Source organism: Microcoleus sp. PH2017_35_SFW_U_B, assembly GCF_020737865.1.
Classification (GTDB): domain Bacteria; phylum Cyanobacteriota; class Cyanobacteriia; order Cyanobacteriales; family Microcoleaceae; genus Microcoleus.
Window position 1 is genome coordinate 1 of record NZ_JAEQDE010000077.1, and the last position, 46,316, is coordinate 46,316.

The 46,316-nt window shown below is 44.0% G+C and carries 41 protein-coding genes and 1 pseudogene; 25 read left to right on the plus strand and 17 right to left on the minus strand.

The window, feature by feature from the left end:
* Positions 1-123: 123 nt before the first annotated feature.
* Positions 124-714: pseudogene (locus tag JGK36_RS21370) on the minus strand (transposase); the annotation flags it as partial.
* Positions 715-1,238: 524 nt separating this feature from the next.
* The gene (locus JGK36_RS21375) at positions 1,239-2,006 is read right to left on the minus strand and encodes a class II glutamine amidotransferase (RefSeq protein WP_293183975.1); all 768 of its coding nucleotides are present in this window, start codon (positions 2,004-2,006) and stop codon (positions 1,239-1,241) included.
* 707 nt (positions 2,007-2,713) lie between these two features.
* Here JGK36_RS21375 and JGK36_RS21380 point away from each other — a divergent pair.
* Entirely contained in the window at positions 2,714-4,663 is a 1,950-nt protein-coding gene (locus JGK36_RS21380) for an iron uptake porin (protein WP_293198000.1), read from the plus strand.
* 435 nt (positions 4,664-5,098) lie between these two features.
* Positions 5,099-5,428 (plus strand): hypothetical protein, encoded by a 330-nt coding sequence (locus JGK36_RS21385; RefSeq protein WP_293197997.1) that lies wholly within the window; start codon positions 5,099-5,101, stop codon positions 5,426-5,428.
* A gap of 98 nt (positions 5,429-5,526) precedes the next feature.
* On the opposite strand, the gene JGK36_RS21390 is transcribed toward JGK36_RS21385, so the two are convergent.
* The 3 genes from JGK36_RS21390 to JGK36_RS21400 all read right to left on the minus strand — a co-directional run bounded on the left by JGK36_RS21390 (position 5,527) and on the right by JGK36_RS21400 (position 7,049).
* Positions 5,527-6,423, minus strand: a complete 897-nt coding sequence (locus JGK36_RS21390; RefSeq protein WP_293183982.1) for a thermonuclease family protein — start codon at positions 6,421-6,423, stop codon at positions 5,527-5,529.
* 276 nt (positions 6,424-6,699) lie between these two features.
* Positions 6,700-6,885 (minus strand): hypothetical protein, encoded by a 186-nt coding sequence (locus JGK36_RS21395; protein WP_293183985.1) that lies wholly within the window; start codon positions 6,883-6,885, stop codon positions 6,700-6,702.
* 5 nt (positions 6,886-6,890) lie between these two features.
* Positions 6,891-7,049: a hypothetical protein gene (locus JGK36_RS21400; RefSeq protein ID WP_293183987.1), complete on the minus strand. Its 159-nt coding sequence runs from the start codon at positions 7,047-7,049 to the stop codon at positions 6,891-6,893.
* Between the two features lie 124 nt (positions 7,050-7,173).
* On the opposite strand from JGK36_RS21400, the gene JGK36_RS21405 reads away from it, so the two are divergent.
* A complete protein-coding gene (locus JGK36_RS21405; RefSeq protein ID WP_293197994.1) occupies positions 7,174-7,365 on the plus strand; it encodes a hypothetical protein in 192 nt (63 codons plus the stop codon).
* Positions 7,365-7,652: a hypothetical protein gene (locus JGK36_RS21410; protein ID WP_293192510.1), complete on the plus strand. Its 288-nt coding sequence runs from the start codon at positions 7,365-7,367 to the stop codon at positions 7,650-7,652. The genes JGK36_RS21405 and JGK36_RS21410 overlap by 1 nt, the downstream gene beginning before the upstream one ends.
* A gap of 95 nt (positions 7,653-7,747) precedes the next feature.
* Here the strand turns inward: JGK36_RS21410 and acs are convergent, their stop codons facing one another.
* A complete protein-coding gene (gene acs, locus JGK36_RS21415; RefSeq protein WP_293197992.1) occupies positions 7,748-9,718 on the minus strand; it encodes an acetate--CoA ligase in 1,971 nt (656 codons plus the stop codon).
* 272 nt (positions 9,719-9,990) lie between these two features.
* On the opposite strand from acs, the gene JGK36_RS21420 reads away from it, so the two are divergent.
* A complete protein-coding gene (locus JGK36_RS21420) occupies positions 9,991-10,650 on the plus strand; it encodes a restriction endonuclease subunit R (protein ID WP_293197989.1) in 660 nt (219 codons plus the stop codon).
* A gap of 97 nt (positions 10,651-10,747) precedes the next feature.
* Here JGK36_RS21420 and JGK36_RS21425 read toward each other — a convergent pair whose 3' ends face one another.
* Both JGK36_RS21425 and JGK36_RS21430 read right to left on the minus strand, forming a co-directional pair.
* Positions 10,748-11,368 (minus strand): hypothetical protein, encoded by a 621-nt coding sequence (locus JGK36_RS21425; RefSeq protein WP_293197986.1) that lies wholly within the window; start codon positions 11,366-11,368, stop codon positions 10,748-10,750.
* Positions 11,369-11,523: 155 nt separating this feature from the next.
* A complete protein-coding gene (locus JGK36_RS21430) occupies positions 11,524-11,754 on the minus strand; it encodes a hypothetical protein (protein WP_293197984.1) in 231 nt (76 codons plus the stop codon).
* 371 nt (positions 11,755-12,125) lie between these two features.
* Between JGK36_RS21430 and JGK36_RS21435 the strand changes: the two genes are divergently transcribed.
* On the plus strand, positions 12,126-13,448 hold the full coding sequence (locus JGK36_RS21435; RefSeq protein ID WP_293197981.1) for an AAA-like domain-containing protein: 1,323 nt from the start codon (positions 12,126-12,128) through the stop codon (positions 13,446-13,448).
* Positions 13,449-13,469: 21 nt separating this feature from the next.
* On the plus strand, positions 13,470-16,805 hold the full coding sequence (locus JGK36_RS21440) for an AAA-like domain-containing protein (RefSeq protein ID WP_293197979.1): 3,336 nt from the start codon (positions 13,470-13,472) through the stop codon (positions 16,803-16,805).
* Positions 16,806-16,834: 29 nt separating this feature from the next.
* On the opposite strand, the gene JGK36_RS21445 is transcribed toward JGK36_RS21440, so the two are convergent.
* Complete coding sequence (locus JGK36_RS21445) at positions 16,835-17,122, minus strand: colicin immunity domain-containing protein (protein ID WP_293197977.1); 288 nt, start codon at positions 17,120-17,122, stop codon at positions 16,835-16,837.
* A 2-nt stretch (positions 17,123-17,124) separates the two neighbouring features.
* A complete protein-coding gene (locus tag JGK36_RS21450; protein WP_293197974.1) occupies positions 17,125-17,439 on the minus strand; it encodes a colicin D domain-containing protein in 315 nt (104 codons plus the stop codon).
* Between the two features lie 103 nt (positions 17,440-17,542).
* On the opposite strand from JGK36_RS21450, the gene galT reads away from it, so the two are divergent.
* Positions 17,543-18,565: a galactose-1-phosphate uridylyltransferase gene (galT, locus tag JGK36_RS21455; RefSeq protein WP_293192512.1), complete on the plus strand. Its 1,023-nt coding sequence runs from the start codon at positions 17,543-17,545 to the stop codon at positions 18,563-18,565.
* A gap of 160 nt (positions 18,566-18,725) precedes the next feature.
* Here galT and JGK36_RS21460 read toward each other — a convergent pair whose 3' ends face one another.
* Both JGK36_RS21460 and JGK36_RS21465 read right to left on the minus strand, forming a co-directional pair.
* Positions 18,726-19,010: a hypothetical protein gene (locus tag JGK36_RS21460; RefSeq protein WP_293184022.1), complete on the minus strand. Its 285-nt coding sequence runs from the start codon at positions 19,008-19,010 to the stop codon at positions 18,726-18,728.
* A gap of 161 nt (positions 19,011-19,171) precedes the next feature.
* Positions 19,172-20,143 carry an acetamidase/formamidase family protein gene (locus JGK36_RS21465; protein ID WP_293197971.1) on the minus strand — a complete coding sequence of 324 codons (972 nt, stop codon included), beginning with the start codon at positions 20,141-20,143 and terminating at the stop codon, positions 19,172-19,174.
* Positions 20,144-20,823: 680 nt separating this feature from the next.
* Here JGK36_RS21465 and JGK36_RS21470 point away from each other — a divergent pair.
* The 3 genes from JGK36_RS21470 to JGK36_RS21480 all read left to right on the plus strand — a co-directional run bounded on the left by JGK36_RS21470 (position 20,824) and on the right by JGK36_RS21480 (position 24,777).
* Entirely contained in the window at positions 20,824-22,608 is a 1,785-nt protein-coding gene (locus tag JGK36_RS21470; RefSeq protein ID WP_293197968.1) for a metallophosphoesterase family protein, read from the plus strand.
* 266 nt (positions 22,609-22,874) lie between these two features.
* Positions 22,875-24,122 carry a DUF262 domain-containing protein gene (locus JGK36_RS21475; protein ID WP_293197965.1) on the plus strand — a complete coding sequence of 416 codons (1,248 nt, stop codon included), beginning with the start codon at positions 22,875-22,877 and terminating at the stop codon, positions 24,120-24,122.
* 13 nt (positions 24,123-24,135) lie between these two features.
* Entirely contained in the window at positions 24,136-24,777 is a 642-nt protein-coding gene (locus tag JGK36_RS21480; protein ID WP_293197963.1) for a HEPN domain-containing protein, read from the plus strand.
* 158 nt (positions 24,778-24,935) lie between these two features.
* Here the strand turns inward: JGK36_RS21480 and JGK36_RS21485 are convergent, their stop codons facing one another.
* Positions 24,936-26,060 (minus strand): DUF4336 domain-containing protein, encoded by a 1,125-nt coding sequence (locus tag JGK36_RS21485; protein ID WP_366039301.1) that lies wholly within the window; start codon positions 26,058-26,060, stop codon positions 24,936-24,938.
* A 23-nt stretch (positions 26,061-26,083) separates the two neighbouring features.
* Here JGK36_RS21485 and JGK36_RS21490 point away from each other — a divergent pair, with 23 nt between their 5' ends.
* Positions 26,084-26,311 carry a hypothetical protein gene (locus tag JGK36_RS21490; RefSeq protein WP_293184072.1) on the plus strand — a complete coding sequence of 76 codons (228 nt, stop codon included), beginning with the start codon at positions 26,084-26,086 and terminating at the stop codon, positions 26,309-26,311.
* A gap of 185 nt (positions 26,312-26,496) precedes the next feature.
* Here JGK36_RS21490 and JGK36_RS21495 read toward each other — a convergent pair whose 3' ends face one another.
* Complete coding sequence (locus tag JGK36_RS21495) at positions 26,497-27,297, minus strand: Uma2 family endonuclease (RefSeq protein ID WP_293184036.1); 801 nt, start codon at positions 27,295-27,297, stop codon at positions 26,497-26,499.
* 119 nt (positions 27,298-27,416) lie between these two features.
* Here JGK36_RS21495 and leuB point away from each other — a divergent pair, with 119 nt between their 5' ends.
* The gene (leuB, locus tag JGK36_RS21500) at positions 27,417-28,502 is read left to right on the plus strand and encodes a 3-isopropylmalate dehydrogenase (RefSeq protein ID WP_293184039.1); all 1,086 of its coding nucleotides are present in this window, start codon (positions 27,417-27,419) and stop codon (positions 28,500-28,502) included.
* A 395-nt stretch (positions 28,503-28,897) separates the two neighbouring features.
* On the opposite strand, the gene JGK36_RS21505 is transcribed toward leuB, so the two are convergent.
* Entirely contained in the window at positions 28,898-30,376 is a 1,479-nt protein-coding gene (locus JGK36_RS21505) for a bifunctional orotidine-5'-phosphate decarboxylase/orotate phosphoribosyltransferase (RefSeq protein ID WP_293184041.1), read from the minus strand.
* Between the two features lie 129 nt (positions 30,377-30,505).
* Between JGK36_RS21505 and JGK36_RS21510 the strand changes: the two genes are divergently transcribed.
* From JGK36_RS21510 to JGK36_RS21530, 5 genes are all read left to right on the plus strand, one after another.
* Positions 30,506-30,895, plus strand: a complete 390-nt coding sequence (locus tag JGK36_RS21510; protein ID WP_293184043.1) for a pentapeptide repeat-containing protein — start codon at positions 30,506-30,508, stop codon at positions 30,893-30,895.
* Between the two features lie 506 nt (positions 30,896-31,401).
* Entirely contained in the window at positions 31,402-32,106 is a 705-nt protein-coding gene (locus tag JGK36_RS21515; RefSeq protein ID WP_293197959.1) for a DUF547 domain-containing protein, read from the plus strand.
* 341 nt (positions 32,107-32,447) lie between these two features.
* Positions 32,448-33,848, plus strand: a complete 1,401-nt coding sequence (locus tag JGK36_RS21520; protein ID WP_293197957.1) for a DUF2157 domain-containing protein — start codon at positions 32,448-32,450, stop codon at positions 33,846-33,848.
* Between the two features lie 180 nt (positions 33,849-34,028).
* Positions 34,029-34,730 carry a GDYXXLXY domain-containing protein gene (locus JGK36_RS21525; RefSeq protein ID WP_293197955.1) on the plus strand — a complete coding sequence of 234 codons (702 nt, stop codon included), beginning with the start codon at positions 34,029-34,031 and terminating at the stop codon, positions 34,728-34,730.
* Between the two features lie 280 nt (positions 34,731-35,010).
* Positions 35,011-36,141 carry a hypothetical protein gene (locus JGK36_RS21530; protein ID WP_293197952.1) on the plus strand — a complete coding sequence of 377 codons (1,131 nt, stop codon included), beginning with the start codon at positions 35,011-35,013 and terminating at the stop codon, positions 36,139-36,141.
* A 227-nt stretch (positions 36,142-36,368) separates the two neighbouring features.
* On the opposite strand, the gene JGK36_RS21535 is transcribed toward JGK36_RS21530, so the two are convergent.
* Positions 36,369-37,010, minus strand: a complete 642-nt coding sequence (locus JGK36_RS21535; protein ID WP_293184054.1) for a class I SAM-dependent methyltransferase — start codon at positions 37,008-37,010, stop codon at positions 36,369-36,371.
* A gap of 100 nt (positions 37,011-37,110) precedes the next feature.
* Between JGK36_RS21535 and hemH the strand changes: the two genes are divergently transcribed.
* Complete coding sequence (gene hemH / locus JGK36_RS21540) at positions 37,111-38,274, plus strand: ferrochelatase (protein WP_293184056.1); 1,164 nt, start codon at positions 37,111-37,113, stop codon at positions 38,272-38,274.
* A gap of 425 nt (positions 38,275-38,699) precedes the next feature.
* Here the strand turns inward: hemH and JGK36_RS21545 are convergent, their stop codons facing one another.
* Positions 38,700-39,311, minus strand: a complete 612-nt coding sequence (locus JGK36_RS21545; protein WP_293184070.1) for a DUF4126 domain-containing protein — start codon at positions 39,309-39,311, stop codon at positions 38,700-38,702.
* A gap of 480 nt (positions 39,312-39,791) precedes the next feature.
* Here JGK36_RS21545 and JGK36_RS21550 point away from each other — a divergent pair, with 480 nt between their 5' ends.
* From JGK36_RS21550 to JGK36_RS21575, 6 genes are all read left to right on the plus strand, one after another.
* Positions 39,792-41,078, plus strand: coding sequence for a Glu/Leu/Phe/Val dehydrogenase (locus tag JGK36_RS21550; RefSeq protein WP_293184058.1), 1,287 nt, complete (start codon positions 39,792-39,794; stop codon positions 41,076-41,078).
* 397 nt (positions 41,079-41,475) lie between these two features.
* Positions 41,476-42,039 (plus strand): COP23 domain-containing protein, encoded by a 564-nt coding sequence (locus JGK36_RS21555; protein ID WP_293184061.1) that lies wholly within the window; start codon positions 41,476-41,478, stop codon positions 42,037-42,039.
* 31 nt (positions 42,040-42,070) lie between these two features.
* Positions 42,071-42,856, plus strand: coding sequence for a serine protease (locus tag JGK36_RS21560; RefSeq protein ID WP_293184063.1), 786 nt, complete (start codon positions 42,071-42,073; stop codon positions 42,854-42,856).
* Positions 42,857-43,188: 332 nt separating this feature from the next.
* Complete coding sequence (locus tag JGK36_RS21565) at positions 43,189-44,244, plus strand: RRXRR domain-containing protein (RefSeq protein ID WP_293184066.1); 1,056 nt, start codon at positions 43,189-43,191, stop codon at positions 44,242-44,244.
* A gap of 26 nt (positions 44,245-44,270) precedes the next feature.
* Positions 44,271-45,932, plus strand: a complete 1,662-nt coding sequence (locus JGK36_RS21570; RefSeq protein WP_293184068.1) for a trypsin-like peptidase domain-containing protein — start codon at positions 44,271-44,273, stop codon at positions 45,930-45,932.
* Between the two features lie 92 nt (positions 45,933-46,024).
* Positions 46,025-46,316 (plus strand): MerR family DNA-binding transcriptional regulator (locus JGK36_RS21575; protein WP_293197949.1); only part of this gene is annotated, 292 nt, incomplete at its 3' end.

Genomic DNA, 46,316 nt, shown 5'->3' on the forward strand with positions numbered 1-46,316 from the left:
TTTAAATCCAAAAAAGTCAAGCACAGAGGTACTGGAATAAAAACTAATCCTCCTATTTTTAATATTTTCAAGCCTCCCAACCCTTAAGTAAACCGTATTGGATTATCGTCGTGGTTTTCGTTATTTTGCTATGGCTAGGTATTCTTTCCTGGCTCTGTTTCGATATGTCCTCGGTTTTTTTACAGGTGACTTAATTTGATTGTGTAGAGCATCTATGATTTTTTCAGTATTCTCTCTTGCTTGATTTAATAGTCCTAAGTCGGTCGGATATTTAAGGTCGGCTGGCGCGCAGGTTGCATCTAATATTAATTTTCCTTGATTTTTGGATTCACTTATTTCTGATGACTTTTTTTCAACCAGCTCTCCTGGCACTTCGGTCTGCTCTTTGACCATTTTTTCGTTGATTTTATTGACTAGATTGACACCTATTCTTTGCCGAAAATAAACGAGCATGGATGAGTCGAATGGTGCTTCATTACTATAGCCACTCAGACCTAGGAAGTATTGTAGGTATGGGTTTTCTTTTATTTGTTCTACTGTTTCGGCATCGCTAGTTCCTAATCTTTCTTTGATTATTAATGCCCCTAAGGCGATACGAAACGATTTGGCAGGGGCTCCCGTTGAGCAGGTGAAATTTTTGGCATATTCTACTTCAAATTCTGACCACGGAATTATTTTTGCCATGATTACCCAACGATTATTCTCTGATAATTGTCACGCGATCGTTAAGGTCAAAGTTGGACGGTGCTTTTGGGGCCCTAGTCAAGTTTTCGGTACATGAACGAAAGTGATGCTGTGCATGGCTTTTGACTAATTTTAGCTCATAGTCTTACACTTTATCCGCGCCGATCGCGAGTCAAAGTCTTTTCAGGTAAGGCTTTTAGGCTTATTCAGCAAGCCCTACATAACCTTCCTCGTTACAGATGTTTAAGCTGTTAGTCATTTAAATTTATTGCTTGAACCTCTTACAGCATGGGGTCTGAGCTACAAATAGTGCAGTTTGAATGTCGAACAGCTTAATGTAACTTTGGTGCTGTGTGAGAATTCATATAAAAATCAACAGGCTATACTATCTCAGCGAATTGCTGTCTGAAATAAAATCGATTTTCCTAGAGTCCTCAAAGAGCATTAGTTGAATATGAATTAATAATTTTGGAACCATATAAAGTCAAAGTATACACTTGGAAAGCTAATATGCAACAAGGTTTAATTTCATTAATCTTTTTTTAATTCGGCTTTCAAATAACAGGCAAACCATCCTGAAATACCAGCAATTTTCCCGGTTCTATTTGCGTCCAGACTTCGTTATCAGTGAGCGGGAAAGTGGCAATCACCGCGACGCGATCGTCCTCTTTGGTCAATTCCCGGAAATCCACAGTTACATCTTCATCGATCGAGTGCGCGCTGGCAAAAGGTGCTTGTCGCACAATATAATGCAGATTAGTAGAACAGTGTGCAAACAAGTGTTCTCCATCAGAAAGTAAATAGTTGAAAATTCCTTGAACGGCAAGATTTTTAGTAATTTCGTTGAGAACCACGTAAATTTCCGTCACAGTAGGTTTATTGTGAGGAAAACTTTCTCGCAGCTTTTCTAATATTAAACAAAAAGCTTTTTCGCTATCAGTCTTGCCGACTGGTTTGTAAATCCCGGCACTTTCAGGATTAAAGTTTTCCAGATTTCCATTGTGGGCAAATACCCAATACCGCCCCCAAAGTTCCCGAATAAAAGGGTGACAGTTTTCTAGAGCAATTTCCCCTTGAGTAGCTTTACGAATATGAGCAATGACGTTAGTTGAGTGAATGGGATAGCGACGCACTACTTCAGCAAGCGGAGAAGCAACCGCAGGTTTTGAGTCTATAAACAGGCGACATCCCAAGCCTTCAAAAAAAGCAATTCCCCAACCGTCTTGATGAATGTCTGTTCGACCACCTCTTGCAGAAAAACCTTCAAAAGAGAAGCAAATATCTGTTGGAACATTGCAGTTCATTCCCAGTAATTGGCACATAGCTTTTAAATCTCTGGAGTTTGGATGGATGCCGCAGCTATGGGCAGCTACAGATTTTTGATAATACCATTATAGTATGAAGTGATTTAGCGTTATAAAAAAAACATAATTAATTTGCTTTGTCAACCGTAAGAATACTTAGTTAGAGAAAAATCCGAGGCGCTAAAATTCAGTACCCTATCCCCGAGAGCAGTCTTGATTGTTCCGTTTGTGTTGCAAATATTTGCTGATGTGGGCTGGCGGGGTATCTATCCCTGCGCAATAGTAAAACAACTATCAACACACTGGCGATTCAGTTGCCACAAAAAGTCAGGTGATTTTAGATGCAAAAGTTGGAAATAACTTATTTTATCTGGTTTGGAGCTTGACGACTGTTACATTATTTTTTAAACTGGTATCAGTTATCACATTAACAGCATATTGATGACTATATCGTAATTTTCCATCAAATCAATCAGATTAATGCCAATGTGATCGATCTAATTAGGAATGCTAAAACACCCAAATATGACGAGATTGTGAGTTATTTTTGGCGACAAGTAGCAGGTATTTAATGTTAGCTACATTAACTACACTTCGGCAGAGATTTTCAGGTTTCTCCGGCGCAGTTCACTACTAATATCTTTAATTTCATAGCGTCATTTTTGATCGGGTCGTCTCGTTTTCACATATCTTCAATCAACAAGCACCAAGTATAACAACTGAAAATGCAAAATCTCAATCAAAAAGACGATCGCCCAAACCGACAAATTCTCACAGGCTTAATCCTCGGATGGGGATTGCAAGGACTATTTAGCCTTCCAGCATTAGCACAACCAAGTTTACCCGAATCTCCCGCTGTGATTGAAAACCAGGCTCAACGCACCCCAACTGCAATTTCCGTAATTGCAGTTGAGGCACCGGAGACAATCTTACCGGAAAATCAGCAATTTGTCGATCGGTCTATCCCACCATCCACACCCAGCTTACCCCAGTCTTCCCCTACTCCTGCAACTCTTGCTGAACCAGCCCCTACCGAAATTGCAGTTGACTCACTCCAGAAAATATTAGTCGAAAATCCTCAATCAGCCAATCAAAATCTCCCAGCCGATGCCAGTTTACTTGAATCTCCAACAACTATTGAAAACCAGAGTGAACCAATCTCAGAGGAAAGCACAGAACAAGTTACATCTGTCTCTCAACTCAGCGATGTAAAACCCACTGATTGGGCATTTCAAGCACTGCAATCCTTAGTAGAGAGATACGGTTGTATAGCTGGATATCCCGACAGTACCTTTCGTGGCAACCGCGCTTTAACCCGCTATGAATTTGCAGCCGGAGTCAATGCTTGTTTAGATAAAATTAGAGAATTAATTGACACAGGCAATGAAAACAGAGTCAAGCAAGAAGACTTGGTAAAAATTCAAAAACTGCAAGAAGAATTTGCAGCCGATATCGCCGTACTGCGAGGGCGCACCGACTTATTAGAAGCGCGAATAACAGAAGTAGAAGCCAATCAATTTTCGCCGACAGTCAAGCTATCAGGATTGACAATTGTGGGAATACAAGGTCGCAGTCCCAACCGTGCCGATCGCGCTCCTAGAGATGGCAAAAGAGATACGAAAGACCCCGGCACAAATATCAACACTATCGCTTTAAGTCAGTTATATTTAACGGCTCAATTCACTCCCCGCAGTAACTTATTCATCGGTCTTTTAAATCAGAGAGGAAAGACATCACCGCAATTAACCGAAGACGTAAACCTTGCTTACGATTTTGGCGAAAATTCTGCCCTTACCCTCAGCGATCTTAACTATCGCTTTCTGGTAGGCGATAAATTAGCAGTAATTGGAGGGACAGCAGGAGTTAACATGATTAGCGGTTTCCGAGGACCGAATCGAGCTGAAAGCGCCGCTTCTGGCCCGATTTCAACCTTCGCTCAAAGAAACCCTATTTTGAACATCGGTCTCGGTCAAGGCGGCGCGGGAATTGACTGGCAATTTGCCAAAAGAGCGAGTTTGCAAGCTGTTTATTCTACTACGGTTCCCGGCTTTTTTGTCAGTTCTAACGGGCCTAGCGGACACAATACACTGGGATTGCAATTAACTCTCACTCTCGCCGATCCACTAGATATTACTGTTTATTATGTCAACGACTATTCGCCTAACGGCAATTTGCTTGGTTTGGCGGGAGACAGTCAATTAACTGCTGTTAATCCCAGTACCAGCAAATCAGCATCCCTCCAAACGAATGCTGTGGGAGCAACTGTAAATTGGCGGGTTTCTTCGCGTATTTCCTTGGGAGGTTGGGCTGGTTATACTAATTCTCGGATTCCGGGTAAATCTGGGAGTGTGGCAACTACAAATTATATGGTGTTTGTGAATTTTCCAGATTTATTTGGCACTGGAAATTTGGGGGGGATTTATATCGGGCAACCTCCTAAAATTGTTAGCAGTAATTTACCGACAGGCAACAATATTCCCGATTTTTTAGATACGGGTTTAGGGGGCAAAGGCGGCCAACCGGGAACGACTACTCATGTAGAGATGTTCTACCGCTGGCAGGTGAGCGATAATATCAGCGTTACTCCAGGAGTAATGGTGATTTTTCAACCAGATCACACTCGCAATAGCGATCCGATTACGGTGGGTGTCTTGAGAACTTCGTTCTCTTTTTGATTTTGTTTGTAGTGGGGACTTCAGTCCTCATAAAAGTCAGACGACTAAAGTCCTCACTATAAACTTATAACGGTTATTTTAAAATAATTAATATTAGTTATCAGTCAGCTCGCGCCAGGACTTAAACTTTTTTGCGGGAATCCCGAATTATTGCAACAAATACAAGTTTTGAACCTCAATCAGTTTTCGCTTTCTGACGCGGATTAAAACGCCGAGGAAGATGTCTTAATCTTTTTTCTAAGTACAAACACATGAGCTTTACTAAAACTTCACATTTTTGGGACTAATATCGTCATTCAATCTTTATTTTGTAGATAAAAATACTGAATTACTTGTAAAAAAAAGATCCGCACAAACACTCTAGGAATTATTTTTAAATTCAATTAATATCTTAACATATCTTCGATAGTTCCTGAAGTTAGGATTTAAAAAAACATGATTAAATCAAATGGCTATTTTTTGGCTCTGGGCTTGGCAGCAATTTCGGCTCTGACAGCCTGTCCTTGTCAAGCACAAACGGCTGTTGAATCAAATATAAATTTAACGGGAGATAAGAATATAACAACCACTAACCAGCAGAATGGTGCTAACACTTCTACTGGCGATCGCTCAAAAACTATTAGCACTTCTAAATCTTTTGTGGTTTCAGAGACTAATACCGTAACCGTTCAACCTAGTGCGACGGCGGCGGCTCCGGAAAATCGAACTGTACGCAGCAATCCCTTGGGATGTCGATTTTTTAATACTCCTTCAATGCAGCAATAAATACCGCAGATATCGGAAAAAGAGAAGATCGTGGCCGAAGAGAGGGCGATGCTTTCTGAGGATTGCTCTCTATTTGCTTAATTAACTTCATTTTTAATTCAACTTTCTGGGGGAAAGTCAGAAAACTGTTTGATATTCTTCAAAATTATTTGAGGCTTGCTTTTGTACTGTTCAACCTTGCCGCTGATATACACGTAACCGCGTCCTTGACCTGCATAACGCTTTTCAATCAACCGCTTCAAAGGAGCCATTTCATAAGTTTCGGCATCGGGTATCCACAAATCTAATTTATGATAAACTGAACCTGCATAAATCAGGGCATTGCCGCCGATCCATTTATTAATTCCTGCCTGCAAGTCGCAGAAAATAGTAATAGATTTAGCTTTCTCGGAAGCTGCTAAAATTTTTGGGTAGTGCAATCTCACAGAAAGTGCTCCGTCCCTTGCTTCCGACAATCGAAACTCTTCAACAATCGAGCCTCGCATCGACCACCAAGGCAGCAAATTAGCATAGTTGCGAGAGGGAATCTTGGCATTGGTAATCGGATCCCAAATCATCAGATTGTAAGCTTTGGCTGCCGATTCTGCCTCGGTCATTTGTCGGTGATACAATCTCGATCGCCCGTATTTCATAAAGTAGGGACTCCAGCCTTCTTTAATCAGTTTTAGATTGTAATTTTCTCCATCTTTATGTACGTAACATAAGAGGCGCCCGTAGTTGTCACGGTGTTTTTCTAGAGCAATTTCAACCGGATCGTCTGTATCAAATTCAATGTCAATTTTAGCAAGCCCACCATTTGCTGTAGCGAAGTATTGTTTAGCCATTTCCGAAGCTGCTTTCCCTGCGGCAGTTACAGGCTTTGAAGTGTTAGAGTAACTTTCTTCTGTATCGACGCAAATCAGCCGCAGAGACTCGGTTTTGCCGTTGAGAGCAACTTTGACAGTATCGCCATCAACTACTTGAGTTATTTGCAGGTTCGGAATTCTAGTTGCCATATTTCGCACCCTGTTAAACTTGAGATTTGATTCACATATTGGGTTAATTGTACATGAGTTTGCTGCTGAATGCAATAAATGTACCGTTGCAACTACCAGGAGAAAGAGTAATGGCTGTTCTAGAGTATGTAAAACCCGGTGTAAAAACTGGTCAAATTATGCTGGCGGTCGATCTAAAATTATATACAGCCGCAGATAAAGGCAGATGAACGCAGATCAAAACACATCTGCGTTCATTTGTGTTCATCTGCGTTCATCTGCGGTTACAAAATACCCCTAAGAATCAGCCCGCAACTTATCCAAAACTGTCCGATCTTCCAAGGTCGAAGTATCCCCAGAAACCTCTTCTCCAGCGGCCAAAGAACGCAACAAACGCCGCATAATCTTTCCGCTGCGAGTTTTCGGCAAAGCATCGGTAAATCGAATTTCGCCGGGACGGGCGATCGCGCGTAAATCAACCAAGGCGATCAATCGGGGTAAAGCGAGTTATCTTCAACTTTTAAATTCCTAATCTGTTCGCGAATCACATCGGTTTTTGTTCTACCGCTGTTCGCGCAATAAGCTTCTAGCCGAAGCATTTCTACTTCAGGGAGTCGGATGGTTAGAACTTTAACGTTTTTACTCATACTGCAATTATACTGAAAAATGCAGTACAATCATAGCAGAGAAATGCGCCTTGGCACAATGTTACCGCACCATGCCAAGACGACTTCCCCGAAGTTGAACGTCCAACAAAGGAGCAATTTAATTATGATTCAAGATCCAGAAAAAGAACCAGAACGTTGGGATGAGCCGATTTTAGCGGATAACCCCAACCAAGCGAAACAGGAGTGCCAAAAACGAGCCGATCGCTACCGGGTTGAATTAGAATCTGTAACTCAACCCCGAAAAGTCGAAAATCGCCCTCAAGTGTACCGTTGCAACTACAAGGAGAAAGAATAATGGCTGTTTTGGAGTGTGTAAAACCTGGTGCTAAACTCGGTCAAATTATTCTGGCCGTCGATTTAACTGTTGCTGGTGCAGTCGATCGCATTTTAGCAAAAATTCAAGACTTAGGATATGACCCAGAAATCCGTCATGTCAACTATCCGTCTGGAGTTCACGTCTTAGCAATTCTCAAAGACGAACAGCATTCAGAAGCAGTCGATGATGACTACTTGCTAGAAGATTGGCTGCAAGTAAGGTCGCAAATTAACAGCGATGCCGTTCATTTGTGGCGAGGTAAATAACGGAATTAACAATTAAACCGCAGATGAACGCAGATGTAATCTTATCTGCGTTCATCTGCGTTAATCAGCCTACATCTGCGGTTGCAAAAATACCCCTAGGAATCAGCCCGCAACTTATCCAACACCGTCCGATCTTCCAAAGTAGAAGTATCCCCTGTCACCTCCAAACCAGCAGCCAAAGAACGCAACAAACGCCGCATAATCTTTCCGCTGCGAGTTTTCGGCAAAGCATCGGTAAAGCGAATTTCGCCGGGACGGGCGATCGCCCCAATTTCCTTCACAACGTGCTGCTTCAATTCCTTAATCAATTCATCACTAGGCTGCTGAGTATTTTGCAACGTCACAAACGCCACAATTTCCTCACCCTTAATCTCATCCGGTTTCCCCACAACCGCAGCTTCCGCCACCGCTGGATGAGACACCAAAGCCGATTCAACTTCCATCGTACCGAGTCGGTGTCCGGCGACATTAATCACGTCGTCAACGCGGCCCATTACCCAGAAATAACCGTCTTTATCTTTGTGCGCGCCGTCCCCCGCAAAGTACACGAATTGGCCATCTTTTGGGTGCAAATATTCCCAATAAGTGCGGCGGAAACGGTCTGGATCGTTGTAAAGTGTACGCATCATTCCCGGCCAAGGATGTTTTACAACTAAATAACCGCCACTTTCATTAGTTACTGGTTCGCCATCTTGGTCAACAATATCAGCCACAATTCCGGGGAACGGAAGGGTTGCAGAACCTGGTTTTGTGGGGATTGCACCTGGCAATGAAGTAATCATAATTCCCCCGGTTTCTGTTTGCCACCAAGTATCGACTATCGGACAATTCGAGTTGCCAATTACGCGCTGATACCACATCCAAGCTTCAGGATTGATCGGTTCGCCGACAGTTCCTAACAATCGTAAAGATGATAAATCTCTGGCATTCGGCAACTCTTCGCCCATCTTCATAAAGGTGCGAATTGCTGTTGGTGCGGTGTAGAAAACAGTGACGCCGTATTTTTCGATTACATCCCAAAAACAACCGGGATTCGATGCGCGCGGAGCACCTTCGTACATGACAGTTGTTGCACCGTTGGAAAGGGGGCCGTAGACTATGTAACTGTGGCCTGTAATCCAGCCTACGTCGGCGGTGCACCAGTAGATATCGGTGTCTTGGAGGTCGAATATCCACTTGGTTGTCATGTGGGTGTAAAGGTTGTAGCCGCCTGTGGTGTGGACGACTCCTTTCGGTTTGCCGGTACTTCCTGAAGTGTAGAGAATGAATAGCATATCTTCGCTATCCATCGGTTCGGCGGGACAATCTGCGGAGGCGTTTTTTTGCAATTCGTGCCACCAGCGATCGCGCCCTGGTTCCATTTGCACTTCTTGTTTGGTACGCTGGACGACGAGAACGTTGGTAACGCTGGGTGCAGCGTTGTTGGCGAGGGCTTTGTCTACTTGTACTTTGAGGCCGACTGCTGCGTCTTTGCGGAAGCCGCCGTCTGCGGTGATCACGAGTTTTGCTTGGCCGTCGTTGAGGCGATCGCGCAAAGCTTCAGCACTAAATCCGCCAAAAACTACGCTGTGTACTGCACCGATTCTGGCACAGGCTAACATGGCGATCGCAGCTTCGGGAATCATGGGCATATAAATGCCGACGCGATCGCCCTTTTGGACTCCCAATTCTTTGATGACGTTAGCCATTTGACAGACTTCGCGGTGGAGTTGGGCGTAAGTCAGGGTGCGGGAGTCGCCCGGTTCGCCTTCCCAAATCAGGGCGGCTTTGTTTTTGCGCCAGGTGGTTAAATGGCGATCGAGACAATTGTAAGAAATGTTAATTTTGCCATTGACAAACCATTTAGCAAAGGGTGGCTGCCAGTCGAGCACGGTATCCCAGTTTTGAAACCAGTCTAATTCTTGGGTAGCGAGTTCGGCCCAGAATGCTTGGGGGTCGGCTTTCGCTTTTTCGTAGAGGGCGCGGTATTCTTCTAGGCTTTTGATGTGAGCTTTTTGGGAGAATTCAGCAGGCGGCTGAAACAGGCGTTTTTCTTGGAGGATTGATTCGATCGTATCTTGTGACATCGCTGTTAGTTTTTAGTTAACTTACTCTTTTTAGCTATTTTGTGCATAAGTTGGGGTAAAAGTATGTTTATTTTCCTTAAGACTTTGAATACTTGTGTAAAAATCGGGATCGATTACCGATTACCAATTACCTAATTTTCATCAAAGAGATACTGAATGGGCATCAGTTTTGATCCGGGCATTTTTTTATGCTTTGAATTTGCGGAGTTTTGCTATTTCTATGAAAATGCTTTTATAATATAGTTGAATGGATCAGCGATCGCACAAAAGCCATGACTCAAAATTTAGAAGCAAGCCAACTTTCGTTAAATGACGTTCGCCACCTTCTCAAACTCGAAGAGTTAGAAGGAGAAGGCTTCACTGATTTTTTCTCTCTGGAACCGCTGACAGAATCAGAACAGCAGGAACTATTGAAACTTAGAAATGACTTTCGACGATACCTATCCGCCGGAAAAGTTTCAGAAGAACTCGTTAAGTTTTTAGTGCTTTCACCTTTGATGAGATTAACAGGATTTTTTGATATTCCGATCGTACTGACAATGGAGGATAGCATACCCATTGAAGTTGAAGATAAGGATACTTTAATTAAAGGCCGGTTGGATATTTTAGCAGTAAATCAGCCGGATGCGGAGATAGGGGCGACACCGTTTTGGATTTTGGTAGTGGAGGCGAAAAATAGTGCGATCGCCCCTTTGGCCGGTTTGCCACAATTGCTGACTTATACTTATAAGAGTTTGCAGCAGCAATCGTCTGTTTGGGGATTGACTACGAATGGGGAAAGTTATCGGTTTGTGAGGGTGACGCGGGGGAATCCTTGTACTTATCAGATTTTACCGGAATTGAATTTGATTGACAGGGAGCGATCGCTCTTGTTAGCGCAAGTGTTGAAAGCGATTTGCAAGTTGCAGAATGTGCAGTTGCAGTTGGCTTAAAAAGGGCGATCTGACTCTTCTTGCACCATATAATATGGTTGACTGGATTAGCCGATCGCTCAACACACCCTGACCCTACAATCGAAAAGGGGCGGACTTATCCAATATATCCATAGGTCATTAACAATGCAAAAAAATACACTAATAAAAACAAAAAGCAGCCGATTCCTCCTATCGATGAACCTAAAAAAATAATCGATTTATGCAAATCTGGCTTGAGCTGCCTGAATTTACCATATAAACATTTAAACACATTAATACTACTAGAAATCGATAACATGAAAAGCAGTATTTGCAGTAGAATTCCATTCGCTATTCCATCACCTAGGATTCGAGGACTGGCGATCGATCGAACCCATACTTTATTTTTTATTGCGTTTTGTTCTTCCTGACTTAACTGTAAGCCTTTAATTGCAATTAAATCGTTTGCTGAGGCTATAGTGCGCCAGCAAGGAACAATTTGTTTGCCGTATGTTGCCTGACAGTCATCATATGATGTAGCTTTAACTACTAACGGTAGGCGATCGATGTTAATCTCACAACGTAATGAACCTGTATCGGAACACTCTAGCACATAGCCTGGAATGGTAATAGATGCTCGATCTTCTTGATTAATTACGACCTGCAAAAGTTCATTAAAAGACCGATCGCGAATTAACAAAATGGAGATAATAAACACAATAGCAAAATTGAGAACCAGGTATTTTTTTCGATTCATATGATTTTTATCCAAGTATTGCAGAATGTGCAGTTGGCGTAAAAAGGGCGATCGCGCGCGGAGTCAGAAACCGGGTTTCTTTGCAAAATCTCGTGAGGATGCGTAAATTATCGCAGAAACCCGGTTTCTTGCATTAGGGGCGATCGCAGAAAACATCATTTTGACGGTGGAATTGTGCGATCGATCGCAGGAATTGCCGGTTGTTGGGTATTGGGAGGGGCGATCGACGGTGTTGCTAAGGGAATTAGGGCAGGAATTACGGCGATCGCGATCGGTACTACAACTTCCTGGATCAACCACTTGATGTTTGAATTGTCAGATTTTTTCACTTGCTTTACCTTTTTAGCTAATTTAGTCTTGTCCGGATTATGTTTTTCTAGTTTCATGGTTTTAAGTTTCATGGGACTTATGCACGGGTGGCCAGAAACCGGGTTTTTGCGGGAATATTTCGTTACAGCGCATCAACTGCGAAAAACCCGGTTTCTTTGGTTTTGATGCGTAACTTTAGAATATCTGGCTTTTCTGTGTTCGCGGGCGATCGTTAATTTAGACTCCCAAATTAGTTGTCAGGTAAAAATTTGGAGAGATTGTGAATTGGGCTTGAATCATTTGTGAAAGAGTTTATGAAAAAAAACTCACAAATCATGTTTGACTTATAAAATTGTGAAAACTCACCAGGAATTGACAGGACAACTACGCTAAAGCTCTGATTTATGCTAATTTAAGAGAAATTAGGCAGGTTTGAGGCTGAGGGGTAATGGATAATATGACAAAACAGGAGTTTGAGGCTATCTATACAGACAAGCTTCAACGAAAACAGCGTCCAGTGCTAAAAGAGTTCTTGCAAAATAAGTCAGATCAACAAATCGCTAACTCTCTTTCCCCAAAAGTAACGAAAAACTGTGTTAGTCGTCATATTTCAACGATTTGCCAGTTATTTAATATCAAAAATGAACAGGGTTATACGCAACGCGATGATTTGATTAAATTATTTGTTAAATATAAACGGGAATTAGTTTGTGAAAAGTTATTAAAGGAATTTGGGGAAAGAAGCCCTGAACCTCGAAAAATATTAGAAGTTCCAGAAGAGATAGTGCCATTAAATTCTGAGTTTTATATAGAGCGTTCCAGAATGGAAGCTGACTGTTATCAGCAGATTTTAAGACCGGGGTCAATGATTCGCATTAAAGCTCCCAAATTAATGGGAAAAACTTCTCTATTAAATCGCATCATAAAAAATGCACAAATAAATGAGTATCGGTTAGTACGTTTAGATTTTAGAGATGCTGAAGAAGACGTATTGAACAACACAAATAAATTTTTTGAATGGTTTTGCTTCAATATCAGCGAAAAGCTAAAACTAGAATGTAATATCGATTTGCAGGCGCGCGGAGGCATTCTCGTAAACTGCAAAAAATACTTTCAAGCTGAAGTTTTAGAAGCTATAAATTGTCCTTTGGTCTTGGCTTTAGAAGAAATCGACTGTATTTTTTATCATGAGAAAACTGCCCAAGAATTTCTGAAGATGTTACGAAGCTGGTTTGAAGAAACTAAGAAAACTGACATTTGGAAAAACTTGCGAATGGTGCTGCTTCATTCTACAAATGTTTACGTGGAATTGCCTCATAATCAATCACCCTTTAATGTCGGTTTTTCAGTAGAGTTGACCGAATTTAACCAGCCAAATATTCTAGATTTAGCCCGCCGCCATCAATTATCCTGGGGAACTGATGAAGTGATAGCATTGATGGCAATAGTTGGTGGTTATCCTTATCTAGTACGCAAGGCACTGTATCATTTGCATGATTCCAATCTATCTTTAGCAGAAGTTTTGCACAATGCAGCTACAGACGTGGGAATTTACGGCGAGCACTTGTATCGTCACTGGACGGATTTGCAAAAATATTCTGAGCTCAAACTCGCTCTTAAACAAGTTGTACTTGCAGACAGTTCGGTAAAATTAGAACAGGTGCTAGAATTCAAGTTACTGAGTACGGGTTTAGTCAAGCGGCATCAGCATGGTATCACTTCTAGCTGTCGGTTATATCGGGATTATTTTGCCGAAAAGTTTCGAGATTAGAGTCGGGAGTAAAACCAGATTATGACGGTTTATCAATATCAAGTTGGTGGTTCTTTAGAGTACGAACATCCTACCTATGTTAAGCGTCTTGCAGACAGTGAACTTTATGCAAGTTTGATAGCAGGAGAATTTTGTTATGTGTTGAACTCCAGACAAATGGGTAAGTCTAGCTTGCAAGTACAAACGATGAAACGCTTGCGCGAAAAAGCAGGCTTTAAATGTATTGCTATAGATTTAACAGATATCGGTAGCGAAACTTCAGACTACTGGTATTTTGGGATTATTTCTGAGTTGGTTCGGGGTGGCGCACTCTCAAGAAAGGTGGATAGTGACAGTTGGTGGCAGCAGCGACAATTGCTGTCGCCTTCTCAGCGATTGAGTCAGTTTATTGAAGATGTTTTATTGACAGAGATTTCGCAAAATATTGTTATTTTTATTGATGAAATTGATTCGATTTTAAATCTGAGCTGGAAGGATGATTTTTTTCTATTGATTCGGGCTTGCTATAACAAAAGAGCGATTAATTATGAATATAAGCGCCTTACCTTTTGTCTTTTGGGAGTTGCGACGCCAGCAGATTTGATTCGCGATAAAGACCGAACACCTTTTAATATTGGCAAGGCTATTGATTTAACAGGGTTTACTTTGGAGGAAGCTCGACCTGCTTTAATTCCTGGCTTAATGGGAGAGCGATCGCAGGAGATATCGGAGGAGATATTAGCTGAGGTTTTTCAGTGGACAAACGGGCAACCTTTTTTGATGCAAAAGCTGTGCCAACTGATGGTCTATAAATCTGCCAGTCGGACTTCTGATGTGGAAGATTTAGTGAAAAAGTATGTCATTGACAATTGGGAAGCGAATGACGAACAAGAACATTTTAAGACTATTAGGCGTCGATTGCTGCTTGACTATCAAGACCGCACGGCGCTACTGCTGGGTATTTATCAGCAAATACTGACGGACGCGGATCGGAAAATCTGTGCTGATAATAGTCTCGATCAAAGAAGGTTACAACTCTCAGGATTAGTCGTCAAACGCAACGGATATCTACAAGTTTATAACCCCATATACGCCGCAATTTTTAACCTCGATTGGGTACAGCAAGAATTAGCAAAACTCCGCCCCTACCAGGAAAACTTCGCTGCTTGGATCGCCTCAAATCGTCAAGATACTTCTCGACTGCTGCACGGTCAAGCGTTGGATGATGCGTTGCAGTGGAAAAAAGGAAAACGGTTGAGCGACGAGGATAATGATTTTTTAGATGACAGTCGAGATGATGAACGCCAAGAATTAAGGACATCTAATAAATTTCTAAAAGAAGTTCGGAGGCAAGTTAGAGAAATTATTAACATTGAAGAAACTGGAGGCATGGCGTTAACTCTTTTTCAGTCGGAGAGAAAGCAAATAGAAGCTTTGCAGGCAGCTATCAAAGCAGGAAAAGACTTAAAAAAGTGGATACCTGATAATCCCCCGCTTTCAGAATATCCTGTTACCAGTCCTCTGTTAGCTTTGCAGATGATTCTTGCTAGAATCCGTGAACGGCGTGAGTTGCTTAGACATAATGGCAGGATAAGTAGGATAAATAGTGTCAGTTTTAGCCCGGCAGGAAATGCGATCGCTACTGCCTCAGATGACCGCACCGCCAAATTGTGGGACTTGCAGGGCAACTGCTTGGTGACATTGACCGGGCATAATACATCAGTAACAAGTATCAGTTTTAGCCCCACAGGAGATGCGATTGCTACTGCCTCATCTGACGGCACCGCCAAATTGTGGGACTTGCAGGGCAAGTGCTTGAAAACTTTCACCCGATATTTTGACTGGGTAACAAGTGTCAGTTTTAGCCCGACAGGAGATGCGATTGCTACTGCCTCAGATGATAAAACCGCCAAATTGTGGGACTTGCAGGGCAACTGCTTGAAAACTTTCACCGGACATAATACATCGGTAACAAGTATCAGTTTTAGCCCCACAGGAGATGCGATCGCTACTGCCTCAGATGATACAACCGCCAAATTGTGGGACTTGCAGGGCAATTGCTTAGTGACTTTCACCGAACATGATTACTCGGTAACAAGTGTCAGTTTTAGCCCGAATCGAAATGCGCTGGCTACTGCCTCGATTGATGGCACTGCTAAATTGTGGGACTTGGAGGGCAACTGCTTAGTGACTTTCACCGGACATTATGACTCAGTAACAAGTGTCATTTTTAGCCCGAATGGAGATGCGCTCGCTACTGCCTCAGATGACCACACCGCCAAATTGTGGGACTTGCAGGGCAACTGCTTAGTGACTTTCACCGGACATAATGAATCGGTAAATAGTGTCAGTTTTAGCCCCACAGGAGATGCGCTCGCTACTGCATCAGATGACAAAACCGCAAAGTTCTGGGATTTACAGGGCAACTGCTTAGCAACATTCACCAGAGATAATGAATCGGTAAATAGTGTCAATTTTAGCCCCACAGGAGATGCGATCGCTACTGCCTCAATTGAGGGTACGGCCAAATTGTGGGACTTACAGGGCAACTGCTTGGTAACATTCACAGGACACAATTACCCGGTAAGAAGTGTTAGTTTTAGCCCGGATGGAGATGCGCTCGCTACTGCATCAGATGACAAAACCGCCAAGTTCTGGGATTTACAAGGCAACTGCTTGGTAACATTCATCGGACATAATGAATCGGTATGGAGTATCAGTTTTAGCCCGAATGGAGATGCGCTCGCTACTGCCTCACCTGACAAAACCGCCAAATTGTGGGATTTGCAGGGCAAATGTTTGGTAACATTCACCGGACATAATCACTGGGTAACAAGTATCAGTTTTAGCCCGAATGGAGATGCGCTCGCTACTGCCTCATCTGATAAAACCGCGAAATTGTGGGAATTGGAAGGCAACTGCTTGGTCACTTTTGCTGGACATGATGAATCGGTAACAAGTATCAGTTTTAGCCCTACAGGAGATACGATCGCCACTGCCTCATCTGACAAAACTGCCAAATTGTGGGACTTGCAAGGTAACTGCTTAGTAACATTCACCGGACATCAAAACCTCGTAACAAGTGTCTGTTTTAGCCCGAATGGAGATACGATCGCCACTGCATCACAAGACGGCACAGCTAAATTGTGGGATTTGCAAGGTAATTTACTGGCGGATTTTAGCGGATATAAAGGGAATTTACTCAAAGGTGAGGCTGATTTTGTGGAGTTGAAAAGTCCGATTAATAGTATTTGTTTTAGTCGGGATGGGAAGTTTTTAATAACAGGTTCCCAGGATGGAAAGGTGCGGTTTTGGCCAGTGGAAACTTTGGATGAGTTGTTGGCGAGGGGGAGGGAATGGCTGGGTGAGAAATTTTAACTACTGATGCACGGGGATGGTTTTGATTCTTATTTTTCAATTGTTAAAACTGTTGTTAAGTTTAGCAACTGATCCAGCGTTTCCTGGGCCGATACTCGCAATTGAACCTCACCAATATCAAATCGAGGGTCTTCAATCAAATCCGGGTCGCTGCAATAAGCATCAACATCGGAAAACAACTTGTCTAAAATCTTAAATTCTCTCCCCGGCTGGAGGTTATTGTCACTCTTAAACAATTGTAGAAACCGCTGTTCAAACTCATCAGCGCTGATTTTACTGCCTGCAAACTCTTCTAATAACTTGATGTACTTATCCATATTTATCCACCTCCAATATCTCCAGTCGCACTTAATTCAGCAATTTGGGCAGAATTCAGTTTCCAGCCGCTAATAAAATTGTCTCCTGCGTCCACTATAACATTTAAATTAGTCGCAGGGTCAAAGTAGTGCTTTACAGGTTGCCTGCGATAAGTACCCTCAATCTCCTGCACTCCCTGTTTCTGGACATGAGTTTGAATAGCTGCCGCAAATGCTGCTGCTGTCTGCAAATTGTAATTGCCTGAAACACCAAAATCGGCAGCGTGTTTGAATTTCTTCTGAATTTGACGTTCGGATACAGGCAAATTTACAGACATATTCAAGTCAAGATTTGTTAAAAATTTAGATTTTACCGTGACATCAGGCAAACTCTTATCTTACCATAAGAAACGGCTCAACCCTGCAACAAAAGGTAAGAAAATGTCTGAACTTAGACAAAATCTAATTACCAGAGATTGGGTAATCATCGCCACCGATCGCGCAAAAAGACCTGACCAATTCGCCAACACAAAAAAAATACCCGCATTCCTACCCTCACACCGCCCCGATTGCCCGTTTTGCGTGGGTAACGAAGAAGATGGCACATTAGAAACTTGCCGTTTGGGCGATCGCACCGGCTGGAAAGTCCGCGCAATTGGCAACAAATATCCCGCCCTGTCGCCGACAGCAGAACGGATCAGGATATCATCGGGAATTCACCGCATGATGTCGGGAATCGGCTTTCACGAAGTAATTGTCGAACACCCGCGACACGATTTGACGACTGCTTTGTTGACCGTTGAAGAAGTAACGGACATACTTTTAGTATACCGTCACCGCTATTTAGAAATTAGAAAATATCCCCACGTTGAAACAATTGTGATCTTCAAAAATCACGGGGAAAGTGCCGGAACTTCTCTCGAACACCCTCACTCGCAGATAGCAGCGACGCCCGTTGTCCCCAGCCAATTTCGCAGCCGCATTGATGCAGCAGTTCGCTATTTTGATGATACGGGAGAATGTCTGTTTTGCAGGACTTTGGAAGATGAATTGGCGGCAGGTGAAAGAGTAATTTTTGAGAGCAAATATTTCGTGGCTTTTATTCCTTACGCTGCACTTTCACCGTTTCATATCTGGATTTTTCCGCGCCGACATTCGTCTTCCTTTGATGATATTACTGATGCGGAAATTACGGATCTGGCTGATACTTTGAAAACTGTACTCGCTCAGCTTTATTACGGATTGAACAATCCCGATTACAACTATAGTATTCGTTCCGTGCCGACGGCGGAACAGGCAACAAAATACTTCCACTGGTATATCGCCATTATTCCCAGAGTGACCAAGCAGGCTGGGTTTGAGCTTGGTAGCGGAATGTTTATCAATACTGCTTTACCCGAAGAAAGTGCTGAGTTTTTGCGATCGATCGCAATTCCTATCAACCCTAATTTTCGACCAACCTAAAGTATAAAAAGTTACAATTTATCAAGGAATGTCCGAAGCGAAGACGGGAGACAATTTAATGATTTTCAATCATCGGTTGAAATAGACAATTTAAATCTGCAACAGCTTAATTGACACTCAAAATTTATCAACCTACAAATATTTATTAATATTACCGAACTCACAACAAACTTTCGACATACTGCCAACAGTCATCGCTAAAATTAGCTTTCAATATATCTCTAATTTTAGCATCGAGCGACAATCTCGCCTCGCCAGACTCAGCACTCTCGGCGATTTCGCAACTCTCATCAGATAAATTTTCTTGGAGGTGGGCGAGAGTATTGGCAAAATTAGCCAGAAAATAATGTTCATCCACCCACGCTGTCGGATCTGGGATGGCTGGACTTCCAAAAGCCCGATCGACTAAATCTTGTTTTGCAGAATCGTCAGTCTGGTTTTTCATGGAACCCATTTAGATAGAATTTGCAACCTATCCTAATCTTAAGCTAAATTTTGAACGCTGGTGCGATCGCGATCGACGAACCGCAGTGATAAAAATGTGTAATTTGTGCGATCGCGATCGAGGTTGTTTTGGCGATCGGCTGTTATCATACCACATCACGGCTAGCGATCGATAATTTGCACATTGGGCAAAATCGATTTAGGCACCATTGCGTGAACTCCTTTGCGGGGATTATTGACAGCCTGAGTAATCCGAAAATTGGCGGCGAGGGAACAGAAAACATAGGCATCTTCTTCTTGAAAACCTGCATATTTTTGTAGCCAATTAACAGTCTGTTTTACCGCCATATCAAATGCATCATCTAATGTTTGACCAAAACCCATAACTACAATATGAGTAGGAGTTTCCGCAAACGGAAATATATAAAATAAATCCTTACGCAAGATGATTTGAATAGTCCCATTCATCGAAGTTTCAATCGCCGTACCATTAACTTCGCCATCTCCCTGTGCCGAATGTCCGTCGCCGATTGACAGCAAACCGCCACGCACCGCAATAGGTAAAAATAACCGCGTTCCTGCTTGCAATTCCTGATTGTCCATATTGCCGCCGTAGCGTTGTGGAGGAATAGAAGAACGGTTGATTTCAAAATCTGCAACACCGATAATTCCGAAGAATGGATGCAGCGGAATCTGGACGCCGCTATTTGCCGGAAATTCCGCAATCTTTTGTTCTAAATCTAGGGGAATAAACCGCAATTTAGGGTCAGGAAAATATTCAGGTAAAACTCCCCAACCAGCGCGAATTGCATTGAATCCTACTGGTAAACTTGGGTAAACTTCCTCGATGTGAATTTCTAAAACGTCTCCGGGTTCAGCCTCATTAACATAAATCGGGCCTGTTAGCAAGTGCGGGCCCGGGCCGACTTTGCGGTTGTCAGGTAAATTCTGACAGATATCTAAAAATTCCGGCGTCAAAAATTCCGGCGGGGCCTTGTCAGCAACATAATATCCTGAATAGGTTTCGATATCGATGCGATCGCCCGAATCGACAGTTAAAGCAGGTTCTAGCTTGGGAGAGAAACCACCTAAGTGTACGGTTTTGCAGTTAGCTTTGAGAAGGTGGTGAGTCATTCGATTTTAGATTTTAGATTTTAGATTTTAGATTTTGGATTGGGGGATTGTTCGATTTTAGATTTTAGATTTTGGATTTTGGATTGGAGAATTGGAGGATTGTTCGATTTTAGATTTTGGATTGGAGAATTGGGAGATTGGGGGATTGTTCGATTTTAGATTTTAGATTTTAGATTTTGGATTGAGGGATTGTTCGATTTTAGATTTTAGATTTTAGATTTTGGATTGAGGGATTGTTCGATTTTAGATTTTAGATTTTAGATTTTGGATTGGGGGATTGTTCGATTTTAGATTGGGGGGATTGGGGGATTGGGGGATTGGGGGATTTTGTAATTGTTAATGAATTGGTGAATACCTCATCTTTGGGAGAACCGCTATATTTGAGATTAATAGTTGAGGTTTGTGGGGTGCATCTCATGTTTGGCAAATATATGTGTAGGGGCGAAGCATGACCGCATTCAATATGAGATTATAACTAATAACTTATCTGCGGTCATGCTTCGCCCTCCTCAAAAGTCAGATCCACCCGGTTTGTGATATCTGAGATATTCTCAGAATTTCTTAACTTTTTGATAACTTTCGTAGTCTAAAATTCAAAGCGGGGGCGGGTTTATATATATTGGGGTTGGGAGTTATATTTTACTGTTGAACTTTCCCCTACAGATTAATGACAATAACTTATGTTAACACCATTGCCCGATAAATTAGAAATACCCCAAGGTTCTTCTCGCAACCTGTGGTTTTTTGCTGTTTTGATTTTGATTGTCCTATTCCTAGGTTTGATTATGCAATCTTTCCTCAACAAACCCAAACTTTTAACCGATCCGTTTCTGCAACTTCCAACAACTAACTCGGTGCGAGTTGTTTGGTTTACCGAATTTTCCGGGACTCGGAACATTGTTGCTTACGGCGAAAACTTGAGTAAAATTGCGACTGCAAATACTACCAAGCTAAGCCGGGTTCGGGAAGACAAAGACTCGCACATCTCCGATGAAATGAAACAGGGCATAATTGATAACAATCCAATTGTCCGCCACATCTGGCGCCACGAAGCAGAAATTACTAATTTAATGCCCGGTGTTCGCATTCCTTATCTAGTGACTAGCGAAACGAAAGATGGTGAATCTGTTAGCAGCAAAGTTTTCAGCCTTTCTCCGACACCAGCAGCGGGAATTGGGCTAAAAATCCTATTTACTTCCGATCATCAATTGATGCCGATGACAGCGGCTAATCTCCAGAAAGTAGCACAAACAATTGATAAAGTTGATGCAGTTTTCATGGCTGGTGATTTAATTAATATAGCCGATCGCGCTTCCGAATGGTTCGACGACGACCGAGGCCGCGCTTTTTTCCCGGGTTTGCAAGGCCGCGCCTTCTCCGAAATCGACCAAAAGGGCATCAAAACCGTGTACAGCGGTGGCGAACTGATCCAACACGCGCCTATATTTCCGACGATTGGGAACCATGAGATTATGGGTAGGTTTTCAACTAGCAGCAGTCTCAACGACCAGTTTAATGACCCTTTTCCCCGCGCTGCTGTGGAAAAAATATATCCATACCTCACTCAAAAATATGGGATGAAAGACCAAGATGTTTTGTTAAAAAACAATAGTTTTAATAGTGATACTTACAACGAAATTTTCAGTTTACCAAGTGAGAAAAATTATTATGCTGTGACGTTTGGGGACGTGCGGTTAGTGACTTTGTATGTTACGAATATCTGGCGGACTCCCAATTTAGATCCGGGGGCGAGAGGCAGGTATCGGGAACGGGACGAAGATTTTGATCGTCCTGAAAAATGGGGATACGGACAGCATATTTTTGAGCCAATTGCCAAAGGTAGCGCTCAATATTCTTGGCTGGAACAAGAGTTATATAGTGCGGAATTTCAGCAGGCTAAATATAAAATTGTGATGTTTCACCATCCACCGCATTCTCTGGGTGACAATATTGTACCTGCTTATACTGACCCAGTGCAAATAGTCGATCGCACTTTGGACGGCGAGATTAAGATGGTGCGTTACGAATATCCGAAACAGCAAGATTATCTGATTCGGGATGTGATGCCGCTGCTAGAAACGGCGGGCGTGCAGTTAGTTTTGTACGGACATTCGCATTTGTGGAATCGGTTTGTGAGTTCCAGCGGAATGCACTTTTTAGAGACTTCCAATGTGGGTAACAGTTACGGGGCGTTTGCGGGGAGAAAGCGCCGATTTGTGCCGCCTGGATATGGGGAGGATTACAGCGCGATTGGAGATCCGAACGGATTGGAACCTGTGATGCCAACAGTTGCACCTTTGTTGGGGAAAGATGGGCTGGCATTGCCGTATATTGATAGTAATGATATTACGGCTTTTAGTGTATTTGACACGGGGAATGCTACGGTTAGTAGCTATTATTTTGATACGCGGAAACCAGACTCGGAAGTGGTGAAGTTTGATGAGTTTAAATTGAAAAAATCGTGATTTTGTGCTGTCAGGTTTGTAGTGAGGACTGAAGTCCTCAGTATTCGTAGGGTGCGTCGCTATCGCTCATCCCAAATAAAAATGAAAAATATGACAGCGACGCACCAATAGACAATAGTTTAATACGCTGTGGAAGTTACAAAATTTATGAGTTGGGAAGAAAACTCTCTCGTTCTCGGTCAAGAGTCAACTTCAGTCTTTTGACTTCTGCTATACTTAGGTAATAGATAGTCTATCCAAATTAAACTCACGAGTAGAGTACAGTCATGCCCAAACAAAAACTCTTGGAAAAACCAGAAGAAGTAATCTTTGATAAAGAAGATGAATATTTAGATGATGAGCTGGAATCTAATGAAAAGCCACAATCGATATTAAAAGAAATTTCAGAAATCATTGTAGGTAGCACTGATTGGACAACAACCAGCATCCTCGATCTAATTATGCGGGAAAACATTCAACTCAATCCAAGATTTCAAAGACGAGATGCTTGGGATATAACTCGCAAAAGTAGGTTTATCGAATCAATTTTTCTAGGATTTCCCATTCCAGAAATAGTTTTAGCTTCTCCTGAAAAGAGGCGCGGAAATTTTATAGTTCTTGATGGCAAGCAACGCTTGCTTGCCATCCTGCAATTTTATGGAATGAGCGAAACTCCTAATGATAGTTTTGCTTTGGCAAACTTAGAATTTAGACCCGATCTCAATGGTTATACCTATAAGGATATAAAAAACGATGTTGTGTTGAGTCCCGTACTTAATGTACTCGACACTCAAACTATTCGGACTACATTGATTAGAAACTGGCGTACAGAAAGTTTACTATACAAAGTTTTTTTACGCCTGAATTTAGAGAATACTCCGCTATCTCCCCAAGAATTGAGGCAAGCATTGCATCCCGGAGATTTTGTCAATTTTTTAGACGACGCATCAATTAAAAATCAGGCTTTAAGAACAATACTTAAATCAAAAAATCCCGATCCTCGGATGCGCGATGTCGAATTGTTGCTGCGGTATGTAGCCTTATATTATTTTTTATCCGATTATCGCGGGAATCTTAAAAAATTCCTGGACATGACCTGCGAAAAACTCAACAATAATTGGGACGAACGAAAAATCGAGATCGAAGATACAGTTAGCGAATTTGAGAACGCGGTGCAAACAACCATTGCAATATTTGGAGAAGAAAATATATTTCGCGTATGGTCTAACACTTCTAATACTTACCGCAAAAAAATGAATCGAGCTATTTTAGATGTAATGGTTTTTTATTTTTCATATCCCGAGATAGGACAAGCTGCTAAGAATAATAAGGAGCGAGTAGAAAATGCTTTTAAAGAGTTATGTTCGTCCCCTAATAGCGAATTCAGAGACGCTGTTGAGAAAAGAACAACTAGCATTCGCGAAACTCATACTCGTCTCTCACTGTGGGGCAAAACTTTGCGAAAGGTTTTAAATTTAGAGTTTTATGTCCCCGAACTCGCAGATAACCGCATTATCTTTAACGGGTTGTGGTAAGTTCTTAAGCAGTATGCCAAAATCCGTCAGATTTCGTACTCTAACTAAGGAGTTGAATAGGTTAAAAAAACAATTCATTCCTAAGATTAAGCCCGGACATTTTTATTCCCCCAGACAGTTAGCCTTAACTCTTGCCTACAGAGTTTTAGCTCATGCCGAAATTGAAGCTTATCTAGAGGATAGAGTTTGGGAAGCAGCCCTTAATGCTAAAAACAATTGGGACAGTCAGGGTAAGACTTGCTGTACTTTGATATGTTTGCTTGCCTTTTCCGGTCAAATGATGGAATTACCACCAGATACACTAAGTCCAACAAAGCCAGCTAAAAAAATACCGGATGAGAAAATAAAAATCAACAAAAAGATAGATTTAGCTATTAATAGTTTTAAGCGAATCATTGACCAGAATCATGGAATAAAAGAAGCTAATATTCTGTCGTTGCTTTTGCCAATAGGAATCAATTCCGAGAATCTAAATATTTTTGGGCTGGCTACTATGAATACCTTTGGGGAAGACAGAGGTGTTGCAGTCCATACTTCAGCTACATCCCCAACAACTATTAGAGTTCTCAATCCCATAAATGAATTGCAGAGGGTAGAGCAAATTATTCAAGAACTTTTGAAGGTGGATGAGTTGATTAATGATTTAATGAGATAAATGAATAAATTTCCAGTAATTGTTAAGGGTTTTATCTTGGCGATGGGCTTCTAGCCGGAACGGGCAAGATGCCCGTTCCACAATAGTTGAATTTTTGAGTGCAACAGGCATCTTGTTTGTGCTCAAACAGCTTATTCAGAATTGTCAAAAATATCAGATTAAACCTTCTCTTTTGCAGGCGGAACTAAACCAGTTTTATTCAAACCAGCATCAATATCCCTCAGCAATTTAAAATCATCTTCCGGTAAAGAATTACCAACCGAGTGTTTTTCCAGAAATGAGAATGCTTGGCGAAATTCGCGGGGCTTGCAGTCGATCGCGGGATCGAAGTGACAAGGTACAATCCGATCAAAGTCCCAACTCGCGACTTTATCCACCCAATCGAGAGTTTCCCTCGGCGCGCGGTTGAGAATCAGAGTCTGCAACACCGGCGCTACCAACAACCGCCCTCCTCCGCGCAAAGCCTCGAACGATCGCACCCAATCAGTTTGCCACTTAAACGGATACAATCCAAAATAAGCTTTTCTCGATCGCTCTGGCGCTTTCAGGGCGCTGGCTAACACCCCCGACCACGGCGGCACCTCCAACACGCTAGGGCGAAAATACATCGCAAATAAGGCGATTCTCTGCCACCCTTTGCATCGATTTTCCTGGGTGTCTGCCACCACATCCAAAGCGGTGTCTTTGGCGTGAAATAGCAGCGGGTACGAGTCGAGTTGGAGAATCGCGGGCGGGTTTTCGGGAATCGAAACCACAGAATCTGTTAACATTAGCGTGCGCGATTCCCTGTGAAATAACGCAACTTCCGCAAAAAAGCCTAAACCGAGGTTCAGCGGGCCCAGGATTGCCCAATCAAATTCATCTGCAAGGGGCGTGTTGCTGCTATCCAAAGGCAGTACAGAGGTGCGTTTACCGGGCAAACCCAGCCAACTCAGCGGCAAATTTAGCGGAAAACTCCATTGCTTGGGAGTGACAAACACCTGCGCTTCGGGAAAACACCTCGCAAAGGGGCCGACAAATACCTTATGTTCGATGCCCGAAACCGTTGTCAGCAGGATATACTTAACCTCGCCATGTTCTGCGACTAACTCGTTTAGCAAGCGGATGCACTCAGGAGTCGGCGCGACGGGGGCGTAGACGAGAAGGCCTTCGGATTCGAGTTTGATGACTGTCATCCGAATCGGCACAATGACGTAGAAAATGCCTTGTAGTTGGTCAAAAGTCCAGATTTTGTCCTTGACTATTTCCTTGCGGATTGTCCGTCGCCTGCTGTAGGGATACATTGGAACAATTGGCCAAAAGGGCCATGAATAGTCTCGATTGTCAATCTGTGCTGATGTTGGTGTGCTTTCCCCGTCTGTCACTGGTGCGACTCCTTGCCGATTTTTTGTACGTGCGTGCGATCGAACTTTTGTTATTTTATTTCAATCTTGTTGCACGGATGCGAGGAGTTGAAAAGCGGTTATGGGCGATTAAGATCCCGATAGCTGCGCCGCGCCTGCTTTTGGAATACTCAAACAGGACTTACGGATGACTAGAAGCCCGGTTTCTCAGAAAATTTGCGTTTATTAAGCTGTTCTGCATTTAAATTGCATCTCAAAAAAATCAGACAATGAGTGGGGTGGGCGTCCCGCCCGCCCTGAATATACAATTTAAATGTGCGACAGCTTACGATAAATATACCAAGAAACGGTTTCACCAGGGCTGAGTGCGGGACTATTAAACCAACTGTTCAGGATCGATACCTAATTCCCGCAACCGCGCCGCTAGCCTTTCCTCTCGCTGTTGAGATTCTATAAGTTGCTGTTGATATTCTATCAGTTGCCGTTCCGCAGCAGTTGCCCTTTCACCCGGACTCAAAATCAACCCTCCTTCGGCCGTAAACCACCGCAACCACAAACGATTCATACTCTTATAAGTGCCTTGCCACCACCCTAAACTCAACTGCAACTCAGGAATAAATAACCGCCCATCCATTAATTCTGCCGGTTCATAATGACCACCTACAAGATGAAAAGCTTGCAATTCATCCGTGTAGCGACTGAACACAAAATAGTAAGGAATCCGCAAAATTTGTTCGTAAACTTGCCACTTAGTCGGCGGTTCCCCAGCTTGCTGAACAGTCCGGCCCAAATCTTCATCCTCAGTTCCCGGCGATAGCAATTCCACCACCACAAACGGATTTACCCGTTCTTGCCAAACTACATAACTCAAACGCATATCGCGCCCTTGATAAAGCCTGGGCACACCCACCGCAGCAAACCAATCCGGGCGTTTATGCCAGCGCGGCTGTGTTGCATCGTAATACAAATTTAGGTCGCTGGCTGTAAATACTTGCTCCGCATCCCATCCAGGTGGCAAAAACGTGAATTCCAAGAGTTGCGGCTGATCTAAATGAAATGTATCAGGCAAACCGGGCTCCTTTGGGTCTTCGCTAGGTAAATCATACATTGTTGGCAAACTCTGCCGGGGGTCTAGAGGCGGTTCAGCTTGAGCAGGCGGGTAAGTCGGGAATGTCATAATGAATTCTGAGGTTGCTTATCCTGATATGATTATAGCCTTGTGAGAATGTCTTGGATTGCCAAAGAATTCCCCTTAACTCTCAATCTCAAATCTCAAATCAAAACTCCTAAATCGATATGACTCAAAACTACCGCATCACTCTTTTACCAGGAGACGGCATCGGCCCTGAAATTATCGCTGTAGCGGTAGATGTCCTGAAACTTGTCGGCAAACAATTGGACATCGGCTTTGAATTTCAAGAAGCATTAATGGGCGGCGCTGCTATTGACGCCACAGGCAATCCGCTACCGGAAGAAACTTTGGAAAAGTGCCGCAACAGCGATGCGATATTATTAGCAGCTATCGGCGGTTACAAGTGGGACAATTTGCCCCGCGAACAGCGTCCGGAAACTGGATTGTTAGGACTGCGCGCCGGATTGGGATTGTTTGCAAATTTGCGTCCTGCAACTATTTTACCGCAGTTGGTTGATGCTTCTTCTTTAAAAAAAGAAGTTGTCGAAGGTGTGGATATTATGGTGATCCGCGAACTCACTGGCGGCATTTATTTCGGCAAGCCAAAAGGCATTTTTGAGACGGAAACCGGGGAAAAACGCGGTGTGAATACGATGGCTTACACCGAGTCGGAAATTGACCGCATCGGGCGCGTGGCTTTTGAGACGGCCCGGAAGCGCGGAAAAAGGCTGTGTTCGGTTGATAAGGCGAATGTTTTGGATGTTTCGCAACTGTGGCGCGATCGTATAATTGCCCTTTCTTCAGAATACCCCGATGTGGAACTTTCTCACCTTTATGTTGACAACGCAGCCATGCAGTTAATTCGCTGGCCGAAACAGTTCGATACAATTGTCACGGGTAACTTATTCGGCGACATTCTTTCGGATGCGGCGGCGATGCTAACTGGTAGTATTGGAATGTTGCCTTCTGCGAGTTTGGGTGCAAGCGGCCCGGGAGTTTTTGAACCAGTACACGGTTCCGCGCCGGATATCGCCGGACAAGATAAAGCTAATCCCATCGCCCAAGTTTTAAGCGCTGCAATGATGTTGCGCTACGCCTTAAGTCAGCCCGAAGCTGCTGATAAAATTGAGCAAGCGGTTGTGGCAGTTTTGGATCGAGGTTATCGCACTGGTGATATCATGTCGGAAGGTATGAAACTGGTCGGTTGTCGGGCGATGGGCGAGGCTTTAATTGAAGTTTTGCAAGGTTAATCGAGAATTTCATAAACCTGCCCCCGCCCAACAAACAATACAAAACATTGTAGGGGCGGGTTCACCCAAATTCAACGGCAAAAATCGAGAATTTCATAAACCCGCCCCCGCCCAACAAACAATACAAATGTACCCAAATGTGTCCTAAAAAAATGTACCCAAATGTGTCCTAAAAACATGATAAAAAATTCCCGACTTCTAGGGGGCGAATTCCCCAAAATTTAACGGCAAAAATCGAGAATTCCATAAACGCTTCCCACCCAACAAACAATACAAATGTACCCAATTTTTTAAGATTAAATGTTGCTTTAAATAACGGCGAAGGAGGGCGGGTTTATGAGATTGTTTATGGTTTTCATAGATGTCGGCGAACCCGCCCCTACAACAATTGTGACTTAGCCTTCGGCTGTCAACATATTAAATTGTTCGGTATCAATGCGATTTGCTTGATACAAAATCTCAGCTATTTCAGAAAGTGCTAGCACAGAATGTGCGCGATAACCGTTAGCCTTCAATTTATCTTTCACTCCCTGTTCGTGGTCAATCAAAACCACAATATCTTCCACATTCAACCCCGCAGATTTTAACTTCCCCGCACCTTCCATCACGCTTTTACCGCTAATCAAAATATCATCGACTACGACAATCGTTTCTCCAGCCTGAAAATGCCCCTCAATTAACTTACCCGCACCGTAGGTTTTCACTTCCTTGCGCGGGAAAATCATCGGGCGTTCCATTCGCAATGCTAAACCCGTTGCTGTAGGTAAAGAACCGTAGGGAATGCCCGCAATGCGATCGAATTTTAAGTCTTTGAGAATGTCTGCGTAGGCGCTGACAATTTGATGGAAAATTTGTGGAGTTGAAATGATTTTTCGCAAGTCAATGTAATATGGAAATACAGCGCCCGATGCTTGTACGTGGTCGCCAAAAACTACGCAGCCAATGTCATAAAGTTGCAAGATTAAATCGCGGTTGGGTTCCGGTTGCAAAAAGCAAACATCCGGTAGCCACAATTCGCAAGTCGGACTTCCTTCGATCGCGCGCAGCCTCTCTTTGTTAATATTATCCCGTAATTTCTCAATTTCTCGGCGTGGCTCTTTCCCCGCCAACAAACTTGGGGGGACTGGCAGCAATAAACCCTCACCATTCTTGCTTAAACCGGCCGCCAGCAGTTGCGCGAGGTCGTTTTCTTCTGTCAATTGATTTTCTCCGGCGATGTCTCCTTCAACTAAAATCAGCCGTTCGGGAGCAGCTTGGCGGATTCGCGCCAACATATCCGGCATTACTCCTATTGCTAAACCCAGTTGTTCGGGAGTTCCCCAAGTCTGAGATACTCGGACTAATTGCAAGTAGAAAGGGTTTTCTGCTGTCGGATATTCTTGCAATTCGGCGGCCGACGGGTTGGCCGTGGCACAGAGGACAAAGACTGTTTTTCCGGGATATAATAAAAATGGCGCTACTTCATCGAATCCCGCGTAAGGACTTAAGGTAATAGCGTCAAATTGCCAGTCTTGAAATACGGTTTTGGCAAACACCGTGCTGGTGTTTAAATCGCTGTGTTTGGCATCTAAAATTACTGGTATGTGTTCTGGAATAATTGTTAATATTTGTTGCAGCAGTTGCCAGCCGGGAATGCCGAGAGATTGATAAAAACCGAGGGTGATTTTGCAGGCGCAGATTAAATCGGCTGTTTGGTCGATCGCACTTTTGAGCCTTTTCAACAAATCAGTTACAAAACTTTGAGTTTCCTCGACAGTCATCGAAACCAGTGCTGGCAAGGTTTCCGGGTCTGGGTCGAGGGCTAAATACAGCAGACTTTGATTGATTTCAACAGCCGCTAACAGTTTATCAAAAAAATTTGTGCGATCGCTCATAGTTGGTTTGTTTGGTAACGAAAAATTACAAATTAACATCAGAAAGTGGGATTGGTGTTGTGCCGGAATAAACCGATCGCCGTTGAAGTTTAAATTAAGAATCTTTTATAATTGTAGAAGGTAAAGACTATGAAATCTGTAACTTTAGGAGCGATTTCATTTGGACTGATATTCGGGCTGGCTACAGCGGTGATTGCAGGGAACCCCCAGCAAATCAACCAGTTGCTGCAAACTAACCAATGTCCGGGATGCGATTTGAGAAGCATTCCCCTTCAGCAAGCGAGTTTAGCAAATGCCGATTTGCAAGGGGCAGATTTGAGAGGATCGAATCTCAGGGAGGCTAATTTATCCGGGGCAAATTTGAGTGGGGCTTCACTCAGCGGGGCTTCTTTGCGGCAAGCTAATTTAGCAGGTGCTGATTTGACTGAGGCTAATTTGACCGGAGCCGATTTGACGGGGGCCAATTTGGAAAATGCTAAGCTGAAAGGGGCTACTTGGGTTGACGGTAGTATTAAATAAGCTGTTGTATCGCCTTTCTGGTGTAACATGAGCTGCTAATAGGGCATAGGGCATAGGGCATAGGGCATAGGGCATACCTCATTTATTTGAGAAAGGCTGTACACTTAAATTGAACTTTTGGGCAGCGTCGAAGGCTACCACACAAGAGTTAAAAGAAAATAAGTGTACAATAAATAAAACCCCAAGCTAAAGCAATGTCGGCTTTAGAATGTGGACAGTAATTCAACAGTTGACAGTTGACAGTTGACCTGGGACAGTTGATAGTTGGAAAGCGACTTCTACCTAAAACGAAGAGGATTGGAGTAATGAATAGTTTGAGTTTAATTTCTCCCTCAAAGGGTTCCGGCTTTCAACCAATTCTTGCTGGTAAATCGATCTAATTAAACGTGAAATACGGATAGCTAAAAAGCTGGCTGTGTATCTCTTTTCCCTCCTTCTTACTTCTTACTTCTCCCTTCTCCCTTCTTCCTTCTTCCTTCTTCCTTCTTCTTTCTCCCTTCTACTTAATGATAAATTCGATCGACTTTTCGACTTGGGACGAGTTGCTAAAATGCTACGTTGACGATTTCGGCCGCGTCAATTACCGGCGCTGGAAAGCTGAAGGGGCGGAGGTTTTGAGCAATTGGCTGGGAACTTTGGCAGATGTAGATTTAGCTGCTATGACGGATGTGGATGCGCGGTTGGCGCTGTGGTTGAATGCGTACAATGCGATCGCAATTTCCCAAGTAATCGAAGTATACCCGATCGCGTCCATCCGTCCCAAAATTTTAGGAATCCCCAACTGGCTGGGTTTTCTGGAATTCTTCACCCGTTCAAATTCAATTATTGGCGGCAAAAAGTACAGCCTCAATCAAATCGAACACGCTATTTTGCGCCCGGAATTTGCCGAAGCGCGCATTCATTTTGCCTTAGTTTGCGCTTCCGTCGGATGTCCGTTGTTGCGCCGCGGCGCTTACTTCCCCGAGTCTGTGCGAACTCAACTGGAGACGGATGCGAATAGTTTTATCAAGAATCCCGATAAAGTGCGGTACGATGCTGGGAAAAAGACGCTTTATTTGAGCAAGATTTTTGAGTGGTACGGCGAGGATTTTGTCAAGAATGCGGGTTCGGTAGCTGCCTATGTGGGCGGTTATTTGGGCCCGGAGGTGGGTGTAAGCGATGAATGGGCGATCGTTTTTTTGCCCTATGATTGGAATTTAAATCAAGTTTAGAACCACCGCAGATGTAAAGCAGATGAACACGGATGAACGCAGATAATTTTAAGAGATTTTGCCTGATCTCTCGCTCTAGCAATACCTTTGAAAATCACTATAAACCAATCATATACTGGAATTGCAAAAATCGCCAACTATCTTGAAAATATCCGCGTTCATCCGTGTTTATCTGCCTTACATCTGCGGTTACTCTATCAATCAACAATTTAGGCAATTCAAGTTTACTGTCTTCAAACACTCCTGTGCAACTTCAGCAGGTGTCCCAACGTCCACTGACAATCGACCGACAAGTGACATTATTATAACAATCACAGTTAAAACACTCTGGAATATTGAAAATGATTTCAGATAAATTTCGGCGCGAGTTGCGCGCAGAAGCCAAACTCTGGGAAGCAGAAGGACTCATCGACAAATCTCTCTACCAACAACTTTCGGAACGATATCAATTTCACATTATCGAAACCAGTTCCCGCAACCAATTTCTGAGCATTCTCATCGGCTTGGGCAGCATACTTCTAGGTATAGGAGTCATCACCTTTGTAGCAGCAAACTGGCAAGTTTGGTCGCGCGAAGTGAGAGTTGCAATGCTGCTAAGCGTTTTCGTTGCAGTCAATGTGGCGGGTTTTTATTTGTGGCGCATTCCCCCTTCCCAAAACAAAAACTTAAATCCAAGTATTTTACCCGCAACAAAAGGGCGAAACAAACTTCTCGGTGAAGGATTGTTACTGTTAGGTGCTCTGATTTTAGGAGCAAATATGGCGCTGATGGCGCAAATGTTCCACATTGGCGGTTCTGCTTACGGACTTTATCTAGTCTGGGGAATCGGAGTGTTGGGAATGGCTTACAGTTTGCGGTTGACTTCGTTGGGTGTTTTGTCGGCACTTTTAATCGGTTTCGGCTATTGGCTGGCGGTGTTAGATTGGTCTTCTAAAGTTGAGTTTTCTTGGCTGGAAGTTTTGGTGCGACAAATGCCAATCGCTGCGAGTTTGATGTTTGTGCCGTTGGCTTATTGGTGTCGATCGCGTGTTATTTTTGCTATAGGTGCGATCGCCATAATTTTCTCATTACAAGTTTCTATTGCCCAAGCAGCAGATGGCGGCTGGGGTGCAGCAATATTTTGTGGTTTAGCGCCCGCTTTGCTGTGGGGATACGACGATGCGATGTGGCCGAAGTTGCACAGCAGACTGTTTCAACCTACCGCCCGCAGTTTAGCACTGCTGTACTTCGCCGGTCTGTTTTACTTTCTGTCTTTCCACTGGTTTTGGCAAGATTCGCCGACACCTAGACAAACCGGGCCTGATTGGGTTTTGTTGGCAAATGTCGCTGTTTTGGGTGGTTTAGCGGTGTTGGAGTGGCTGCATTTGGGACGTTTGGAGATGGGCCGCCGCACGCAAAAAGCAGTGAATTTGACTACAGGTGCGATCGCACTTTTCATTCTCGCCAGCGCTTTCATACCGTTTTTTCACCTGACTTTTACTCCAATTCCTCAATTAGCAACTTTTCTGTTTAATGTTTTATCATTTCTGCTCGCAGTCGGCTTAATCCGAGAAGGTTTAGCTTTAGGAAACCGTCAGAGTTTTTGGGGAGGAATGGTATTGATAACTTTGCAAATTATCAGTCGAGTCTTTGAATATAACACAGAATTGTTGCTCAAATCTTTTGTATTTGTATTGTGTGGAATTGGCGTAATTGCCGCTGGCTTGTGGTTCGAGAAACACTTCGCTAAAATCGATGATTAGAAGTCAGATAGTTGTTTCACTGCAATCCGATCTTCCTAGCCCCTCGATCGAAGCATGGTCGTTTTATTGTTATCCTAAAAATTAGGTACGTTGTTGGGCTTTAGCCCTCTTTGTCTATACGTCTCAAGGAGGCTCAAGCCCAACAACATACCAATTAATCACAAATTCCCAAATACTAATATGAATACCGAAAACTCAGAAACAACCAACACTTTAATTCAGTCCCCATCCTTCACCCTTCCCCCCACTGCAAAACGGCTTCCCACGTGGCGGCTGTGGATTCCATTGATTTTACAAATTGGACTAATTGCCGCAGTACCGGCTCCAGCAGTGTACACTTTTGTTACTGGCAAAACCGTTGTCTTGCAAACTGCACCAGTAGACCCCTACGACTTTTTGCGCGGATATTACCAAGTTTTGAGTTATGATATTTCCGATCGCACAAATCTCGAAAAGCTCCCCGGCTGGCAAGATTTACCAGGAAAACTAGAGAAAATACCTTGTCCGCGCGGAGTTGTTTGCGAAAAACAAATATACCGTGTCAACCAAAATATCAGTTTTTATGTAATCCTAGAAGCGCCAAAAGCCGCGACAAATTCTGTCCGCCCCCAACCTTGGAAACCGACGCGCGTCAGTCTGAAAAATCCCCCAAATTTGCCAGCCAATCAAATCGCCATTCAAGGCAAATATAACGATTCGCGCATGGAATATGGCTTGGAAACTTATTATATGCCCGAGAATGAAAGGGAAAAAGTCAATGACGAGATTAGCGAAGCTCAACGGAAGCAGCGGCAGTCTTTTGTCGTAGAAGTCAAGGTTGACAAAACAGGCCATGCTGTGCCTGTGAGTTTGTGGGTGCGCGATCGCAATTATCGATTTTAGCCGGTTTTGGCACAAGCACGCGCGACGTAGCTATCCCGTAGGGAATCTACCTTACAACCTGGCTTTGAGTGTTTTTGCTTAGATATGACTGGGTAGTGGGCTTCACGACTTTCAAGCCCAAATCCCGTAAAATCGACCTGTGCGAGACAATATCCGTTACAATTGGCGATCGGATGTGAATTCAATTGCCGACAACTCAAGAGAATCCATTAAGATATATAAGACTTGCACAAATCTTGCGAATTCAAGGTTGCAAGTTCAGACTCTACTGGAGCTTCTCATGTTAGCCGAGCTAATTTCTGCCAGACGAATACTCAAAGCCCAACTCCTCGACTTCTTAGGACTTCCCGACAATTCTCAAGACCAAACAGATCGCATCGTCAGCACAATTGTATCAGTGCTGGAAGCAAATGCAGCCGAACAAGAAAGATTTTGGGAGACCTTCAAAAGTGAATTAGCCGTCGATCCGGTAGAATTAGAAGCAATGCTCAAGTGTTCAGCAGCAGAACGCCAGCAATGGATCGAACAAGGCAGGCTCCCGATCCTAGAATACCGCTCTTTCCGCAAATCGGGAATTCATTTAGAATATCCCGTTCACGACAGAAGATTCATCTTAACTCTCACGCCAACTGACATTGATAACTGGCGCAAAGAACCCAAAGGACTGATTAAAAATCCTCGCCCAACAGCCGAGCCAATCAATACAGAAAACTCCGAACAAAACGAACAATCGCGAGGAGCTTTTAGTGCAGCGTGGGAAAAAATTATTTCCGACTGGAAAGAACAAGGTTCGGCGGAAATTTCAGCAACTTTCCAGTTAGCTTACTGGACAGTTTGGGCGTCGCGGTGGGCAAAAGAAAATCAGCTTAACAGCTTTAAAGCAATTAAATCTAACGAAGTCTACGAAATTTACGAAATTCACCAGCAAGAATGGTACGAGCGCAAAAATCAAGCAGTCAAATTACTGATTGAAATGCCCTATGCGATGCTTTACTTTTACCGTCCTCCCGGTGCTGACAAATTATATCTCGAACTGTGCGACGACCACCAAGACATGATGAAAGATGACTACTATTGGGATAAGTGGGATTTTTTCTATCAAAACCGGAAACTGGTAAATAAGTGTCGCGAATGCGTGTACTGTGAAACAAAGGATTATTATTCGCTTTACTACCTGGAAATTAAGAGCGATAAGTTTCCAGATTTTAGTTTTTCTTACCACACGCCGTACACAATCGGTCGCAAATTTTTGCCACATCCCGAAACGCTTCCTGCTGTAGACCACGTAGAACAAGATGGTATTTTTCGGTTTGGCCGCCCGCTACTAGAACAGGAGAAAGTTATTCACACAGAAAAGGATGTATTGCTTAAGTTTGAAGCAGCTTTGGCTGAAGCGAAAAAGTTTGTTTAGTCAACAGTCATGGACGCAAATGTCACATTAAATCCAGGTACGTAGTTGCGCTTGAGCGCTCTTTGATCTATATAAAGAAAGAGCGCCCAAGCGCAACTACGTACCTATTTTTGAACTTGCTCTTTCCTAGATATACAGAAAGAGCGCTCAAGCGCAACAACGTACCTATTTTTTAACTTGCTCTTGCTTATATATAAAAGAAAGAGCGCTCAAGCGCAACAACGTACCTATTTTTTAACTTGGATAACTTGAATGCTGCCGCCAGCATAAAGTTTAGGTTGTTCGCTTTCTTCTGAATTGTAGAGTTGAAATCCCACTTGGGCCAACAAACTCTCCAAGTCAGTTTCAATCAACTGCCAAGCAGTTTCAGTCTCAAACAACCACAAAAATACAGCCAACCCCGGCCACAATAGCAGATTTGTGGGCCGATGAAAATCTACCAAAGTGAATAGACCACCGGGCTTGAGCACGCGGTATACTTCTTGAAAAATTTGCCTCAACTGTAACGGCTGCATTTCGTGCATCGCAACGCTGCTGTGTACTAAATCAAAATGATTGTCGCCAAAAGGCATCGATTCGGCAAAAGCTTCTACATAATTGGCTGATGGCACATTTTTTCTTGCCCGTTGCAGCGATAATGGTGAAGCGTCAAGTCCTGTGACATCCTGGGAATATTGCACGAGAAATTGCGTAGTTTGACCGCTACCGCAACAAAGGTCTAAAACTTTAGTTTTCGCGCCCAGGGTCACATTTTCCAAGGCTAGCTGCCTAAAACGAGTTTCGCCACCTACGCTCAAAGCAGCCAGACGCGCGATCGCATCGTACAGCCACTGATACCTATAACTTAAATCTCTCAAAATTGTTGCCATATTCAAAATTATGTATATCTTGCTATCGACTTAAGATATTATTAAGTTATATGATAAAAATAACTAACAGAACTGAGACGATGGGAGAGGCGTAACCGCTATGGGCCGTGTAGGAGTATTACTATTAAACTTGGGCGGGCCCGATCAAATCGAGGATGTCCGTCCTTTCCTGTTCAACTTGTTCGCTGACCCGGAAATCATTCGCATTCCGTTTCCGTGGATGCAGAAACCGCTCGCCTGGTTGATTTCGACTCTGCGTTTTAAAAAATCCCAGGAAAACTACCGCCAAATCGGTGGCGGCTCTCCTTTGCGGCGGATTACCGAAGAACAAGGCTTGGCGCTGCAAGAACTTTTGCAGTCTAAGGGACAAGATGCCAAAGTATATGTGGGGATGCGTTACTGGCATCCTTTTACTGAAGAGGCGATCGCCAAAATTAAGCGCGATCGCATCGAACAATTGGCAATCTTGCCATTGTATCCTCAATTTTCGATCAGCACCAGCGGTTCTAGCTTCCGACAGCTAGAAGAAATGTGGAACCAAGATCCAGATCTCAACCAGATAGAATATACCGCGATTCCTTCTTGGTATCACCGACCAGGCTACCTTCAGGCAATGTCGGAATTGATCGCCCAAGAATTAGATAACAGTCCAAATCCCGATCGAGTTCACATCTTTTTCAGCGCCCACGGCGTCCCCCTCAGCTACGTAGAAGAGGCTGGAGACCCATATCAGCGGGAGATTCAAGATTGTACTCGTCTGATTATGGAACATTTGAATCGATCGAACGAACATACACTAGCTTACCAAAGTCGGGTTGGCCCGGTGGAATGGCTCAAGCCTTACACCGAAGAAGCGATTACCGAATTAGCAGAAAGTGGAGTTCAAGATTTGTTGGTAGTTCCAATTAGTTTTGTTTCCGAGCACATCGAGACTCTGCAAGAAATTGACATGGAGTATCGAGAATTAGCAGAAGAGTCGGGGATTGAAAATTTCTATCGAGTCCCTGCATTGAATACTCATCCGGTATTTATTGAAGCCTTGGCAGATTTAGTAATCGAGTCGATAGAATCTCCGAGCGTTAAATTTGCGGATGTGATACGCCCTTCCAAGAAAGTTAAAATGTACCCTCAAGAGCAGTGGGAGTGGGGTTTGACGACGGGGGCGGAAGTCTGGAACGGTCGTGTAGCAATGATTGGTTTTATAGCATTAGTGATCGAGTTAATTACGGGTCAAGGCCCGCTACACTCGATCGGCTTGCTTTAGATCTTTAGGTGCAGATTAAGCCTGCAATCCGAACCAACAGCAGACAAAGAATCTCAACATAAAACCCGCCCCGCGCATCTAAAAACCGCAAGAGGGCGGTTTTTGTATCGAGATTAAATTCATTGAATAAAAGGTACGTAGTTGCGCTTCAGCGCTCCGAAAGGTACGTAGTTGCGCTTCAGCGCTCCGAAAGGTACGTAGTTGCGCTTCAGCGCTCCGAAAGGTACGTAGTTGCGCTTCAGCGCTCTTGCTTTTATATAACGATCGCGAATTAAATAATTTACACAAAGAAAGTGGGATTGGCCAGAAGATCTCGTCCTTTCTGGACGGGCGGGACGCCCATCCCACAATAACAATAAAGATTGTAAGTTATTTAATTATCATTCCTAAGAAAGAGCGCTCAAGCGCAACTACGTACTTAAAAATTAATCTGGATTGCGCTTGTGGCGGCGGGGATTTCCCCCATCCCCCGGTACTCCCTGACTTCTGTACCAGCAATACCACTCCTTAGAACTGCGAATAGCCAACCACAGCAGCAGCATAGCAATTAACGCACCCTCTTTCGGGGCGTCAAAGGCAAACAAAACCAAGGAAATACACAGAACATCTTGCAGGAAAATCACCCAAATCGGTAAAATATGTAGTCGGTAAAGCCATCCTGCTTGTACCAGTTGCAGCACTAAAGCCAGCAAACCTCCGACAATACCAATGATGCACAGCATCCCAGGGTGAAGAATCATTTCGTCGATCGCACTTACCTGAGCGATCGCAATTCCCATAATTGCTCCTACAATAGGACTAAAAATAATTTGCACAACTTGCAGCACCCGCTGTCCGACAAAGGTTTTAGAAGCAAATACCTCCAACAGCGACCAACTCACCAAGATAGATATCACCACTTGGGGGTGAACGCGAGACAATAGAGGTATTTCTGACCAAAGTTTGTCAATCCGCAACAAACCAATCAACAGCAGGGGCAGGGCAATTCTCATACCCCCCGCCGCAGACGCAGAGAGCGCGGCTAGGAGTCCAACCATCATAATAATTTAGTTTATAGCGTTTGCTAAAGCGTCGATGATTTCAGAATATAATTCCCCTGGTGGCTGGCGGTGATTTGAGCGATCTCTCCTCAAATTGCTGCTTGAGCTTAAATATCACCCTCTATTTTAACTGTATCTGCTGAATTGCTGCTTGGGACTGCCAGATTGTCGATCGACTTGGGGGACAGAAGCCACTTATACAGTTATTGTAGAAGGTAGAAGGCAGTTATCCAGAATCAAACCGCGATCGTGATTAAATTAGAAAGTATCGAAAAACCAGCAGTTAAGCCAAAATAATTAAATTTAAAATACCACCTAACCCAGAGCTTTCCGGCAAATTATTCTCCTATCTTCCCTCTTTCTTCTTCCTTCTTCCTTCTTCATTGTTCCTTTTCCCGTCTTTCCTCTTCCTTCTAGCTTCTTCCTTCGGTCAACTGTCAACTGTCAACTGTCAACTGTCAACTGTCAACTATTCTTATGTCTGAATCATTATTTGCCGATGCCAGCCGCCGACTAGAACGAGCCTTAAAATATGTATCCCTTTCCGAGGATACTAGCGAGCGGCTCAAATATCCCAAATCCAGTTTAATCGTATCAATTCCCGTGCGGATGGATGATGGTTCCCTGCGAATTTTCCAAGGTTATCGAGTGCGCTACGACGATACCAGAGGCCCGTCGAAAGGAGGAGTGCGCTACCACCCGAAAGTATCCCTCGATGAAGTGCAATCACTGGCATTTTGGATGACATTTAAATGTGCAGTGCTCAACATACCCTTTGGAGGAGCCAAAGGCGGAATCACAGTCAATCCCAAAGAATTATCCAAACTCGAATTGGAAAGATTGAGTCGGGGTTACGTAGATGCGATCGCAGATTTTATCGGCCCAGATGTCGATATTCCCGCACCGGATGTCTACACCAATCCCATGATTATGGGTTGGATGATGGATCAGTACAATATTATTAAGCGGCAGCTCAGTCCGGCGGTTGTGACAGGTAAACCAGTGACAATCGGTGGCAGTTTAGGCAGAGATACCGCTACCGCCACCGGCGCTTTTTTTGTAATTCAAAATCTCCTACCCAAATTTAACCGAACTCCGTGGGAGACAACGGTAGCCGTCCAAGGTTTTGGTAATGCCGGAGCCGAATTAGCAGAATTGCTCTGGAAAGCAGGTTACAAAGTTGTGGCTGTCAGCGATTCCCAAGGGGGAATTCATGCGAAACAAGGGCTGGATATTCCCAGCATCCGCCGCTTCAAAGAAGCTAACAAAGGTATCAAAGCTATTTACTGCGAAGGTTCTGTCTGCAATATTGTCGAACACGAAATCTTGACAAACGAGCAGCTTTTAGCCTTAGATGTAGACGTGCTGGTTCCAGCAGCTTTGGAGAATCAAATCACTGCACAAAATGTCAATGATGTCAAGGCTAAGTTTATTTTTGAAGTAGCAAACGGGCCGATAGATTCTGCTGCTGATTTGATTTTGGAAGCGCGGGGAATTCAGGTGTTCCCGGATATTTTAGTCAATGCCGGGGGCGTGACGGTGAGTTATTTTGAGTGGGTGCAAAATCGCAGTGGGCTTTATTGGACGCTGGAGGAAGTCAATCAGCGGTTGCAGCACAAAATGGTTGAGGAAACTGAGGCAATTTGGACAAAATCTCAGGAATTGTCGGTTTGTATGAGAACTGCTGCTTACGTGTACGGTTTGCAACGACTCGGAGAAGCTATGAATGCGAAGGGAACGCGGGATTATTATCTAAACGGTTGACGGAATGCTGGGAAGTGCGATCGAACGAACAGGCTAGAAGCTTGTTCCACAACAACAGGCTAGAAGCTTGTTCCACAACAACAGGCTAGAAGCTTGTTCCACAACAACAGGCTAGAAGCTTGTTCCACAACAACAGGCTAGAAGCCTGTTCCACAAAAAAAAGATTGAATATGATTGTGGGGCGGGCTGCGGCGAGGCTCAGAACAGGTAGCAGCTAATTATCAAAAATTTGGTGGACGCAGATTGACTAATATTATTTGATAATGTAAAGTAAAATGTTAAGGGTCGCAAGATTTAAAAACTATGTGCGGCAAGGGGTCTCCTGTGAACTCGATCGAGTTTAACGGGAGAGAACGTAAAAAAAATTCCAATCATTAAAACTATATAGGCTACTCTAATGAGACAACCTTTATTTGGCAAGCTCGCTGCGGCAGCGATCGTTATAGGTACATCGGGTGTTTTTTCGCAGCCGAGCCAAGCTCAAACCAGAAATCAATTTTTCTGCGGGATTAGCGAAGGCAAACCAGCAACCATCGTCCGCACGGCCGCTAAAGGCCCCGTACCGCTGATAGTTTGGAACAATGAAGCTTTTTCCGGTTCAGGTTGGACTCCCAAACGGCGCTGCGAAGACGTATCGGCTAGATTTCAACGGTTTAACGATAACGGTCAACTCCGATTCATGAGAGCGGGGACTTTCAATGGTCAACAAGTATTGTGCGTCGATAGAGTCAGAGGTAGCGGGAACTGTTCGAGTGCTGAAGCAATAGTGCTGACAGTACCCCGGCCCAACAATGCCAACCAGATTCTCGAAGAAATGCTCAACACCCGCAACCGCGCCTCCAAGCAGCCGCTTTACCTGAGTGGGGAAAAGCAACTGGTAACATACGAAAATGGCTTTGCTAACGTCAATCTCAATCAATGGTTTGAAAACGAACTACCAGACAACGAGCGTTTGTGGTAAAAGTAGCAAAGAAACTGCGAGCTAAACAAACATGGATTGGCGTTCACTAATCTTGGCAACTTGTATCAGTGGCATCTCAATGATTTTGCCTGCACAACTTCCGCGTGCCAAAAATTTCTTAAAACAGATGCCAGTCGAAATGTCGCAACAGCAATTGCAGCAACAAGCTGAGTCTATCGCTGTTAGGGTGCGATCGTCTGGACAAGTTGCCGGAACGGGAATCGCCATTCGCAAGCAGGGTTCGCAGTACACCGTACTGACAAACGAACACGTCCTCAAAGCCGGCAAGGCTCCCTACCAAATCCAAACCCCAGATAATAAAATTTACCCTGCAATCTTCGTCAAAGACGCTAATTTTAAAGGCAATGATTTGGCGTTGTTGCGCTTTACTAGCAGCGTTGAATATACCACTGCTAAGCCGGGTGCCGTACCAAAAGTTGAGGATGCAGTATTTGCAGGTGGGTTTCCTTTGACAGAAGAAGGTCAAAAAGACCGAGGATTTGTCTTCAAAACTGGCAAAGTTTGGCGAGTGTTAGATAAAGCTTTGGAAGGTGGCTATCAAATTGGTTACACCAATGAGATTGAAAAAGGGATGAGCGGCGGGCCGCTGCTGAATGTTCGCGGCGAGGTGGTGGGGGTTAACGGCGTCCACGCTTACCCGCTGTGGGGAGACCCATACCAGTATAAAGATGGCACTGAACCGAATGCAGCGCTGCGAGAGCAGATGAGTAAGTACAGTTGGGGAATTCCGATCGACACTTTTAAGCAGCTAGCACCTTCAGGGCTGGAAATGACAACCAATTCTGTGAAAAAATAGGCGCGATTGAGTGTGCGATATTTCGTGCTTTGGCTTGGTGGCGATTTGAGCGATCGACAATATATACAAACCCGCCCTACTATTCCTTAAACTAAACTAAATAATTGGACAGTCACTAACCCCAGCTATCAAGGCGTGGGGCTTGAAAGAGGAAGACTCACCACCTTCTTGATTCAAGACTAAAACAGTGTCTAGCCTACGTCCTTAAAAGACAGACTGAACTGCCTGGGAGTGGTATCCTGCAAGACGTTAAGAATGCCTCTCTAGTTTTTAACCGCTCTGGCAGTCAGTGGCGAAGGGAAATATACACCTAGAAATAGGACTTACCGTAAATGTTTGTACCCGTTGTCAACAGTGAAAATAGACCGTTAATGCCGACTACCAACGCCCGTGCTAAGCGTTGGATCAAATCAGGCAAGGCAACACCATTCTGGAAAAAAGGAGTATTTTGCATCCGACTAAATGCAGAACCTTCAAATCACAACTATCAACCCATAGCGGTTGGCATCGATCCAGGCAGCAAGCGCGAAGGATTTACCGTTAAATCCAAATCGCATACTTACTTAAATATCCAAACTCATGCAATTGATTGGGTAAAAGACCGTGTAGAGGTCAGGCGCAATATGCGACGATCTCGTCGGTTTCGGAACACGCCGTGCCGCCAAAATAGAGCTAACAGGCTGGTTAACAAAAATCGTATCCCCCCATCCACGGCATCAAGATGGCAGTGGAAGTTAAGGATAGCTAACTGGTTGACATTGATGTTTCCGATATCGACATTTGTTGTAGAGGACATCAAGGCACAAAAGAGGAAAAACGGATCGCCCGTGTGGAATGTATCGTTTAGTCCTTTAGAAGTGGGCAAAAAGTGGTTTTACTGTGAGATTAGAAAGATTGCCCATCTTGAGATTAGATCGGGAAACGATACTTATGAGCTACGTCAAAGTTTAGGACTAAAAAAATCCAAACAGAAGCTATCGAAGAAGTTTGAGGCTCACTGCATTGATTCTTGGGTATTAGCTAATTGGTATACAGGGGGACACATTCAACCTGATAATACCAAGCTAATAGAAGTAATCTCTCTTGAGTTTCATCGCAGGCAACTCCATCGTTTGCAGCATTCTACAGGTCATATCCGCTCTCGGTACGGTGGCACTTTAAGTGCGGGGTTTAAGCGTGGTTCGATCGTTAAACATCCTAAATATGGGTTCTGTTATGTTGGCGGATGGCAAGAATCTCCTACAAAGAAAGAACCAGACCGAAAAACAATTAGCTTGCACGAGTTAAAAACTGGCAAGCGTCTAACTCAAAACGCATTACCCCCAGATTGTAAGTTTTTGGCTTACAACTCGTGGCGCATTGCAAACATTGTAAAGCCGTCCTTCTAGGACGGGGTTTCAAACCCATTTTTCTGATGACAAAATTTTATAGCAGAATTTCAACAACATTGGTAGGGGCGGTGGCGATCGTCGTCTCAGTGCAAATTCTGCCAGCACCAGCACTAGAACGAACCGAAATCGGGGAAATTGCTAAAAAATTTACAGTAATGATCGCTGGCGACTGTCAGGGATCGGGATCGATAATTGAGCGTCAAGGTGAAAATTATACTGTCCTCACAGCCAATCACGTCGTAGCAACTACTGGTGAATGCTTTATTCAAACTGGCGACGGTATGCGTTACAAAATCTACGAAGCGATAAACGTGCCGGGAACAGATTTAGCAGTGTTGCAGTTCCAAAGCAAAAATAACTACGGAGTCGCTCAAACTGCGACCTCTGCAAATTTGCAGCCTGGGTCAACAGTTTATGTAGCAGGCTATCCCAGTCCCGGACAATTTGATACCAAACGCGGCTACCGCTTTTACCCTGTCAACGTCAACGGTAGAGCCCCCGGCTCTCGTGAAGGTTACGAACTATCCTACGACGGCGCATCTCTCCCCGGTATGAGCGGCGGCCCGGTTCTCGACAGCAACGGCCGTGTGGTAGCAACTCACGGTAAAGCTGACGTGCGGCTTCAACAGGCTGTAGAGAATTACGGCGTTCCTTTTGAGATATTTCTGGCGAGACGGAACCAAATAAGGGGCGACGTGCGATCGACCTCAGCCCAGAATCCACCCGTGCAAATAGCACCGCCACCGCCGATAACGCCAGCACCAGCACCCGCACCAGCACCAGCACCCGCACCAGCACCCGCACCCGCACCCGCACCCGCAGCCCAGCCGCCGGAAGTACAACAGTCGCAGGCTTTAGTGCCAGCACCGGAACGCATCGCAGCGAGGGAAGCGCTATCACCTGCGGAGTCGGCAATTAGTGCGATGGTGCGCGGCCAGCAAACCTATGTGGTTCGCAACCACGATTTTCTCAATTCTGTGGGGTCGATCGCCAAAACCTTTAGTATTTTATTGCCACAGGATTACAACTTTGCAATTCGCACCACTACCAGAGGCGCTTTTCACTATGCAATACCGAAATCTGCGGATATGAAAGCTTATGTCGGAGCAATTTTCTTGGAAGAAAACGCCAGTTTAAAGAATCCGGTGACTATCTCCATTGTCTGCGAAGCCACCACACCAATCAATGTTCGCCCTTCCGATCCGACTTACGGCAGAAATAATTTAGTTTGCGGTGTGGGTACCCAACGCAAGACTGCTAGCAGTCTGCCGCAGCAAAACGTAGCAACCCAGACTGCACCTGCGACAAGGCCTGCACCTACTCCCGCAGCCAGAGTAAATCCACCTCAAACTAGAGCCGCAGGGCCGATCGGGTTTTTGAGTTTAGTGAATGTTTGCAATACTTACGACCTCAGCGGTCAAAGTCCTCACCAAGAAAGAGCTTTGGAGTGGTTGCAGGGCAGGATTCCCGCGCCAACCATGCAGAAATTTGCTGAAGAGTGGCGCACTCAATTGATAGCAAGAGTCGGTAACAGGCCGATTAATTTGGTCGATGTTTGCAAAGTGTACGATCGCGCCGGCCTCCACCCGCACCAAAATCGGGCTTTGGAATGGTTGCAGCAGCAAATTCCCAAGGAAACGCTAACAGATTTCGGCAAAAAGTGGCAAAATCAAGCCGGTTCGTAGGGGAGCATTCTCCTGTTGATTGATTTACTGAATTTTGCTGCAATTATCTGAATAATGTGTTAAACTAGCAGAATATTCAGCATTATTCACTTTTGGATAACTACTCAACCCCAAGGCAAGCAGCCGAACATTTTGGAGTTTGCCTACATACGCTCAGGCGATGGGAAAAGGATGGCATTATTACCGCCATTCGCACACCCTCCGGTCAACGACGATATTTGATTAATTCTTATGCCGGACTTAGCAAAACTAATCAAAGAACTATCCTCTACGCCAGAGTCTCCAGTCTGCATCAAAAAGCCGACCTTGACCGACAAATTGCAAAATTATTGGAACTCTATCCATCAGCCGAACTCATTACCGACATTGCCAGTGGGCTTAACT

Excerpts from the sequence above, each read along its gene's own strand:
- JGK36_RS21375 (WP_293183975.1), bottom strand. The coding sequence starts at position 2,006 with ATGTGCCAATTACTGGGAATGAACTGCAATGTTCCAACAGATATTTGC.
- JGK36_RS21380 (WP_293198000.1), top strand. The coding sequence starts at position 2,714 with ATGCAAAATCTCAATCAAAAAGACGATCGCCCAAACCGACAAATTCTC.
- JGK36_RS21385 (WP_293197997.1), top strand. The coding sequence starts at position 5,099 with ATGATTAAATCAAATGGCTATTTTTTGGCTCTGGGCTTGGCAGCAATT.
- JGK36_RS21390 (WP_293183982.1), bottom strand. The coding sequence starts at position 6,423 with ATGGCAACTAGAATTCCGAACCTGCAAATAACTCAAGTAGTTGATGGC.
- JGK36_RS21400 (WP_293183987.1), bottom strand. The coding sequence starts at position 7,049 with ATGAGTAAAAACGTTAAAGTTCTAACCATCCGACTCCCTGAAGTAGAA.
- JGK36_RS21405 (WP_293197994.1), top strand. The coding sequence starts at position 7,174 with ATGATTCAAGATCCAGAAAAAGAACCAGAACGTTGGGATGAGCCGATT.
- JGK36_RS21410 (WP_293192510.1), top strand. The coding sequence starts at position 7,365 with ATGGCTGTTTTGGAGTGTGTAAAACCTGGTGCTAAACTCGGTCAAATT.
- acs (WP_293197992.1), bottom strand. The coding sequence starts at position 9,718 with ATGTCACAAGATACGATCGAATCAATCCTCCAAGAAAAACGCCTGTTT.
- JGK36_RS21420 (WP_293197989.1), top strand. The coding sequence starts at position 9,991 with ATGACTCAAAATTTAGAAGCAAGCCAACTTTCGTTAAATGACGTTCGC.
- JGK36_RS21425 (WP_293197986.1), bottom strand. The coding sequence starts at position 11,368 with ATGAATCGAAAAAAATACCTGGTTCTCAATTTTGCTATTGTGTTTATT.
- JGK36_RS21430 (WP_293197984.1), bottom strand. The coding sequence starts at position 11,754 with ATGAAACTAGAAAAACATAATCCGGACAAGACTAAATTAGCTAAAAAG.
- JGK36_RS21435 (WP_293197981.1), top strand. The coding sequence starts at position 12,126 with ATGGATAATATGACAAAACAGGAGTTTGAGGCTATCTATACAGACAAG.
- JGK36_RS21440 (WP_293197979.1), top strand. The coding sequence starts at position 13,470 with ATGACGGTTTATCAATATCAAGTTGGTGGTTCTTTAGAGTACGAACAT.
- JGK36_RS21445 (WP_293197977.1), bottom strand. The coding sequence starts at position 17,122 with ATGGATAAGTACATCAAGTTATTAGAAGAGTTTGCAGGCAGTAAAATC.
- JGK36_RS21450 (WP_293197974.1), bottom strand. The coding sequence starts at position 17,439 with ATGTCTGTAAATTTGCCTGTATCCGAACGTCAAATTCAGAAGAAATTC.
- galT (WP_293192512.1), top strand. The coding sequence starts at position 17,543 with ATGTCTGAACTTAGACAAAATCTAATTACCAGAGATTGGGTAATCATC.
- JGK36_RS21460 (WP_293184022.1), bottom strand. The coding sequence starts at position 19,010 with ATGAAAAACCAGACTGACGATTCTGCAAAACAAGATTTAGTCGATCGG.
- JGK36_RS21465 (WP_293197971.1), bottom strand. The coding sequence starts at position 20,143 with ATGACTCACCACCTTCTCAAAGCTAACTGCAAAACCGTACACTTAGGT.
- JGK36_RS21470 (WP_293197968.1), top strand. The coding sequence starts at position 20,824 with ATGTTAACACCATTGCCCGATAAATTAGAAATACCCCAAGGTTCTTCT.
- JGK36_RS21475 (WP_293197965.1), top strand. The coding sequence starts at position 22,875 with ATGCCCAAACAAAAACTCTTGGAAAAACCAGAAGAAGTAATCTTTGAT.
- JGK36_RS21480 (WP_293197963.1), top strand. The coding sequence starts at position 24,136 with ATGCCAAAATCCGTCAGATTTCGTACTCTAACTAAGGAGTTGAATAGG.
- JGK36_RS21485 (WP_366039301.1), bottom strand. The coding sequence starts at position 26,060 with ATGTATCCCTACAGCAGGCGACGGACAATCCGCAAGGAAATAGTCAAG.
- JGK36_RS21490 (WP_293184072.1), top strand. The coding sequence starts at position 26,084 with ATGAATAGTCTCGATTGTCAATCTGTGCTGATGTTGGTGTGCTTTCCC.
- JGK36_RS21495 (WP_293184036.1), bottom strand. The coding sequence starts at position 27,297 with ATGACATTCCCGACTTACCCGCCTGCTCAAGCTGAACCGCCTCTAGAC.
- leuB (WP_293184039.1), top strand. The coding sequence starts at position 27,417 with ATGACTCAAAACTACCGCATCACTCTTTTACCAGGAGACGGCATCGGC.
- JGK36_RS21505 (WP_293184041.1), bottom strand. The coding sequence starts at position 30,376 with ATGAGCGATCGCACAAATTTTTTTGATAAACTGTTAGCGGCTGTTGAA.
- JGK36_RS21510 (WP_293184043.1), top strand. The coding sequence starts at position 30,506 with ATGAAATCTGTAACTTTAGGAGCGATTTCATTTGGACTGATATTCGGG.
- JGK36_RS21515 (WP_293197959.1), top strand. The coding sequence starts at position 31,402 with ATGATAAATTCGATCGACTTTTCGACTTGGGACGAGTTGCTAAAATGC.
- JGK36_RS21520 (WP_293197957.1), top strand. The coding sequence starts at position 32,448 with ATGATTTCAGATAAATTTCGGCGCGAGTTGCGCGCAGAAGCCAAACTC.
- JGK36_RS21525 (WP_293197955.1), top strand. The coding sequence starts at position 34,029 with ATGAATACCGAAAACTCAGAAACAACCAACACTTTAATTCAGTCCCCA.
- JGK36_RS21530 (WP_293197952.1), top strand. The coding sequence starts at position 35,011 with ATGTTAGCCGAGCTAATTTCTGCCAGACGAATACTCAAAGCCCAACTC.
- JGK36_RS21535 (WP_293184054.1), bottom strand. The coding sequence starts at position 37,010 with ATGGCAACAATTTTGAGAGATTTAAGTTATAGGTATCAGTGGCTGTAC.
- hemH (WP_293184056.1), top strand. The coding sequence starts at position 37,111 with ATGGGCCGTGTAGGAGTATTACTATTAAACTTGGGCGGGCCCGATCAA.
- JGK36_RS21545 (WP_293184070.1), bottom strand. The coding sequence starts at position 39,311 with ATGGTTGGACTCCTAGCCGCGCTCTCTGCGTCTGCGGCGGGGGGTATG.
- JGK36_RS21550 (WP_293184058.1), top strand. The coding sequence starts at position 39,792 with ATGTCTGAATCATTATTTGCCGATGCCAGCCGCCGACTAGAACGAGCC.
- JGK36_RS21555 (WP_293184061.1), top strand. The coding sequence starts at position 41,476 with ATGAGACAACCTTTATTTGGCAAGCTCGCTGCGGCAGCGATCGTTATA.
- JGK36_RS21560 (WP_293184063.1), top strand. The coding sequence starts at position 42,071 with ATGGATTGGCGTTCACTAATCTTGGCAACTTGTATCAGTGGCATCTCA.
- JGK36_RS21565 (WP_293184066.1), top strand. The coding sequence starts at position 43,189 with ATGTTTGTACCCGTTGTCAACAGTGAAAATAGACCGTTAATGCCGACT.
- JGK36_RS21570 (WP_293184068.1), top strand. The coding sequence starts at position 44,271 with ATGACAAAATTTTATAGCAGAATTTCAACAACATTGGTAGGGGCGGTG.